We start from the raw sequence: 54,065 nt of genomic DNA, 5'->3' as shown, positions 1-54,065 counted from the left end.
CCAGATCGTCAGTGCGGTACTGCCGAGATGCCAGCGCAGCATGCCGCGCTGGGGTTGCCGCCACAGGTGGCGCCGGGCAATCCAGAAGGCCTCCCGCTCCACTTCAGGCACCTTGTTCTTCATCCCGTCCTTGTCGAAGAACTGGGCGGTGAAGCGCCAGGGGTTCATCGGCTGGTATCCCGCCCGTGGCTCACCGCTGCACGCAGCCACGCCACTGGGCGCGCGGTCGGCCGGCTTCGGCCGACCGTCCACCAATGCCAGCCCGAGCAGATACAGCAGGCCAGGCAGCAGCGCGATGCTGGCGACCAGCACGACGACGGAGATCCATGCGTTGCCGGCGGCACGCATCGCTCAGTGCGCCTTCGGTTTCGGGTACCACAGTGCGTTGACGATGACCCAGCGCTGGTCGAAACGCCCCATGTGGAAGTAGTCGACGAACCACGGGGTTTCCAGCCGCACCGAGGCCGCGTTGCCGGTCACGTCCAGCACCGTGCAGCGGCGATCCCATTGATCCTTCGGGGTCTTCAGCGCGCCCTGTTTCGTCAACGAGACCAGCTCTTCCTTCGACATCCGGCGCAGGCCCAGGCGCTCGTCGGGTGTATCGCCGAGCACAGCGCGCTTGGCCAGGTCCGGATGCAGGGAACGGGCGACGCGCTGCGGGTCGGCCTCCAGCTGGCCATCGACGTAGTCGTGGCAGGTGGCTTCGATGGCCGCGATCGTGGCGGCGTCGGCGGCAGGGCTCGTTGCTGCGGAAAGCGCGAACAGCAGGGCAATCGTGGACATCCGGGTCTCCGGCTCTGGGCGCGGGGCGATCATCGCATGGGCCGAATGGCCCATCCACGCATGACGTGGATCTACTGTAGAGCCGAGCCCATGCTCGGCTCCCGCATCGGGCAGACGGAACAACAGCCGAGCGTGGGCTCGGCTCTACAGAAGCGCAGGATCCGTTGCCTGCAGCCAGGCCAGCTTGCGTTCGCGGGGCTGCTGCTTGAGTTGCCACTCGGCCCGCGAGGCGGCGGCCCGGTCCGGGTATTCGCGCACGGCCAGCACGCGCAGCGGCGGCCGGGCCCGGGTGTAGCGCGCGCCCTTGCCGGCCTGGTGGGCGGCGAAACGCGCCTCCACATCGGTGCTGATGCCGGCGTAATAGCTGCCATCGCGGCATTCGAGCAGGTACAGGAACCACGGGCGGACGGACGGGGCCATGCCTGGATTATGCCGTGCTGCACTGCAGCGGATATACTGGCGCCCGAATGCAGGAGAGAGGCGCCGCGCTGGCGCCCGCCGAAGGCGCAGGCTCCCATGATCGCTCAGGCCGGTGGGCTGGAATCCCACCAACCATGCATTCGACTCGCCGAGCTGGAGAGAGGTCACCGGGCATGCCCGGGACGATCCGCCGAAGGGGCACGCGGCCCATGCCGCTGAACTCTCAGGCAAAAGGACAGCGGGAGCGGCACCGGTCATCGTCATCCCGTCATTGCGCAGGCAGTGGCGGTGGTCGCGCATGGCCGGCCCCACCGCGCCCGGAGCCTGCCCCATGCTGCTGTCCATCATCTACCTGATCGCCATTTCCGCCGAAGCCATGACCGGCGCACTGTCCGCCGGCCGCCGCCGCATGGACCTGTTCGGCGTGGTCATGATCGCCTGCGTCACGGCCCTCGGGGGTGGTTCACTGCGCGACATCCTGCTCGGCCACTACCCGCTGGGCTGGGTGAAGCACCCCGAGTACCTGGGCTTCACCGTGTGCGCGGCGCTGATCGCCACCTGGGTGGCGCGCTGGATGCACCACTTCCGCCGCACCTTCCTGGTGCTCGATGGCCTGGGCCTGATCGCCTTCACCCTGATCGGCTGCTCGATCGCGCGCGAAGCCGGCCATGCAATGCCGATCGTGCTGATCGCCGGCATGCTGACCGGCGCGTTCGGCGGGGTGCTGCGCGACATCCTCTGCAACGAGGTGCCACTCATCTTCCAGAAGGAGCTGTACGCGATCATCGCGCTGCTGACCGGCGCGGCCTATCTGTTGCTGCTGCACTGGGGCGTGGCCGATGCCACCGCAATCCTGTGCTGCCTTGGCGGCGGCTTCGCATTGCGCCTGCTGGCGATCCACTACCGCTGGGAAATGCCGAAGTTCGTCTACCACGACGAAGTGCATTGAGCCTCTTCGTAAAGTCGAGCCATGCTCGACTGCTCTTTGCAGGAAACCAACGCGCTTCGCGCGCAGGTCGGGCATGGCTCGACGCTACAGGAAGCGGTATCACCACCCCGGCGATGTACCTGGCGCTGTCGCTCATGCGCAGCGCCAGGCGCATCGCCGGTGCAGATGGGCCGGCCTCCAACTCCGACCGGCCCTGATCGCGGCCGCACCCCCGCAGGCGCTGGCCGCCATCCACACACGTGCCGCACTCAGGCGGCTTCGATCAGGCTGCTTCGGACACCTTCACGTCGCGACGGGCGCGCACGGCCGCAGCCAGACGCTCCAGCACCGTCACGGTGGTGTCCCAGTCGATGCAGCCATCGGTGATGCTCTGCCCGTAGACCAGCGGCTGGCCTTCCACCAGTTCCTGGCGGCCACCGACCAGATGGCTCTCGATCATCACGCCAACGATGCGCTGTTCGCCGTCTTCCAGCTGAACAGCGATGTCCTCGATCACCTTCGGCTGGTTCTCGGGGTTTTTCAGGCTGTTGGCGTGGCTGGCGTCGATCATCAGGCGCGTCGGCAGCTTGGCCTTGGCCAGCACCTGGCAGGCGTCGGCGACGCTGCCGGCGTCGTAGTTCGGCTGCTTGCCGCCACGCAGGATCACATGGCAATCCGGATTGCCGGTGGTCGACACGATGGCGGTGCCGCCCTGCTTGGTGACCGACAGGAAGTGATGCGGATTGGACGCCGCACCCACCGCGTCAGCGGCGATCTTCACGTTGCCATCGGTGCCGTTCTTGAAGCCGACCGGGCACGACAGCCCCGAGGCCAGCTCACGATGCACCTGGCTTTCGGTCGTACGCGCGCCGATCGCGCCCCACGCCACCAGGTCGGCGATGTACTGCGGCGAGATCACATCGAGGAATTCGACACCGGCCGGCAGGCCGAGCTTGTTGATGTCGCGCAGCAGGCCGCGGGCAATGCGCAGGCCCTTGTCGATCCTGAAGCTGCCGTCCAGGTCCGGGTCGTTGATCAGGCCCTTCCAGCCCACCGTGGTGCGCGGCTTCTCGAAGTACACGCGCATGACGATTTCCAGTTCGCCGGCCAGCGCGTCGCGCAGCGGCTTCAGGCGCTGGGCGTATTCGATGGCGGCCTTCGGGTCGTGGATCGAGCACGGGCCCACCACCACTGCCAGGCGGTCGTCACGGCCGTGCAGGATCTGGTGCAGGGCCGCGCGCGAGGCGCTGACGGTGTCGGAGGCTTCATCGTCACAGGGCAGCATCGCCAGCAGCTGGGCAGGCGGTGTCAGCGGTTCGATGGTGCGGATGCGCAGGTCGTCGGTGTGCGGGGGCATTGCAGGAGATCTCCGGAACGTTGGGGTCCCCAGCGTGGCGGCATGAAAAAAGCCGCCAGGTTCGCTGGCGGCTTTCGGGAATGCGTCTGAAGCTTTCTTCAGGGTGAGCGCAGTCCTTCCTCCGCCAGTGGCTTCGGAAAGTAATACCAGTAAAAGCGGGTGGCGGCTGCGTTCATGGGGTGTATTGATAGCACAGCTTTTGCGCAGTGCAAAATGTTTCATCCGCAACCGCGGGTGCGGTTCAGCGAGGCGCGCGCCGGCGCTGCCCACGCGGCAGCAGCCACGCAAAGCCGCTCATTTGCCATGCACTTCCACGTCCAGCAACAGGCCTTCGTGGATGTCGGCCCAGCGCTCCAGCACGCGGTCCAGCTCCTGCCTGGCCTCGTCCAGCTGCTCGGGATTGAGCAGGGAACGGGTGGTGTAGAGGTCGGAGACCAACCGCCGCAGGGCCGCCTCCGGGATGGCCACCGACGGCCCTTCCCGCCCCGGCAACTGCAATGCCGGGCTGTCGCCAAGCGGGCCGAACAGCGTGACCTGGAGCGTGCTCTGCATGATCAACTTCCCTGCGGATGGACATGGGCAATGTCCTGTTTACCGCGTCCGGGTGACAGGCGCATGTGCCATGCGCGTCCGGAGACGCTGCTACAAGGCGGCCAGGTCGGCAAGGTGCTGCCCCATCCCATCGTCTGCGCCGACGGCGTTGATGGTGGCGAAGTACTGATGCCAACCGGTGGCGGCAATGCCGGCCACCAGCGCGTCGGCGTCCGCGCGGCTTGCACAGCGCCAGACCGCATAGAACTGCTCATCGCTGCCGTGCTGTACGCCCCTGGCAATGCGGCCCATCGCCAGCAGTGTGATGCGGACTGGATCGAACTGCTGCATGCCTGCACCGATACGGGCGAAGAAGGCATTCCGCTGCTCGGGCTGGAGCGTGGTCCAGGCGGGGGTGGCGGTGTAGAGCTCGATGAAGGTGTGCGACATGCTGCTTCTTCCTTGAAGGTTTGGGGGGTTGCCGGCCAGCGGCCGGCACTACCGGAGCGAGCGCATGGCGCGTTTGCGGATGTAGGCATTGGCATCACCAGGGTGCTGCTGTTGCCAGCGCGCGCACAGCGCACGCAGCCACTGCGGCTGTGTCTTGCCGGCATCATTGAGCCAGTTGCCGACCGAGTCCTGCACATAGCGCTCCGGGTCGTCGGCGAGTGCTTCCAGCATCGCCTCTGCAAGTTCCGGCTGCCGCTTGAACAGCGCGACATGTGTGGCCCACACGCCGCGCGGGCGCAGCGCTTCGCAGGCGAAGCGGCGCAGGTACGGCGATCCTTCCTGCGTCCATGGTTGCAGGTACTCCAGCGCCTGCAGTGGTGCGGCAACAATGTCGGCACGCAGCGCCAGCCACGCCCATTCGCGCACGCCGAAGTGCGGGTCGTCAGCCAGTGGCCGCATCGCCTGCAGCTTGGCCGGCAGCGTCGCGTCGGCTTCGCCGCCGATCAGGTAGCAGGCCCAGCCACGCACCGTGTCTGACGCATGCCCCTGCCAGCGCGCAGGCTCCCCCTGTCCGGCTTCGTGCAGCAACCGCGCCGCCAGCGCCATGCGCTGGGTGATGCCCTTGCCTGAGGCGTCGCGCATGCATTGCAGCGATTCCGGCTCAAGGGCAGGCGCCACCACCTGCAGCAGCGCGGTGAAATCCACGGCCAGGCATTCGGCCAGATGGGTGGCAGCAGCGCTGCCACTGTTGAGTGCATGCAGCCTTTGCGCAGGAACGGGCGTGCTCATGCTGCCGATTCCCGCCCGCCGTCCGTATGCTGCCAGACCTTGTGCAGCAGCTGCGACAGCTGCTGCTGTTCACCCGCATCCAGGCCGTCGAACAGGCCGCTGATCCATTGCGTGTGCTGCTCGAACAACGACTCGGCCAAGCGCTTTCCCGGTGCGGTCAATACGATCTGCAGACGGCGGCCATCCCCGTCATCGCTGCGACGCTGCAGCAGGTCTTCACGCTGCAGGCCATCGAGCAGGCCGCTGATGGTGGCACGGGTCACGCCGGCACGCTCGGCCAGCAGGTGCGGCGGCAGCGTGCCACCGGCCCCGTGCAGCAGGAACAGCACGACGAAGCGGCCCTCGCTGAGCCCATGCGGTGCCAGCCGCGCGGCGCAGTCGCGATCGATCGACGAGGACAACGAGAGCAGCTGGAAGCACAGGCGCAGTTGCGCGATGTTGGCGTAGCCGCGTCGCTGCGATTCCTCCAGCAGGGCCTGATGCTTGGCTTCGATCATCTCACGAACACGATATGGTTAGGCGCCTAATCATATCCCCGATAGCCGCCATCTGTAAACCACAGCCGATATCAGGGGAGCTTTCCCAGCAGCAGTCGCGCGATCAGCCCGCCGCCCTCGCGGTGCAGCAGCTGCAGTTCGCCTACGTGACGCCTGGCTACGTTGGCGGCCATGGCCAGTCCCAGCCCGGTCCCACCGGTAGCGCGACTGCGCGAGCTTTCGCTGCGCTGGAACGGTTGCAGCAGGCGGACACGATCAGCTTCGGCGATGCCCGGCCCGCGATCCATCACATCCAGCTGCACCCCATGTCCCCACACGGCGACATGCAGCTCCACGGCGCCCGCGTAACGCTCGGCGTTGTCGATGAGATTGTCGACCGCGCGCCGGAGCAGCAGCGCATCGCCATGCCACGGCAGCGTATCCGGGCACTGAAGCGAAATGTCGACCCCGCGCAGCAGCGCCCCTTGCAGGCATTCCTGCAGCAGGGCAGCCAGATCCAGCGAGCGCATCTGCAAGGGCTGCAGCTCGCCGCGTGCATAGTCCAGCACCTGCTCGATCATCGCGTCCATGCGTTCGATGTCCGCCACCATCCGGGCGGCCTGTGGTGCGGGAGCGAACTCGGCGCGCAGGCGCAGGCCGGTCAGGGGCGTGCGCAGGTCATGCGCCACTGCCGCCAGCATATGGGTCATGTCCTGTGCCTGGACCCGCAGGCGTTCGCGACCGGTGCTGATCGCGGCGGCCAGCATCTGCACTTCGCGTGGGCCATCGTCGGGCAATGGCGATTCGGCCTGCAGGTCGACGCGTGCGCTCGCTTCGGCCAGGCGCCGCAGCGGGCGCCCCAACCGGATCGACGCCCACGCCGCCAACGGCGCCAGCAGGATCGCACCGCCCAACAGGGCGAGCATCACCTGGCGGCGCCAGGCCGCCAGGTCACTATGGTCGCTGCCGACCACCCGCCAGCGGCCGTCGGCCTGGCGCATCCCCAGTTCAAACGGCGGCCACTGCATCGCGGTCAGCAGCGCGGCCTGTGATTTCAGCACGCCAGCACGACCGGAGGCGTCCAGTACCGCGCCACCCTCGATGACCTGCACATCGGGCGCCCTGCCCTGCCCCGTCCATGCCAGGCGTACATCCTCGGCCGGCATGCCCATCTGCGCGGCCGCCAGCTGCGCGAGCCAGTCGCTGGCGCTACCTTGGGGGGGCGCGTCCTGCGTCGCCCTGCGCAATCCCAGTGACGCCGGCGCCTGTTCCCCACGCAGTACCTGCATCGCATGGTCCAGCCGCATCGGTGGCGGCGCGGGCCGGGGCATCCAACCCACCACGGCAACGCTGACCAGGGTTGCCAGCAGCAGGCTGGCCAGCGCCAGCATCGCGATCCAGCGTGTGGTCGACCACCGGCTGCTCACAGCACCTGTACCTCAGCGTCGAAGCGATACCCTTCCCCGCGCAGTGTCTGCACGAGGGCTTCTGCCCCGGACGCGGCTTGCCCGAGCTTGCGGCGCAGGCGGCTGATCGCGAGGTCAATGGCACGGTCCACGCTGTCACTGGCTTCTCCGCGACTCAACTGCAGCAGCTGCTCACGCCCCAGCACCCGCCCGGGACGTTCGGCCAGCGCCAGCAACAGGGAAAACTCGCCACGACTCAGCACCAGCTCGGCACCGTCCGGTGCGAACAGGCGACGCTGGTCGGGCAGCAATCGCCAGCCATCAAACCGCAGCTCGCTGGCCACCTGCGTGCGCAGCTTGTCCTGACGGCGCAGCAGTGCGCGTACCCGCGCCAGCAGTTCACGCGGATCAAAGGGTTTGGCCAGGTAGTCGTCCGCGCCCATCTCCAGGCCGATCACGCGGTCCGGTGCAGCCCCCATCGCCGACAGCATCAGGATCGGGATCGCCCTCGCCTGCAGCCTGCGGCAGACCGACAGCCCATCCTCACCGGGCATCATCCAGTCGAGGATGATCAGGTCCGGTCGTTCGGCCTGCAGCAGCACGTCCAGTGCCGCCGCATCCGCCGCCAGGCGTACCTGGTAGCCGTGCAGCAGCAGGTGGTCGGCGATGGCGTCGCGGATGCTGGCATCGTCGTCGACGACGATGACACGGATGGGAGTACTCATTCGGACAGTATCCAGCACCTGTGTATCAGGACGGTATCAACGCCGATATTCCGGCGATACGCCGCCGTGCGCCAATGGTTACCCACGATCACTGCGGAGTCTTCCCTTGCGCCTCTTCCTGTTGCCCCTGTTCGCCGCTCCCTTGCCTGCGCTCGCCTCCAACGCCGCCGCGCACATCCTGCCGATGTGGATGCAGGGCGGTCATCCGGCGGTGGCCGTCTCGCTGGACGGGCGCGCCGAACCGCTGCGCTTCGTGGTCGACAGTGCCGCCGGGGCAACGCTGGTCGATGCCCGCGTCGTGCGGCGTTATGGCCTGGAGGATGCGGATGCAGAGGTATCACAGGCGCAAGGGGCGAGTGCAGCTTCGGCGCGGTTGCAGCGCATGCGCAGCACGTCCTGGCAGCTGGGCAGCTGGCAGCTGCAGGCCCAAGCCATGAACGTCGATCTGTCATCGTTGCCGAAGGATGATGATCCAGCCATCGACGGCTTGATCGGCAACGATCTGACCGGGCGCTGGGACACCCGTTGGGACTTCGGCCGCAATCAACTGGCGCTGTGGACACCCGGCGGATTGAACCTGGAAGGACCGGGTTGCCAGCCCAATGCGCTGCCCGGCCGCACTGGCGGCCTGCGCCAGTTCGGCTTCATCACGCTTGCACTGGGCGCGCCTGCGGTGGACGCCATCGCCGTGGTCGACACCGGTGCCGCACAGACCGTCCTCAACGCCGAAGCCGCCCGCGCACTGGGGCTGCGCACCGACGGCAGCGACGCGCGGGTGCGGGTGCGTGAAAAGGGCACCGAAGGCCTGGGCGGCGGCAAGCAGGCAACCTGGCTGTACACCCTGCCCGGCATGACCGGCGGCGGCTGGCAGCACCCGTCGATGGAGGTCCGCATCAGCGAACTGCCGGTGTTCAAGGCGATCGGCCTGGAGGGCCGGCCGGCGCTGATCCTCGGTGCCGATGCAATGCGCGGCGGCCAGGTGGACATCGGTGCCGGCGCAGCACGGATCTGCCTGCGCCGGCCGCAGGCCGGCTGACAACTGGCGATGACGCCAGCGGCAGCCCGGCGTAGCATCACCGTGCGCCCCACCAGGAGTTCCACGCATGTGCCGTGCCACCCTGATGTTGCTGACGCTGCTCCCGCTGGCGGTACTGGCCGCGCCGCCACCCGTGCCCTCGCCCACTCGCATCGATGCCGAAGCACAGCGGCTGATGCAGGCGGCCCATGCGCGCGGGATGGCGCTGGCGGTGATCGATGACGGCAAGGTGGTGCATGTGGCCGCCTACGGTGAACGCAACGCCGCAGGCGAGCCGCTGCGCACCGACACCGTGATGTATGCCGCATCGCTCACCAAGATGGCCTTCGGCCACCTGGTCGCACAGCTGGCGCAGGACGGGGTGATCGATCTGGATGCCAGCATCGCCACAGCTCTGGACGCGCCGCTGCCAGACTACCCGCCCGAACCGAAAAAGTACGCCGACTACAGCGTGCTGGCGAGTGATGCACGCTGGCGCCGGCTCACGCCGCGAAAGCTGCTGAATCACGCCAGCGGCTTTGCCAACTTCGGCTTTCTCGAACCGGATGGCCGGTTGAAGTTCCACTTCGAGCCCGGCAGCCGCTACGGCTATTCCGGCGAGGGCCTGATCCTGCTGCAGTTCGTGATCGAACGTGGGCGACTGGGCGAGGATGTGGGTGCGTTGATGCAGCAGCGCGTGTTCGATCGCTTCGGCATGGCGCGCACCAGCATGTCGTGGCGCGCGGATTTCGCCGGCAACCTGGCCGATGGCTGGACCGTCGAAGGCAATACAGAGCCGCACGATCAACGCAGCCGTGTGCGGGCGGCAGGATCGATGGATACCACCATCACCGACATGGCCCACTTCGCCGCCGGTTATGTGCGCGGCGATGGGCTGTCTGCGGCAATGCGCAGGGAACTGGTGCGGCCGCAGCTGCCGATCACCACCGCCAGCCAGTTCCCAACGCTGCAGCCGGAGCTGCCCGTTGCGCAGCAGCACCGGGATCTGGCCGCGGGCCTGGGCGTGGTGACCTTCCGTGGCCCCCAGGGTGCAGGCTTCTACAAGGGCGGCCACGACGATGCGGTCGGCAACACCCTGGTGTGCATCGAGCGGCACAAACGCTGCGTGGTGATCCTGGGCAACGATGTACGGGCCGAGGCCACCTTCCCGGCACTGGTGGCGTTCGTGCTGGGTGATACCGGCGTGCCATGGCAGTGGGAGTACGGCGCGGCGAAGGCCTTCGTCGAATGAAGGCGCGATGATCCCTGGGCGGGGAGTGCGGAGGGATGGGAGCAACCATGCATGGCGTGTGGATCCACCTCACGCGTGGATGCCTGCTCCGCTCAGCGCGCCTGCTCGAAGAACATCAGGTACACCAGCCGGCCATTCTCCGGGCGGTCGCCGAACGCTGGCCCGGCGGTATGCCAGAACCAGGGCCGCAGCAGCACCAGCCGGTTGAAACGCATCGGGATGCGCATGGTCATTTCCCACTGGCTGTCGTCGTTGCTGTCGCGCTCGATGATGTCACGATGCATGTCGCCGCCGTTGGCATAGCCCAATGCGGCCAGCTCCGCTGCATCCAGGGCCATGCGCTCGGTGCCGGTACGGCGGTGGCGGAAGAACTCGGTGCCGCCCTCGCAGTGCTCCGGTGCACTCAGGTAGAGGATGCCCGACCAGTGCGAGTGATCGGCGTGCACCTTGGCGCGGCCGGTGTCACCGGCCAGGGTAAGGCGGAACTTGCCGTGCGACTGCAGTGGGTTGACCGGCCGCAGCGGTTCGTTGACCAGCCGCGAGACCGCGCCGGACAGCCCGTCCAGTTCCAGCCGCTGCTGCGAATTGCGGCCGGGGAATGCGCCCTCCTGCACCGGATAGGTCAGGCCCAGCGCCGCCTGGCGCAGCCCCTGCGCATCGGCAGGAGAAAGGAAGTCGTCGACGACGATGAACGATGTAGGCATGGCCACCGAGCGTAGCGATGCGCTGCTGCGGCGGCAACCGGGCAACGAAAAACCCCGCCTTGCGGCGGGGTTCTTCCTTGCATCGGGAGGGCGTGCCGACCAGGGTCAGCAACGACCGCCGGGGACGTGGACTTAGAAGTCCATGCCGCCCATGCCACCCATGCCGCCCATGCCACCGGCGCCACCCATGGCCGGCTCGTCCTTCTTCGGAGCTTCGGCAACCATGGCTTCGGTGGTGATCATCAGGCCAGCGATCGAGGCGGCGTTCTGCAGCGCCGAACGGGTCACCTTGGTCGGGTCCAGGATGCCGAACTGCAGCATGTCGCCGAACTCGCCGGTAGCGGCGTTGTAGCCGAAGCTGCCGGTGCCTTCCTTGACCTTGTTGATGATGACCGACGGCTCGTCGCCGGCGTTGGCCACGATCTCGCGCAGCGGGGCTTCCATCGCACGCAGGGCGATCTGGATGCCGTGGTTCTGGTCTTCGTTGGCGCCCTTCAGGCCGGCCAGCGCGGTGATCGCGCGGACCAGGGCAACGCCGCCGCCCGGAACCACGCCTTCTTCAACGGCCGCACGGGTCGCGTGCAGGGCGTCGTCGACGCGATCCTTCTTTTCCTTCATTTCGATTTCGGTCGAGGCGCCGACCTTGATCACGGCAACACCGCCGGCCAGCTTGGCCACGCGTTCCTGCAGCTTCTCGCGGTCGTAATCCGAGGAGGTGTCCTGGATCTGGGTCTTGATCTGCGCCACGCGTGCATCAACGTTGGCCTTGTCGCCGACGCCGTCGATGATGGTGGTGTTCTCCTTGGAGACCTGCACCTTCTTGGCGCGGCCCAGGTCCTTGATGGTGGCCTTCTCCAGCGACAGGCCGACTTCTTCGGAGATCACGGTGCCGCCGGTCAGCACGGCCATGTCTTCCAGCATCGCCTTGCGACGGTCGCCGAAGCCCGGGGCCTTGACGGCCACGACCTTGACGATGCCACGGATGGTGTTGACCACCAGGGTGGCCAGCGCTTCGCCTTCAACTTCCTCGGCCACGATCAGCAGCGGCTTGCCGGCCTTGGCGACACCTTCCAGCACCGGCAGCAGGTCACGGACGTTGGAGATCTTCTTGTCGTGCAGCAGGATGAACGGGTCATCCAGGTCAGCGGTCTGCGACTGCTGGTTGTTGATGAAGTACGGCGACAGGTAGCCGCGGTCGAACTGCATGCCCTTGACCACGTCCAGCTCGTTGTCCAGGCCCGAGCCTTCTTCAACGGTGATGACGCCTTCCTTGCCGACTTCCTTCATCGCGTCAGCGATGATCTGGCCGATCGACTCGTCCGAGTTGGCCGAGATGGTACCGACCTGGGCGATCGCCTTGTCGTCGGCGGTCGGCTTGGAGATGTTCTTCAGCTCGGCGACGGCGGCCGAGACGGCCTTGTCGATACCGCGCTTGAGGTCCATCGGGTTCATGCCGGCGGCAACGGCCTTGGCGCCTTCGCGGATCAGGGCCTGGGCCAGCACGGTGGCGGTGGTGGTGCCGTCGCCGGCATCGTCGTTGGTGCGCGAAGCAACTTCCTTCACCATCTGCGCGCCCATGTTCTCGAACTTGTCAGCCAGTTCGATTTCCTTGGCGACGGAGACGCCGTCCTTGGTGATGGTCGGCGCGCCGAAGCTCTTTTCCAGCACGACGTTGCGGCCCTTCGGGCCCAGGGTGGCCTTGACGGCATTGGCGAGAACGTTGACGCCGCGCACCATGCGCGAACGGGCGTCTTCACCGAAACGAATATCCTTGGCAGCCATTGCATTTACCTCATTGGTAGCGCCGGACGATGCCCGGCGGCTGGGAGTTTGGGATCAGGTTGAAACAGGTCGCGCCGGGGCTCAGCCGATGACGGCGAGCACGTCGTCTTCGCGCAGGACCTTGTATTCGACGCCTTCGCTCTTGTACGAGCTGCCGGCGTACTGGCCGTAGATGACCTTGTCGCCGACCTTCAGCGACGGCGCGCGCACGTTGCCGTTGTCCAGCGGCTTGCCCGGGCCGACGGCCACGACCTCACCCTTGGTGGACTTTTCCTTGGCCGAGTCGGGGATGACGATGCCACCGGCGGAGATTTCGTCGGCTTCGATCGGCTTGACCACAACGCGGTCGTGCAGCGGCTTGATGCTCATAGGAGACCTCTTAAGTGATTGATTGGTCTAAAAAAGTCCGGCGATGTTAGCACTCACCCCAGGCGAGTGCCAGAACCGCACGTGAAGAAACCCGACAACGTCGGGAGCAGGGCAGAGATGGAGCCCCGCCGCCCCCTTTCAAGGGCGGAATGAAAAAATTTTTCCGCCCGCGCGCCTCGGCCAAGGCGTCGGTCCTGGACAATTTCGGTGACAAGCGTCGCACTGTCAGATATCTGACGTTCATTTACGACAAAGTGTCACTGGATCGGCCTTAGGCTCGGTCAGGCATTCCCAATCACAAGGAGTAGTCGATGCGATTGCTGTCCCCGCTTGCCGCCGCCTGCCTGCTGGCACTGGCCGCCGCGCCGGCCCAGGCCGAGGTTTTCATCAACGAACTGCACTACGACGACAGCACCGCCGCCGGTGACGTCGGCGAAGCCATCGAAGTGGTCGCTACCGCCGGCGAGGACCTGTCCGGCTACCGCCTCTACCTCTACAACGGCAGCAATCCTTCGGCGGCCGCGGTCTACGCCAACAACCCGGTCCCGGCCGGCACCGCCGCCGGCTGCGGCAGCGCGACCATCGCCGTGGTCAACTACCCGACCAACGGCATCCAGAACGGCCCCAACGACGGCATCGCCCTGGTCGATGCCAGCGGCAAGGTGGTCCAGTTCCTCAGCTACGAGGGCGCCATCACCGCCTCCGGTGGCCCTGCCGCCGGCATGACCAGCCAGAACATCCCGGTGGCCGAGACCAACAGCACGGCCCCGGGCACCTCGCTGCAGCTGACCGGCAGCGGCAGCCAGTACACCCACTTCACCTGGGCCGAGTCGGCCAGGCAGACCTTCGGCAGCTGCAACAACGGCCAGACGTTCAGTGGCGGCGGCACGCCGGGCCCGAACACACCGCCGTCGGTCTCCACCACCACCCCGGCGCAGGGCAGCAGCACCTTCCCGGCCGCCGCCGACCTGGAAGTGGTGTTCAGCGAGACGGTGAACCTGGCCAGTGGCGCCTTCGCCCTGAGCTGCGGCACCTCCGGCAGCGTGCCGTTGACCTTCCCGGCCAGCGGCCGCAGCGTGAAGCTGTCCACCAACACTGCGCTGGTGGCCGGTGAGGCCTGCCGCTTCGACATCCGCGCCGCGCGCATCACCGACCTGCAGGGCGCGCACCCGGCCGCCGACAGCCGCATCGCCTTCACCGTGGCCAGCACCGGCGGCAATCCGGACCCGGGCAACCCGGGCGTGCCGGCCGGCTACTACTCCAAGGTCAACACCAGCAGCCCCAGCCAGCTGCGCTGCTCGCTGCATGCCACCATCAAGGGTCACACCGCCTACCCTTACAGCGGCTCGGGCACCAGTACCTGGACCATTCTGGAAATCGCCGACGAGGATCCGAACAATTCCGGCAGGATCCTCGATGCATATCGCAACCACAGCTACGCCAAGGTGACCGATCGCGCCGGCAGTGGCAGTGGCCTGAAGTACAACCGCGAGCACACCTGGCCGAACTCGCTGGGCTTTGCCACCACCACCGGTGACAAGGGCCTGCCGTACGCGCCGTATACCGACACCCACATGCTGTACCTGACCGACGCGCAGTGGAACGCCGACCGTGGCAACAAGCCGTTCGGCAAGTGCGACGCCAACTGCGGCGAGCGCGCCACCGAGGCCAACAACGGCCAGGGCGGCGGCAGCGGCGGCTATCCGGGCAACTCCAACTGGGTGCGCACGCCGGACGGCAACACCGGCACCTTCGAGGTGTGGGGCAAGCGCAAGGGCGACATGGCGCGTGCGGTGATGTACATGGCGATCCGTTACGAGGGCGGCAAGGATGCGGCCACCGGCCAGTCCGAGCCGGACCTGGAGCTGACCGACGACCGCAGCAAAATCGTCAAGACCAGCAGTTCGCCGGCCTACATGGGCCTGCTGTCCACGCTGATCGACTGGCACCTGTCCGATCCGCCGGATGATGCCGAGCGTGCGCGCAATGACGTGATCTACAGCTTCCAGGGCAACCGCAACCCGTTCATCGACCACCCCGAGTGGGCAACCCCGGCCCTGTTCACCTCGGCCAAGCCGGCCACCTGCCAGCTGGCCAACTGACCGCGCAACGCAGCGGTCCACGGCCGCCGCCGGGCCCTGACCCGGCGGCGGCCCTATACTCGGCGGTCATGTCGACCGTCGATCCCGTCCTGCTGCTGTTGACCACCTGCCCGGACCGGGCCAGTGCCGAGCGCATCGCGCACGCGCTGGTCGGCGAGCGCCTGGCGGCATGCGTGACCCGCCTCGATGGCGCGCAGTCGACCTACCGCTGGCAGGGCGAGGTGACCACCGACGCCGAACTGCAGCTGCTGGTGAAAACCACCGCGAGCCGCGTCGATGACGCAATTGCCCGGATCGTCGCACTGCATCCGTATGAACTCCCGGAGTGCATCGCGGTCGAAACCCGGGCCGGCCTGCCGGCTTATCTGGACTGGATCCGGGCACAGACCCGGGAGGACACTGATTGAAGACTCTGTTTGCGCGCGGCGCCGCCTTGTGCGCCCTGTTGTGGCTCTCGCTGCCGGCCTTCGCGCTGGATGAGAAGGACCTGCTGCCGGTGGACCAGGCGTTCGCGCTGACCGCCATTGCCCCCGAACGGGGCCAGGTGCAACTGCAGTTCAAGATCGCACCGGGCTATTACCTTTATCGCCACCGCACCAGCGTCAAGGCCGACCCGGCCTTCAATGCCGGCGCGCTGCAGATGCCCAAGGGCGACAAGCACCACGACGATTTCTTCGGCGAAGTCGAGACCTATCGCGAGCGCCTGCAGGCCACCCTGCCCGGCACGCCGTCCGAGGCTGCCGGCACCATCAGCCTGGAAGTGCGTTACCAGGGCTGCGCCGATGCCGGTGTCTGCTACCCGCCGCAGAAGCGCGTGGTGCAGGTCACCCTGCCGGGCGCCGGTGCGGCGGCGGCGGTGCCTGCCGCGCGTGCCGGTGCGGCCAGCCCGTTCAACAACCCGCTGGCCGGTGCCGGCAACAGCGGTGGCCTGCGCCTGCCGGGCGCGGCCAACAACAGCCAGGCCCTGCCGCTGCCGTCGGAACAGGCGTTCGGCTTCGATGCCATCGCCAGTGACGGCAACACCCTGCTGCTGCGCTTCAGCCCAGCGCCCGGCTATTACCTGTATCGCGACCGCACCTCGCTGAAGCTGGAAGGCAGCGCCGGCGTGCTGGCCGGCAAGCCGCGCTGGCCAGCCGCGCAATCGCATCGCGACGAGCACTTCGGCGATGTCTCGGTCTACTTCAACCAGGTGGAAGTGCCGCTGCCGCTGCGCCGCACTGTCACTGATGCCGTCGACAGCACCCTGGTGGTGACCTTCCAGGGCTGCCAGACCGATGGCATCTGCTACCCGCCGATGACCCGCCGGGTGAAGCTGTCGATTCCCGCTGGCAAGCTGTCCGCCAGCATTGACCAGGCGCCAGCGCGCAACGAGGTGATCAGCCCGCTGCCCGCCGCCGGCGTGCCACGTGAATCCGCCAACGGCGCACCGTTGCGCCTGCTGCCGACCGTCCCCAACGACGGCATTGCCACTCCCGCCGCCAGCGGCAGTGAGGGCGCGCGCAATGAGTTCGCCGCCGACGCGCGCGATGGCAACGCACTGCGCACGCGCCCACCGGCGACAACCCCGAACCCGGACCGTTCGTTCGTCTGGGTGCTGCTGCTGGCGCTGGCCGGTGGCCTGGTGCTGAACCTGATGCCCTGCGTGCTGCCGATCCTGTCGCTGAAGGTGCTGAGCCTGGCGCAGAGTGGCGAAAGCCCTGAGCGGGCACGCAGCCATGCCCTCTGGTACACGCTGGGCGTGCTGGTCGCGTTCGCGGTGATCGGCGCGCTGATGGTGGGCCTGCGCGCGATCGGCAACGCCGTCGGCATCGGCTTCCAGCTGCAGCACCCGGGCGTGGTGGCGGCGCTGGCCTACATCATGTTCGCGGTGGGCCTGAGCCTGTCCGGCGTGTTCACCCTGGGCGGCGGCATCGGCAACCTCGGCCAGTCGCTGGCCAGCCGCAGCGGCCCGGCCGGCGATTTCTTCACCGGTGCGCTGGCCTGCCTGGTCGGCAGCGCCTGCGTCGGCCCGTTCATGGGCGGGGCGATCGCCTATGCCTTCATTGCCCCGCCGCTGAAGGCGATGACCGTATTCCTGTTCCTCGGCCTGGGCCTGGCGCTGCCGTTCCTGCTGATCGGCTTCGTGCCGGCGCTGGCACGCCGCCTGCCCAAGCCCGGCCCGTGGATGGAAACGCTCAAGCACGTGCTGGCCTTCCCGATGTATGCCACCGCGCTGTGGCTGCTGTGGGTGCTGGGCAAACAGCGCGGCGTGGACGGCATGGCACTGGTGCTGGGTGGCCTGCTGCTGTTCGCCTTCGGCCTGTGGCTGTTCGAGCGCAATCGCTGGACCGGCTCGCGTGCGGTGACCCTGCTCGGCGTGCTGCTGGCGATCGGCGCGCTGGTTCCTGCCTGGGGCGTGACCCAGCTGGCAGCGCCGGCACGCGCCGCACAGGCCGCCAGCGACAACGTGGTGGAGTATTCGCCGCAGTTGCTGGACCGCCTGCGTGCGGACAACCGCGTGGTGTTCGTCAACATGACTGCCGACTGGTGCGTGAGCTGCAAGGCCAATGAACGTGCCGTGCTGTCGCGGCCGGAGTTCAAGGAACTGCTCAAGCGCACCAACGCGGTGTACATGCGCGGTGACTACACCAACGTCGACCCGCAGATCACCACGTTCCTTGAAGAGCACAAGGCCGTGGGCGTGCCGCTGTACGTGGTGTACGGCCCGGGTGCGCCGCCGACCGTGCTGCCGACCCTGTTGACCCAGGCGGTGGTCGAGGAAGCGCTGCTGCGCACCGCACGATGAAGTGGCAACGGCCAGCGCTGCTGTGGACAGCGGTGCTGGCCGCCGGCCTCGGCCTGTGGGCCGGGCATCGATTCTCACCCGGCCCGTCTGCACCGGCCGCGGCAACGACGGCTTCCACAGCGACGGCCGTGAAGCCTACCCTGCAGGTGGGTGATCCCTTGCCGGCGCTGATCCTGCCGGACCTGGCGGAACAGCTGCTGGACCTGCGCGCCCGCTTCGCCGGCCGGCCGCTGCTGATCAATGTCTGGGCCAGCTGGTGTGCGCCCTGCGTGGAAGAGATGCCCGAACTGGCCCGCTTCGCCGAAGCCCAGGGCGACAACGGTGTGCAGGTGCTGGGCATTGCGCTGGATGCCCCGGACGACGTGCGCGCTTTCCTGCTGCGGGTGCCGGTGGACTACCCGATCGTGATCGAGACCCCGGGGCCGCGCGATGCCAGCGTGCAGCTGGGCAATACCCAGGGCCTGCTGCCCTACAGCGTGCTGTTCGATGCGCAGGGGCGGCTGGTGAAGGCAAAGCTGGGGCCGTTCGCCCACGGCGAGATCGACGGCTGGGTGAAGTGAGGGTGTTTTTTGCAGGGCTTGGAGCCCTGCACCCTGCTCAATGCAATGGCAACAGCCAAAGCGGGCTTTCCGTGGGATGGCGGGGCGCTGTGGCTGTGCAGGACACGCCGTAAACCCGTCCGTGGGGGCTCGATGGCGCCATCCATGGCGCCAACGGTCCTGCCCACCCACACCGCCCCACCCCCGACAGATCCCCGCGGCGGCTGTTGGTGGGTGCCGACCGTTGGTCGGCACATCTGTCAGATATCGATATTCAGAACGGAATCAGACCCCGTGCCGACCAACGGTCGGCACCCACCAAAGCAGAACGTCGTTCCGACAGATCGCAGGAAACTGTCGAAGGCGGGGTGGGTCCGGTTGAGGGGGCGTGAGCCGCATGGATGCGGCGACCGAGCTTACATGGACGTACTTGCAGCGTCCCCCTCAACCGGACCCGCCCCGCCAACCCACGGAAAACCAGCTTTTGACGTTGACGTTGCTCCGGCTTGTAGCGGGTGCAGGGCTGCAAAGCCCTGCAACAAAACCCTCCTTGACCGTAGGCCGTCCGCCACGGAGAATTCCGCGACTAATTCTCATTTGCTGTTGCGCAGGATGCGGGCGGCAGCCTCCCGGGCCCCTCTCCTTCGATGTTCAAGAACGTCCTGTTCCAACTGCATTGGCTGCTGGGCATTACCGCCGGTGCCGTCCTGGCCCTGATGGGCCTCAGCGGCGCCATGCTGTCTTTCGAGGACGAGCTGCTGCGCGCGGCCAATCCTGGCTTCGCTGAAATCGCCGAGCACCATGCGGACGGCCAGCATCCCCTTGCACTCAGCGAACTGGTGCCGTTGCTGCAGGCTGGCAGCGAGCGCCCCCTGCAACGCCTGCGCGTGGATGCCACCGGACAGCGGCCGTCGGTCGCGCGATTTGCCGGCGGCAAGGAACACTGGGTGTACTTCGATCCGTACAGCGGCGAGCGCTTCAGCGCCCTGCGCGGGCAGGCATTCTTCGACGTCGTCGAGGACCTGCATCGCCACCTCGCTGCCGGTGAGCGCGGCAAGTGGATCACCGGCAGCTGTGCAATCGCGCTGCTGTTCTTCACCCTGTCCGGTCTCTACCTGCGCTGGCCACGACGCTGGTGGCACTGGCGCAGCTGGCTGGCGGTGGAGTGGACGCGCAGCGGCCGAGGCTTCCTGTGGAGCCTGCACTCGGTGGTCGGCACCTGGGTGCTGCTGATCTACCTGATGAGTGCGCTGACCGGCCTGTGGTGGTCGTTCGACTGGTACCGCAACGCGGCCAACACGCTGCTCGGTGTGGCGCCGGCGGCAAAGCACACGGTTGCCGCCGACGCGGCACTGGACGTCCATCGCATCGAGGCCACGCTGTACGCGCTACCCGGCGTGCGCACCGGCTTCATCGACCTGCGCCTGCCGGAGAAGCCGGGGCAGGCGCTGAACGTGCGGGTGATGGCCGGTGATCCGTCGCAGCGCGGCGGCCACCACGACCGTGCGCATGACCTGCTGCAGCTCGATCCGGCCAGCGGCGCGGTTCTCGATGCCCGCCCGTACGCACGCCAGGGCGCGGGCGGACAGCTGGCCACCAGCGTGTTCGCGCTGCATTCGGGCAGCTACTTCGGTGTGCCCGGGCGCGTGGTGGTGATGCTCAGCAGCCTGGGCATGAGCCTGTTCTTCATCACCGGCTGGATGCTGTACCTGGACCGCCGCCGCAGCCAGCGTGCGGCGCGAGGGCTGCGCCGCGCGCTGCCGGCCACGACCACCGATGGCCGTGGTCCGCCGTGGCTGGTGGTGCATGCCAGCCAGAGCGGACTGGGCGAACAACTGGCGTGGCGTGCGGCCGCGCAGCTGCAGGCGTCCGGTCATGCGGTGCAGGTGCAGTCGCTGGCCCGCGTCGATGCCGCGACGCTGCAGGCCACCTCCCAGGGGCTGCTCGTGCTGAGCACGTTCGGCGACGGCGAGCCACCGGATGCCACGCGCCGCGCGGCGCGGCTGCTGCTCGCACAACGCCTGGACCTGTCGCGCCTGCAGTTCGGCCTGCTCGCGCTGGGCGACCGCCAGTACCCGCATTACTGCGGCTTCGGCCGCCAGTTCGATGGCTGGCTGATCGGCAACGGCGCGCGCCCGCTGTTCGAGCGCATCGATGTCGATGCCGCTTCGGTGCCGGCATTGCGCCAATGGCAGCAGCAGCTGGGTACGCTCACCGGCATCGTCACCGATGACAGCGTGCTGCCTGCGGCTACGCAGATGCATGAGTGGCGCCTGCTCGGCCGCGACCACCTCAACCCGGGCAGCGTCGGCGGAGCCATCTGGCGTATCCGTCTTGCCGCACCGGCCGACGTGCAGTGGCAGGCGGGTGACATCCTGCACATCGCACCCCGCCACAACGCGCGGCATGCCGGTGCCGTGCTGAAGGGACACGGTCTGGATCCGCTGCAGCCCCTGCTGGTCGATGGCCATCCGCGCACGCTGCTGGCGCTGGCCAGTGAACGCGAGCTGCCCGAGGCCGATGCCGCGCTGGCGGTGCAGGATGCCTGCCTGTGGCTGGCCGGGCTGCCGCTGCTGCCCAGCCGCGAGTATTCGATCGCCTCCTGCACGGATGACGGCGTGGTGGAGCTGGTGGTGCGGCTGGTGCATGACGCCTCCGGTCGCGCCGGGTTGGGCTCGGGCTGGCTGTCGTTGCATGCACCGATCGGTGCCGGCATCGTCGCCCGCGTGCATCGCAACCCCGGTTTCCATCGCGTCAGCGGCGCGCCGATGGTGCTGATCGGCAACGGCACCGGCATCGCCGGGCTGCGCAGCCTGTTGCGCGAAGCTGCCCACGCAGGCGAGCGCGGGCACTGGCTGCTGTTCGGTGAACGCCAGCGCGCACACGACTTCCTGTTCGCCGACGAGATCGAAGCCTGGCAGGCCAATGGCCATCTCACGCGGGTGGACCTGGCGTTCTCGCGCGATGGCGAGGGTGGTTACGTGCAGGATCGCCTGCGTGCGGCCGTCGATGCGCTGCGCGACTGGATGCAGCGCGGTGCGGTGATCCATGTCTGTGGGTCGTTGCAGGGCATGGCCGAAGGCGTGGACCAGGTGCTGCGAACCGCGCTGGGTGATGAAGCGGTGGAAACGCTGCTGGAAAACGGGCGCTACCGCCGCGACGTGTATTGATTCCTGCCGCCGAACGCTGGTGTGAGCCGAGCATGGGCTCGGCTCTACAGTGTTCGTGCAGCCGATGTAGCGCCGAGCCCACGCTCGGCTGACTAGGCCGCCGCGCGCGCCTGCGGCATCGACTGCAAGCGGAACGCGCCCACGGCTTCTGCCAACGCACGCACCTGCGCCTGCATCTGCGCAGTCGAGGCCCCCGCCTCTTCCACCAGACTGGCGTTGCGCTGGGTGCTGGCTTCCATCTGCACGATGGTCTGGTTCACCTGAGCGATGCCCGCATGCTGGTCCTGCGACGCACTGCGGATACCTGCCAGCAGCTCGGCCAGCTGCTGCACGCTGCCGACGATCTCGCCCATCGTGGTGCCGGCCTGCGCGGCCTGCTGGTTGCCCTGGCCGACACGCGCCACCGAATCCTCGATCAGCCCCTTGATCTGCTTGGCCGCCTCGGCACTGCGCTGCGCCAGCAGGCGCACTTCGGCGGCCACCACGGCGAAGCTGCGGCCCTGCTCGCCGGCACGCGCCGCTTCCACCGCCGCATTGAGGGCAAGGATGTTGGTCTGGAAGGCGATGCCGTCGATCAACTGGGTGATGTCGCCGATCCGTCGCGAGGCTTCGCTGATGCCATGCATGGTCGCGACCACCTGGCCGACCGCCTCGCCACCCCGCTGGGCCACCGCCGCCGCGCCCTGCACCAGTGCATCGGCGCGGCCTGCGGCATCGGCGTTGCGGCCGACGGTATCGGTCAGCTCCTGCATCGACGCCGCGGTCTCTTCCAGGTTGGCGGCCTGCTGCTCGGTGCGCCGCGACAGATCGTGATGGCCGGCGACGATCTCGCCAACGCCGGTATCCAGGCTGGAGGTGGCCTGCTGGATGCGGGTGACGATGCGGCCCAGCTGCGCGACGGTGGCATTGGCATCGTCGCGCATGCGCGCGAACACGCCCTGCAGGTCCCCCTCCATGCGCACGCTGAGGTCGCCGCAGGCCAGCGCAGCCAGCAGTGCCTGCAGGTCACCAAGGTTGGTTTCAAAGGTGGCCAGCAGGCGATTGATGCTGGTCGACAAGGTGCGCACGAAGCCCTGCTTGCCCTCCAGCACGATACGGCCATGCAGGTCGCCGCGTGCTGCAGCATCGACCAGGGCAGCGACCTCGGTTTCCAGCAGCGTCTCCAGCGCACGACTGCGCCACTCCACCGCTACGCCGAGGAACTGCCCTTCGTCGATGATGGGGTTGGCAATCAGCTGGTAACGCACGCCGGCATGGCCGATCTCGCGCTCCTCGCGCTGGCGCGCGCCGGCCAGGCTGGCCAGCGCCGGATGCAGGCGCACGGCATCGCTGCCCACCAGATCTTCGGCCTCGCGCTCGAGTTGCTGCAGCAGTGCCGGATTGACGTAGGCCACCTGGCCCTCGGCATCGATCACCATCAGCCCGGTCTGCGCACTGTCCAATGCCTGCCGCACACGGGTGTTGCCGCGCGCCACGGCACGCTCGGTCTCGATGCGCGCGCGCAGGCGCTGCTGCATGTCGACCAGGCGCTGCGCCAGCTGGCCGATTTCATCGTTGGCGTTGTAGACGCGCAGGGTGGTGTCGAGTCGGTCGTCGGCGATGTCGCTGGCGAAACGCAGGGTGTCCTGGATCGGCTGGCGCACCGCACGCAGCACCAGCACCAGGCTGGTGATCAACACACCGGCGACCAGCAGCAGGGTCACCGCGAACAGCACGCTCATGGTGCGTGCGCCGGCCTGCTGGCGCGCCTGTGCCTTGGCCAGCGCCGCCACCTGGGCCTGCTGGAAGGCGGCCAGCGCCGGCGCCACGCCGGCGGCGGTATCCAGCAGCGATTGCGCCTCTACATCCAGGCCCACGCGGGCGGCGGTATAGCCCAGCAATGCGGCCTGATAGGCCTCCATGCCGTTACGAAGGGCATCCTGCGCATCGGTCGGCAGGCCCACCAGTGCGAGATCGAACGGCAGCTTTTCTTCGCTCGCACGGTCGGCATGGGTGGAGTCGCCATCGAGCAGCAGCAGTGCCTCCTGTCGGCGCATCTTCTGCAGGGACAACGCCAACGAAGGCCGCTGCAACGCATCCACCTGCGCCTGCAGGGCGTCGGCGGCCTGCTGCAATTGCGCGGCGAGGCCGGCATCGCCACGACCCATCTCATCGACGCGTTCGAACAGGGCGGCCACACCCTGCGAGAACGCGCCGGCGGCTTCGGTCAGTGCCTGCAGCGCCTCGCGCCGGCCGGGATCCATCGGCATCGCGCGCAGCGCCTGAAGATCGGCCTGGAGCGCCTTCTGCGTCGCCAGCAGCTGCGCGCGGTCGGCATCGTCGAAACTACGTGCATACTGGGTCTGCAGACGACGCGCCTCGGCCACCTGCGTGGCCACGCTCGCGGCCAGATCGCTGCCGTGCTGGTAGCTGGCCTGGCTGCGCGCCGCCTGCGTGCTGGCATGGCCGGTCCAGGCGTAGACGGCGGCGATCGCGATCAGGCCCAGCCCACAGACCCACAGGGTCGCCTTGAGCTTGCTGGCCACACTGAGCCGATGCGGCTGCAGCCACAGCAGCAGGCCGGGGGACGCCGAGCGCAGTGCGGCAAGCCGCATGCGCAGGGACCGGAGGTGGGGGACGACGGCCGACATGACAGGCTCCAGGCGGAAGGACGCACCTGTATCGGCGGGAAATGGCGCAACTTTAGGGCGCTCCTGGTTCACTCCCACCGATTGCTGGCGGACGCGGCCTTTGTACCCGGCACAGGCGACGGGGGGATGACACCCGCGCAATGCTTGACCTCAACCCCGGTTGGGAGAGCACAGTAGATCTCCCTCCCCCGCCCGGCGCGCGCATGACGACGCTCGATGTCCCCCGCTACCTGCAACGCCTGAAGCTGGATGCACCGCCACCGCTGACGCTGGCGGGCCTGACCCTGCTGCAGCAGCGCCACAACGCACTGCTTCCGTTCGAAACCCTCAGCTGCCTGCTGCGCGATGCAGTACCGATCGACCTGGACAGCGTGCAGCGCAAGCTGCTCGACGACCGTCGTGGCGGCTACTGCTTCGAACTCAACGGCGGCCTGCTGGCACTGCTGCAGGCGCTGGGCTTCGATGCACAGCCGTTGAGCGCGCGCGTGCTGCTGGCCGCCCAGGACGGCGAACTGACCGCACGCACCCACCTGCTGCTGCGCGTGCAGGTGGACGGCGATGACTGGCTGGTGGATGCCGGTTTCGGCAGCCTGACCCCGACCGTGCCGCTGCGGCTGCATGATCCGCAGCCGCAGGCCACGCCCCACGAGCGCTTCCTGTTGCAGCGCCTGCCCGGCGAGGGGGATTTCGTGCTGTCCGCCGAGTCCGGCGATGGCTGGCGGGCAATGTATCGCTTCGACCTGCACGCGCCGGCACCGATCGACAACGTCGTGGGCAACTGGTACGTGTGCACCCATCCCGATTCCAGTTTCCCCGGCCAGCTGCGCGCATCCCTGACCGGGCCGGACTGGCGACGCACCATCGGCAGTGGCAACTACACCGAGTACCGTCCCGGCCAGGCACCGGACAAGCGTCCGCTGCGCGATGTGGGCGACGTGCGCGGGGTGTTGCAGCAGCGCTTCGGCATGCAGCTGCCGGACGACCCACGGCTGGACCCGGCGATCAACGACTGGCTGCAGCGCTCGCGCGCGGCCACGGTGTAGAGCCGGGCCGATGCTCGGATGAGCGTTGGCGGCTGGGTCAACAGCAGCCGAGCATGGGCTCGGCCCTACAGAATCACGCGCGCCTGCAGCGCAATGCGATTGCCTTCGCTGTCGGCGATCTCGGCCACGCGCCAGTCACCGGCATCGGCCGGGCCGAAGCGCAGCTCGGCCCCGGCCTGCAGCGCACGCTCGAGGCTGGCATCCAGGTCATCAACCCCGATGTAGATGCGCGCACCGTGGACGGAGGGCAGATAGTCGGCCCCCCGCACCAGCGCCATGCTGGCACCGGTGGCCTCATCGGCAAACGGCAGGTAAGCCATCCTGCAGTCGTGCAGCAGGATCGGTTCGTCCACCGCCACCTGCAGCCAGTGCTGATAGAACGTGATGGCCCGGCCCAGGTCAGTGACCGGTATCTCGACGTGCAGGATGGGGTTCATGTCCGCAGGATAACCGGATACTGACACTGCCTTGCAGGTCCGTACTGGCATGCTGGACCGCCCTTTCCCCGCGGAGTCCTGCATGTCCCTGGCCGATCATCGTGGTGCGCTGGCACCGCTGGGCTTCCTGCGCGTGGCCATCAACCTGGGCAATCCAGTACTGGCGCAGGGGGACGCGCGCTCACCGCGCGGGCCGTCACTGGAACTGGCCACGGCATTGGCGCAGCGCATGGGCGTGCAGGCACGCTTCACCTGCCACGACGCCGCGGCCGCGGTGGTCGCTGCAGCCAGCAAGGATGCCTGGGACCTGGCCTTCCTGGCCATCGATCCGGCGCGCGCCGACCGCATCGCCTTCAGCGCCCCCTATGTGGAGATCGAAGGCACCTACCTGGTGCGCGAGGACAGCCCTGCGCAGCAGGTGGCCGACCTGGACCGCGATGGCCTGCGCATCGCGGTCGGTCGTGGCGCCGCCTACGACCTGTTCCTCAGCCGCGAACTGCGCCACGCCATGATCGAGCGGGCCGAGACGTCGGCCGCTGCCATCACCCTGTTCGATCTGCAGCGCCTGGATGCCGCCGCCGGCGTGCGCCAGCCGCTGGCCGCCTGGGCGCAGGCGCATCCCGGCCACCGCGTGCTGGCCGACCGTTTCACCGTGATCCAGCAGGCGGTCGCGGCGCCGGCCTCGCGCCCGGCCGATGCATTGCAGGCGCTGTTCGAGGAAGTGGAGGCGATCAAGGCAGGCTCGTTGCTGGGCGAAGCCTTCGCCCGTGCCGGGCAGGCGGTTACGTTGGTACGGTGACCGCGGGACACACGCAGTCGAGCATGGCTCGACGCTATAAATGCGCGTCTGCCATGTGCCGGACGTGCTCGGCCGCCTGAGCGTGCAGCCAGTCGCGGAAGGCCAGGAAGCCGCGATGGCGGGCCGAGCGCTGCGGGTAGACCAGCCAATGCGGCCAGGCGGTTTTCAGTCGCAGGCTGGACAGCGCCACCAGTTGGCCCGAATCCAGCAGCAGGCGCGCCCGCGTCACCCGTCCCAGCGCTACGCCCACCCCGTCCAGCGCCGCACGGTGATGCGCCTCCGAATCATCCAGCACCGCCACGAAGCGCGGCGGCGGGTTCTGCCCACTCAGCGCGAACCAGGCGCCCCACGCGCCATCGGGATCCCCCAGCAGCGGCCACTGGTTCAGCGGCACGCGGTCGATCCCTCCCATGCGTTCGATCAGCGCCGGGCTGGCCATCGGCAGCAGCCACTCGTCGAACAGCGGCTCCACCACCAGGCCCGGCCACTGCCCGCTGCCCAGCCGCAGCGCGGCGTCGAACTGGCGCTGTCGCTCGAAGTCAATCAGGCGTTCACTCGACTGCAGGTTGATCTCGATCTGTGGATGCTCGGCAACGAAGTGCCCCAAGCGCGGCACCAGCCACGCCGACGCCATCGACGGTACCGCGCTGATCGTCAGCACGTGCTCGGCGCGTGCGGCATAGGGCTGGAAGGCCTCGTTGATCGCATCCAGATGCGGGCCGACCTGGTCGAGCAGGCGCTGCCCTTCCAGGGTGAGGGTGACGCCGCGTGGCTGGCGGACCAGCAGTGGCTGCCCCAGCCGCTCTTCCAGCTGGCGCATCTGATGGCTGAGCGCACTGACGGTCAGGCTCATCGACGCCGCTGCGCGTGACAGGTTGCCCAGCCGCGCGGCGGCCACGAAGCCCTGCAGGGCGTGAAGGGGCGGACGGGACATCAGGCTTGAATTCCTCTCAAGGCATGCTTGCGGAAATGTCGCTTTTTCCCGGTCAATGCTGCCCGTATCGTGCAATCCACTCAAGTGGAGGGACGCTCATGAACATCTACGGCAGCCTGTTGTTCCTGCAGGGCCACGTGGCCAACGCCGAACTGGCCCGGCAGCTGGCCTGCCCGTCCACCGGCTCCCCCACGGGTGCGCCGCAACCGGCCGCGCCGGTTCAGCAACCGCGTGGCCGTTGAACACGGCTCAACCTGCATACCAACGCTGGACGTGTTCAGGCAGCCATGGCATTGGGTCGATATCCAGCGCCCGGCAACCGTCGAGGGTGTCACGCAGCACGCGCTCGCCGGGGCCACCGGGCATGCGCAGGCCATCCTCTTCCGGAAGCTGCACCGCCGCCCAGTCGTGCAGCCGGTCCATGCGCAGGCGCTGGGCGGCCTGCAGCCAAGCCTTGAGCTGGAAACAGCGATAGCCCTGTGCGCCCAACGCATCAACCGCGAGCGACAACGCCTGGTTGGCACCACGCACCCATTCGGTGCGACCTCCGGCCTTGTCCTGGACCGTCATCGGCGCCGGCGCGCGGTGCGCCTTGAACGGCGAACGCAGCTGCAGCTCCAGATCACGCGCATCGCGCTCGCTCTCCGCTTCCACCAGCGTACCGGCATCAAGGTCGAAGAACTCGAACCAGCGCCGGTGCAATGCGCTGATGCGCCCGAGCGGATCGCGTGAAAAGCCGATCTTCGCGTAGTCCTCCCACGCACAGGGGAAGACGTAGGCGAAGACACGACCGTCGATGCGGATATGCGACTGCATGTGCGCAGGCTGCCTCCACTGCAGCCCGGGCGCAACCGGGCGTTGCGGTGGGCGCCGCAGGGCTTTGGCAGTACGGCTTCATGCAGCCGCTTCGGACTATCCTTGCTGGCTGCCGCTGTCATCACCGCCACCATGCCTGCTCCTGCGCCTGCCCACCTGCCGGTCTCGTCTATCACCCTGGAAGCGGCAACCTTCGCGGTGGTCCACCAGCACAACGCGGACATCGCGCGGCAACCGGCCTCGCTGACCAAGCTGATGACCGCCTACGCCGCTTACGGATGCGTCGAAGAGAACGGTGGCACGTGGGACCAGGCGGTCACCATCGCCGCCGAGGATGTGCATGCCGTAGCCGATGATGAAACACGCATGGGCCTGGTGCCCGGCGAAACGGTCACGCTGGCGCGCCTGCTGGAAGGGTTGATGATCGTCTCCGGCAATGATGCGGCGCTGGCCATCGCACGCCATCTGGACGGATCACAGCCTGCGTTCCTGGGCCGCATGAACTGGCACGCGCGCCAGCTTGGCCTGCGCAGCACGCGGTTCGCCAGCGTGTCCGGCATCACCACCCCGCACCATGCCTCCAGCGCGCGCGACATGGCGGTACTCGCCGCCTGCCTGCTGAATGACCATCCGCAGATCCTGGCAATCACCGCGCAGCGCACGTTCGCGCATGGCCGCTTCAGCCGCAGCAACCAGAACGCACTGCTTGGCGAAGACGGCGTGGATGGATTGAAGACCGGTTACACCCAGGCCGCAGGCTTCTGCCTGGCCGCCACTGCCTGCCGGGCTGTGCCCGGGCGGAACCTGCCGGTACGCCTGATCACCGTGGTGCTGGGCGCTGAAAGCCGCGACGCACGCGATGCCCTTGTGCGCGAGCGGCTGGCCGCCGGGTTTGCGGCGCTGGCCGACACCACCGCCGACGCCTGAGCGGATTAGCGTCGCTTGACCGTCGCCACGATCAAGCGCTGCAGCTCGGCCTCGGCGCCGGCCTTGTCCAGCGCGCCTGCCGCCACGGCTTCGGACAGGGCTTCGGCCGCACCGAGAATCGCCCAGCGTCCGGCCAGGGGGACCGTGCCATCGGCCGCAAACGGGCCCAGCCAGGTGTCGCAGTTGTCGATGAAGTCCTGCTGGTAGCGCCGACGCACTTCATGGAGTTCCGGCGCGCCCACCAGCGCAGCGAGGATGCCCTGCACTTCACTGCCCTGGCTGAGGACGCAGTCGATGTAGCCGGAGGCGATGGCCGCCGCACGATCGGCCAGCTGCGCCCCGGCACGGCCGATACGCTCGTGGAAGACCACCGTCTGCCGCCCGTCATAGTCATCGTAGAGCGCGGCCAGCAGCCCGTTGCGGGTCACGAAGTGATCATAGGCCACCGGTTTGGTCACACCGGCCGCCTCGGCCAGCCGCCCCAGCGTCAATGCGTCGGTGCCTTCGTCGCCGACCAGCGCCCAGGCCACGTCCAGCAACTGGCGGGCGCGTTGCTCGCGGGTCAATCGGCGGCGCGTGGGAGCGGCGTTGGCAGGCATCGGTGGAGCACGGCGGTCAGCGCATCGGAGCACCGATTTTACGGCCGATCGCCAGCGCGGTCTGCAGATGCGCTTCGGCTGCACCGGAATCGGCGTCCAGCAGCAGGTCGGACGACAGCACGCGCGCGCCGCAGTAGTCGAAGATGCCCATGTCGATCTGGGTCTTCATCGCCGCACCGTAGCCGCGCCGTTCGATCATGTCCGCGCCAGCCCCGCCGATGCCGACCAGATGCACGCCCAACCGCTGCAGCTTTTTCTGCACCTTGCCATCGGCGCCGTCCTGGTAGGCCCAGCCCTGAGTGAACACACGATCGATCCAGCCCTTCAGCAGCGCGGGGAAGGACCACCAGTACAGGGGATAGACCAGTACCAGCGTGTCGGCAGCCTGCAGCCGCGCCTGCTCGGCGGCGACGTCAGCCGGAGTTGCGCCGGTGCCACGGAACAGCGCCTGGTCCTGCATGTTGAAGCGCGGATCGAAGCCTTCAGCCATCAGATCGGCGTGGGTCACGCTGTTGGCGGCATCCGACGCGGTGATGGCTTCGCCGATGCGCCTGGCGATGGCATGGGTCAACGCGCCGGGTTCAGGGTGGGCGGTAACGATGAGGGTGTGCATGGGGCATGTCCGGAGTTCACTAACTACCAATAGTAAGTAGTGTCGCCCGGGATACCAGCGCCATGCGTGGGACGCTGTTTCCGCATCCACCGTATAGTGCGGCGGTTCCCACTGAGCTGCCCGACGATGCACCGGTATCTGCTTGCCCTTCTGCTGGCCCTGCCGATGGCAATGGACGTTGCGCCCGCGCTGGCCGGTGAACTCAGTCCGGAAGACTCGGCCGCATTGCGCAAGGAGGTGCAGGCGATGATGGGCGCCTTCGCCCGTGGCGATACCGAGCTGATCATCGCGCGTACCCATCCCAGCCTGAAGCAGCTGGCCGGTGGCGACGAGGCCTATGCGCGGGCGACCCGCGACACCGTGAAGGCGCTGCGCAGGGCCGGCGTCACCATCATCAGCGACGAGGCAGGCGTGCCGGGCCGCACCTATGCGGCCGGTGACGAGGAAGTCTGCTTCGTACCGCGCCAGTCACTGCTGCGCGTGCGCGAAGCGCCGATGCGCAGCACGTCATTCATGGTTGCTGTGCGACGCGTCGGTACAACGCAATGGCGCTATCTGGACGGCGCGGCGATGCTGGACAACCCGGCACTGCTGCGGCAACTGCTGCCGGCGCTGGAGCCGGGCGTGACGCTGCCCAGGGGTGGGATGGAAGCGCTGTAGTCGCAGGTGCGCGTCCATCCACGCCCGGGCTGGATCCATTGCAGGCCTGGGCGTGTGTCAGCGGAACAGCGCGTTCAACGCCGCGCCCGAAGCCGCCTGCTGCAGGCCATCGAAGTGGCCGTCCTGCAAGATCGGCTCGATGGCCTGCAGCAGCCCACCCCACGCAGCTCGCGCCAGCGCACCGCCCAGGCTGACCCGTCGCACGCCGAGTGCCGCGATGTCCTGCAGGCTCAGCGGTGTCGGTCCACCCACCAGCAGGTTCACCGGCTTCGCCCCTGCAGCGGCAACCACCGCGCTGATCTGTTCGGGCGTGCTGATGCCCGGTGCATACAGCACATCGGCGCCGGCCTCGGCATAGGCGCGCAGGCGCTGCAGGGTGTCCTGCAGATCCGGCACGCCAACGAAGAAATTCTCGGCCCGCGCGACCAGCAGCACATCGCCCCCCGCGCGGTCGATGGCCGCACGTGCCGCACACAGTCGCTCGACCGCCTGCCCGATCGGCCGCAGCGGCGCATCGGCCACGCCGCTGGCGTCCTCGATCGACAGCGCCGCGATACCGGTGTCGATGGCCGCCGCCACCGCCTCGCCCACTGCCTGTGGCGTGGCGCCGAAGCCATCACCGAAATCGGCGTTCAACGGCAGCGGTGTCGCGGCCGCCATCAGCCGCAGATGTTCCAGTGTGGCCTGCAGCGAAACCGCCCCATCCGGCCGCCCTTCACTCCAGGCGCAGCCGGCACTGGTCGTGGCCAGTGCCTGGAAGCCCTGCCGCTGCAGGTAGCGGGCGCTGCCCACGTCCCACGGATTGGGCAGCACGAAACAACCTCGCGCATGCAGCTGGCGGAAACGCGCGCGCTTGCGCTGGGTGTCGGCATCAAGCGGGGTCATGGCGGGTTCCCGGGCGGCGGACCTGCACCCTAGCCCACGCTGCGGCGGCACTCAATCACGGCGTGGGCCAGCGTGCATGAGGTGATGCCGGCTGCTTATTGGACACCACCGTGCACGCTGCCCGAGCGTGCTTGCCTGCCACACAGTGCCCCACGGAGCCCCAGATGCACCCGGACCCGCAGACCCTGATCGATGCCGGCGACGATGACGCCCATTGGGCCGACCTGCTTTCACCCGCGCGCCGTCGCCTGATCGCGTCGGCCGGGCTGGCCGCTGGCGGCTTGGCCAGCGCGTCGGCTGCCACCGCAGCCGCGCGCAGCGACAACGCCGTGAACACCACCGAACCCGGGCGACCCGGCTTCCGCGCCATCGTTCCGCCGGCGCCCGAGGGCCGCAGCCCTTGGGGCCAGGCCACGGCCAGCGAGCCTACCCCGCGGCCGGCCAGCGTGCGCCCCGGCGAGGCCACGCTGCCCACCCGGCCACGTGCCTACACCGCCATCAAGAGCTACCACGCCCACATCTACTTCGACGAGGACAGCTTCGAGAAGGCCGCGCTGCTGCGGCGCTGGGCCGCCGAGCGCTTCCCTGTGGAGCTGGGCAACTGGAACCTTGAGCCACGCGGGCCGCACGTCACCCCGTCGTTCTATTTCGGCTTCACCAACGACCTGCTGCCGGTGCTGGTGCCCTGGCTGCAGCTCAACAGCCTGGGCCTGACCATCCTGATCCACCCCAATACCGGCGATGGCCGCGCTGACCATCTGCATTACGCGTTGTGGGTGAACCGCGCGCAGCCGGTCAATGCCTACAACTGGCCGGCGCCGAAGCCCGGGCAGCCGGAACCGCTGGAAGAGGTGTTCCCGAACGTGGTGCCGACGGTGCCGCTGGAGATCTGAGCGGCCGGGTGCCGGACAGCTCCATGTGGAGGCGCAGTGTGCTGCCCACCGAACCCCGTCTCCCCGCGTGGCGTGGATGCCGGCATCGTCGGCCTACGTGCACGCATCCCCGTCCAGCACCACGTTCAGCGCGCCTTGATCCAGCGCCCGCCATACGGGCGCAAGCGCTCCGGCAGATTTCAAACATACGATTGAAACGCTGCAAACTTCGCCGAACTGGACAGCATCCGCCGGTTCCGCCAGACTGCCGCCCTTTCCCGTCTTCCGGATCCCATGGCGAAGCTGCTGGTCCTGCACGGCCCCAACCTCAACCTGCTCGGCACCCGCGAGCCGGAGGTCTACGGCCACACCACGCTGGCCGACATCGACCAGGCCCTGGCTGCCCAGGCATCGGCCGCCGGACACACCGTGGAACGCCTGCAGTCCAACGCCGAGCATGTGCTGGTAGACCGCGTGCAGGCTGCGCGCAGCGACGGAACCGCTTTCATCCTGATCAACCCCGCCGCCTTCACCCACACCTCGGTCGCCCTGCGCGATGCGCTGGCGGCGGTGGCGGTGCCGTTCATCGAGATCCACCTGTCCAACCCGCATACCCGTGAGCCGTTCCGCCAGCACAGCTACTTCAGTGACAAGGCAGTGGGCGTGGTATGCGGTTTCGGTGCCGACAGCTACCGCTACGCGATGGACGCGGCGCTGCTGCGCGTGCAGGCGGCCAACGCGTGAAGATGCCGCCGCGTGTGCTTGCCGGCATCCTGCTGTGGGCCGGTCTGTGCGGCGCCAGTGTCGCTGCCGAGCGCGCGGCCGCGGGCATCGACTGCGCACAGGCAAGCGGCGGCTACGAGCGCGACATGTGCGATTCCGATCGCCTGGATGATGCCGACAGCGCATTGAACGCCGTCTACGCGCAGGCGCGTGGCGAACTGAAGGCGCAGGCAACCGATGGCAGCTGCAGCCGCTGCGCGGCGGCCGAACAGCAGCTGGTGAAGGCCCAGCGCATCTGGATCACCTTGCGCGATGCAGATTGCGAGGCGGTGTATGCCTTCAATGCAGACGGCACCTCGCGCAACCCCGCGAAGATGCAATGCCTGATCACCCAGACGCGCGACCGTACGCGGCAGCTGCGCGAGTTCTACGAACTGCTTTGAACCGAGTGCAACCGCACTCTCCACCACACTGACATCACGAGCAAAGAGGCCACCATGGATCTCCGCAAAATCAAGAAGCTGATCGACCTGCTGGAAGAGTCGAACCTGGCTGAAATCGAAATCAAGGAAGGCGAAGAGTCGGTGCGCCTGTCGCGCGCCCCGGTAGCCGGCTATGCCGCCCCGGTCGCCGCGCCGGTGTATGCCGCTCCGGCCGCCCCGGCGCCGCAGGCGATGCCGATGCAGTCGCCGACCGAAGCCTCCACCGGCGGCAGCGCCAAGCCGGGCCCGGCACTGCCGGAAGGCCACGTGCTGCGCTCGCCGATGGTCGGCACCTTCTACGCATCGTCCGCCCCGGACAAGCCGGCCTTCGTCACCGTGGGCCAGCAGGTCAAGGAAGGCGAAACCCTGGCCATCATCGAAGCGATGAAGATGTTCAACCCGATCGAAGCCGACACCTCCGGCACCATCGTTGCCATCCTCGGCGAGAACGGCCAGCCGGTGGAATTCGACCAGCCGCTGTTCGTGATCGGCTGAGGGGCGCGCCATGCTCGACAAAGTCGTCATCGCCAACCGAGGGGAGATCGCGCTGCGCATCCTGCGCGCGTGCCATACCCTCGGCATCCGCACGGTGGCCGTGCACTCCACGGTCGACCGCAACCTCAAGCACGTGGCCATGGCCGACGAGTCGGTCTGCATCGGTCCGGCGCCGTCGCCGCAGAGCTACCTCAACATCCCGGCCCTGATCGCGGCGGCGGAAGTCACCGATGCCCAGGCCATCCACCCGGGCTACGGCTTCCTGTCGGAGAACGCCGACTTCGCCGAACGCGTGGAAGAATCCGGCTTCATCTTCATCGGCCCCAAGGCCGACACCATCCGCATGATGGGTGACAAGGTCGAAGCCATCCGCGCGATGAAGGCCGCGGGCGTACCGTGCGTGCCCGGCTCGGGCGGCCCGCTCGGCGAGGACATCGTCGCCAACACCAAGATCGCCCGCGAGATCGGTTACCCGGTCATCATCAAGGCGGCCGGCGGTGGCGGTGGTCGCGGCATGCGCGTGGTGCACGCCGAAGCGTCGCTGAAGACCTCGATCGAAACCACCAAGAGCGAGGCCAAGGCCGCGTTCGGCAATGGCGAGGTCTACATGGAGAAGTTCCTGGAGAATCCGCGCCACGTGGAAATCCAGGTGCTGGCCGACGGACAGGGCAACGCCATCCACCTCGGTGAGCGCGACTGCTCGATGCAGCGCCGCCACCAGAAGGTGGTGGAAGAGGCACCGGCGCCGGGCATCACCGCCGAGCAGCGCGAGCAGATCGGCAAGGTCTGCGTGGAAGCCTGCATCCGCATCGGCTACCGCGGCGCGGGCACGTTCGAGTTCCTGTACGAGGACGGCCGCTTCTACTTCATCGAAATGAACACCCGCATCCAGGTGGAGCATCCGGTCACCGAAATGGTCACCGGCATCGACCTGGTGGCCGAGCAGCTGAAGATCGCCGCCGGCCAGAAGCTGTCGATCAAGCAGAGCGACGTGGTGCTGACCGGCCATGCCATCGAGTGCCGCATCAACGCTGAAGATGCCGAAACCTTCGTGCCGAGCCCGGGCACCATCACCGGCTTCCATCCGCCGGGTGGCCCCGGCGTGCGCGTGGACACCCACATCTACAGTGGCTACCGCGTGCCGTCGAACTACGACTCGATGATCGGCAAGCTGATCGTGCACGGCCCGGACCGCGAAACCGCCATTGCCCGCATGCGGGTGGCACTGAGCGAAATGGTGGTCGATGGCATCAAGACCAACATCGCCCTGCAGCAGCGGATCATGCGTGACAAGGGCTTCCAGGCCGGTGGCCAGAACATCCACTACCTGGAAAAGCGCCTGGCCGAGCGCAAGAACAAGCCGATCGCATTGACCTGATCGGCGCCAGGTGCTGGACATGAAAAGGGCGGGGATCTCCCCGCCCTTTTCTGTTCATGTAGAGCCGGGCCCATGCTCGGCTTGCCGCCAAGCACAGCCGAGCATGGGCTCGGCTCCACAGCGAGCACGTCAGCGCTTGTCGGCCACGTCGGCCGGAATCTGCGAATGGGCCAGCGGCCGCACGCCATTGGGCGAGGTCGGATCGACGATCACCATGGTTTCGGTCGAACCATCGGGCCACACCACCTGGAAGGTGCTGCCGGCCGGCAGTGAAGCGAATGGCATGCCACTCTGCGCGCGGTAGACCGCAGCGACCTGGCTGGCACCGGCGCGGCGCACGTCTTCCTGCGCCTTCACCGTGGTCAGCTCCACCTTCGACAGATGCCGGTAGCGGTCCTCGTAGGTATCGATCATCAGCAGGCCAACCGCCCCAGCCGAGTAGGCCACGAACAGCGCCACCCAGAACCAGAACTTGGCCCCATGCAGGAATCGACGGTAATTCATCGCCCGTCCCTCTTTCCAACCAATCGCTTGATCCATTCCTTCATTTTCCCAGCACCTTGCCGCGATACCGCAGCGTCATACACGAAATCCCGGAAATCCTGCGCTCCATCCTGCGAACAGATCCCTCCGTTCGCACAAAAATTGTTGACCAGCACGCTGTCCGCTCCACAGGCCAGGCCGAGTTCACAGGCCGCAAGCCGCCATGCAAGTTCACTGAGCTGCTCGCCCGCCACCAGCCCGTCAAGCGCGCGGTCACCGGCCGCACGCACGCCCATGCCTGGCGCGATGGCCATGTAGGCCTCGGGGTCGCGCGAGGTGCGCACGCGCTCGACCAGGTCGCGGCGGTACTCGGCACTGTCATGCAAGGGCTCGCCCTCGGCGAACAGCGACGCTTCCGCGGCCAGGTTGCCCTGCGCGGCCGCCTTGCGGCGTTCGGCCAGCACCAGCGCCGCGCCCAGCTTGTCGCCCGGCACGAAACCGCCACACCGCTGTGCCACGCGCTCGCGTGCCTCGATCATCGCCGGCGCCGCAGTCAGGCCCAACCCGCTCAGTACGTTGTTGTCCAGGCGGTAGCCACCCGGATCGAGTGCGTACTGCGCGCAATAGTCATAGACGCGGCTGAGCATCCAGCGCGCCTCGTGATTGCCGTTGTCGGCCTGTGCGCGCAGGCGCTGGGCGTAGGCATACAGGTCGCTGGCGTCTTCGATGTCGGCGCGCAGGTCCAGCGGCAGGCCCGACGGCAGCGTGTTGCCGCGCTCGAAAGCCGCCAGCCGCCGCGCCAGGGCTTCCGGCACCACCGGCAGCGGCGCTCCGCCGTCACGGCTGGCCATGGCCAGCGGCAGGTCCGGCGACGCCGACGTCGACGCCACGCCCGCGGCATGGCCGCTGGCCCGATACCCGGCCACGCCCAGCACGGCCACCGCCGGCAGCACGAGCAACCAGGTTTTCAGGGTCGGAGCGAAGGCCATCGGCGGTGGTGAGCGTTCACGGCACACAGGAAAGCGCCGAGTTTAGCAAGGCCCGGCAGGCCTGTCTGAACTGCCCCCATTCATCTCAGAGCGGCATCTCAGGCAATACGGAGACGCCCCGATGGTCTAGCATTGCCCCCTTTCCCGCGACTGTCCCCACCGCCATGCCGTTCCTGGAACTGACCCTGCGCTGCACCGAAGCCACCCAGCCCCGCTATGAAAATGCGCTGGAGGACGTCGGCGCACTGGCCGTGACCCTGCTTGATGCCGAAGCCGACACCAGCAACGAACAGGCCATCCTCGAACCCGGCGTGGGGGAAACGCCGCTGTGGGACACCCTGGTGCTGAGCGCGCTGTTCCCCGCCGACAGCAATGCGCTGCTGCTGCTGGCCGCCCTGGAATCCTTCGACCCGGAACTGGACTGGAGCAATGGCAGCTTCCGCGCGGTCGAAGACGAAGACTGGGAGCGCGCATGGCTGGACCAGTTCCAGCCGATGGATTTCGGCAGCCGCACCTGGATCGTGCCGTGGAACCATGAACTGCCGGAGGCTGCACAGGCCGCCGATGCCGCCGTGGTGCGGCTGGACCCGGGCCTGGCCTTCGGCTCGGGCACCCACCCGACCACTGCCCTGTGCCTGCGCTGGCTGGACCAGCTGGCCGTGGACGGCCAGCTGCAGGGCCAGCGCGTGCTCGACTTCGGCTGCGGCTCGGGCATCCTCGCGCTGGCCGCGCTGAAGCTGGGCGCCGCCGAAGCGATCGGCGTGGACAACGACCCGCAGGCGCTGGTCGCCACCGCCGACAATGCCGAGCGCAATGGCGAGCAGGCCCGCATGCAGGTGTACCTGCCGCAGGACGAACCGGTCACCACCTACCCGATCGTGGTCGCCAACATCCTTGCCTCGGCACTGGATGCGCTGGCCGAGCTGCTGGCCGCACGCGTCGCCGCCGGCGGTCGCATCGCCCTGTCGGGCATCCTGCAGGGCCAGGAAGGCGAACTGCTGCAGCGTTATGCCGCGTGGTTCGACGATCTGCAGGCCATCCAGGATGGCGACTGGATGCGCATCACCGGCACGCGCCGCGCCTGATCGTGATTGAATGACCGCTGGATCCGAGCCCGCGCCCTGAGCATGTCCGAGCCGAACCCGCCGCGCCGCCCTTTGGCCACCTTCCTGCGCCCCGCGTCGGAAGGCGAGGCCGCACCTGCGACCGACGCGCGCACGCCCGACCCGTCGGCGCATGACATCCCTGCCGCGAAGTCCGGCGACCCGCTCGACGCGGCGCTGCCGCCGATGGCGGAGACGCGACAGCTCGATGACACCGTCATCCTCGACGAAGCGACCGTGATCGAACCCGTCCTTGCCGTCCCGGCCGCGCAGGCGGTGGCCGGCGATGCGCCGAGCTTCCTGGGCACTTCGCGGCCGCGCGCGCTGCCGACGCCGCGCTGGCACTGGGTGCTGGTCGCCGGGCTGGCACTGCTGCTGGTACTGCAGAGCGTGCTGGCCGATCGTGCGCGCCTGGCCGCCGACGCCGGCAACCGCACCTGGCTGGGCGCACTGTGCGGCGTGCTGCGCTGCAACCTGCCGGCCTGGCACGAGCCGACCGCGTTCACCATGACCAGCCGCGAGATCCGCCCCCTGCCCGGCCAGGCCGGTGTGCTGCAGGTGCAGGCCAGCATCCGCAACGATGCGCGCTGGGCACAGGCCTGGCCGGACCTGCGCCTGTCACTATCCGATGCCGATGGCCGGGTGATCGGCAGCGGCGTGTTCACGCCCGCGCAATACCTCGGCGAAAGCCCGGCCACGACCGTGCTGGAACCGGGCCAGAGTGCGCGCATCGCGTTCCGCGTGCAGGAGCCCGCCGCGTCCACCGACGCATTCACCTTCGACTTCCTCTGACCAGGGTAGAGGCGACCAGCCGTGGCAGGTCGGGCACGCTCGCGCTAGACTGGCCGCCACCACCTCGTCCGGCCGCGCGCTCCGCGCGCACGGGCCAACCGAATCGGGAACCCCCTTGAACGCTGTCCTCTCTCGTCCTGACAACAGTCGTGGCGCTCCCCGGCCACCGCTGCGTGAACACGTCGCCCAGTCCGTGCGCCGCTACCTGCGTGATCTTGATGGCTGCGACGCGGACGATGTCTACGAGATCGTGCTGCGCGAGATGGAAATCCCGCTGTTCGTGGAAGTGCTCAACCACTGCGAAGGCAACCAGAGCCGCGCCGCCGCGATGCTGGGCATCCACCGCGCCACCCTGCGCAAGAAACTGAAGGAATACGGCATCAGCGCCTGAGCGCGCGCGGGTAGTGCCGGCCGCTCGCCGGCAACCCCATGAACGATGGCAGGATGTCGCAGTTGCCGGCCAGCGGCCGGCACTACCGGTAGATCCACGCCATGCGTGGATGCAGCCCCGGCGGGATCACCCGCCGCCGCCCGCCTTCCAGTAGTACCGCACCACATGGAAGAACACCGGCGCGGCGAAGCACACCGAATCGAGCCGGTCGAGCATGCCGCCATGGCCCTCGATCATGTGGCCCCAGTCCTTGATCCCACGGTCGCGCTTGATCGCCGACATCACCAGGCCGCCCCAGAATCCCATCAGGTTGATCAGCAGCGACAGGCCGAACGCCTGCAGCGGCGTGAACGGGGTGATCCACCACAGCGCCGCCCCAAGCGCGCTGGCGCTCAGCACGCCACCCACGAAGCCCTCCACCGTCTTCGACGGCGACAGCTTCGGCGCGATCAGGTGCCGGCCCAGCAGCTTGCCCCAGATGTACTGCAACACGTCCGAGGACTGCACCACGATCACCAGGAAGGCGAACAGCAGCACGTTGCGCGAGGGGTCATGACCGGGCACGTGCAGGTTCAGCAGCAGCGGCACGTGCGAGATGCAGAACACGCAGATCATCAACCCCCACTGCACCTTCGCGGTGCGCTCCAGGTAGTGCGTGGTATCGCCACCGATGGTCGACAGGATCGGCAGGAACAGGAACGCATAGACCGGGATCAGCAGCGTGTACATGCCGTACCAGTCGATCCACACCAGGTAGTACTGCCACGGCAGCACGATGTAGAACGCAGCCAGCAGCGCGTAGTAGTCGCCTGAACGGGTCGGCGCCAGGGTGATGAACTCGCGCAGCGCGAACAACGAAATGATCGCGAACAGCACGATCACCCCGGCACGGCCGAAGAACAGCGCCAGCCCGACCACGATCGCCATCACCCACCATGCACGGATACGCGACACCAGGTTGGCGATCACCGCGCTGGGCTGACCGCGCTGGCGCCAGCGCAGGGTCTCGGCCACCAGCGTGGCCAGCACCAGCACCGCGCCGACGCCGGCAAACAGCAGGCCGGTCTGCTGGCCGACACTCTGCGTTGCCAGATCGCCAGATACATCCAGCACGAAACTCATGCACGACCCCCATTCGGCGCCAGGTCCAGCAGCGCCTGCCGGCTGCGGGCCAGGAATGCGGCCTTGTCCTCGTCGGCCTGCAGCCGCAGCGGCGTGCCGAAGGTGGCCGTGCACAGCAGCGGCAACGGCAGGAACCGCCCCTTCGGCATCACCCGCTTCAGGTTGTCGATCCATACCGGCACGAACTCCAGCTCCGGCCGTTGCCGCGCCAGGTGGTAGATGCCGCTCTTGAACGGCAACAGCGGTTCATCGCCGATATTGCGCGTGCCTTCCGGGAACAGGATCAGCGAGCAGTCTTCGTCCACCGCATCGCGCAGTACCTGCAACGGGTCCTGCTGGCGATGGCCGGCCTCGCGCTCGACCAGAACACCGTTGAACACCGCATCGATCAGGTAGCGACGCAGGCCATCACGCTGCCAGTACTCGGCCGCGGCCACCGGGCGCACCTGGCGCCGCAGTGCCGGTGGCATCGATGACCAGATCAGCACGAAGTCACCATGGCTGGCGTGGTTGCCGTAGTACACGCGGCGCTCGCTGGACGGCGCGCAACCGATCCACAGCGCGCGTGCGCCGGTCACCACATGGATCGCGCCACTGCAGGCGCGGGCAATCAGTTCGGCAAACATCGGTCACTCCCATTCACGTCTGCGGCCACACCACGGCCAGCACCAGCAGTGCGAACTGCACTGCGGTCAGCAGGTACTGGCGCAGCAGCAGGCGGCGCATGCCGGACCAGCGCGCATCCCAGCCACGCAGTGGCGCATCGGGCGACGCGCGGCGCAGGCCACTGTCGTGCAGCAGCTGATCGATGCGGCGTGCGGCGGCTTCGCCCTCCAGTCCTTCATCGCGCAGCAGCTGCAGCAGGCTGGCATCCAGCCCCACCCGCCACGCGTGGTAGGCCTGTGCGATGCCCGCGGCAACACTGAGCAGCAACAGGCCGGCAGCGATCATCGCCAGCCCCGGCTCGGTGCCGAGCAGCAGCAGTGCCACCAGCAACAGGCCCAGCGACAGCAGCGCCGGCCAACGCCCCTGGCGCAGCAGCAGCTGCATGGTCACCAGATCGGGAACCGTGCTCATGCGCGCGCTCCTGCCGCAGCAATGATGGCATGCAGATGCGCCGCGTGCAGCACGATGCCGGGGCGTGCAGCCCGCACGATCGCCACTGCCGCGTTCGCATCGGCGGCACGACCACTGCGCAGCAGCCAGGTGGCGACGCTGGCGGCGCTGCGCGAATAGCCCAGCGCGCAGCACACCAGCAGCGGCCCCTGCACGCGCAGACGCTCGATGGCATCGGCCGCCTCGCGCAGCTGTTCCGGCGTGGGCACCACCAGGTCCAGCATCGGCACGCTGGCATACGCCGCGCCCGGCGCGCGGCAGGACAGTTCAGCACAGGTATCGACCACGCCGACCAGCGGTGTTGGCAACGCAGCACAGGGAATGCGTCCCAGCCACACGTCATCCATCACCGGCACCGGATGCGGCGCACGCCGCGTCCACAGCCGCGAATTGACCCAGGCTGCGCCCAGGTACGGCGCCAGCAGCCAGCGTGCCGCCATGGTCAGGCGGCCATCGGCGCGCTTCTGGAACACCGCGGTACCCAGCCCGGCATAGGCCAGCGCCACCAGCAGCAGCGACACCACCGGCCACAGCAGCCACAACGCGGCGCCACGCAGAAGCACCACCGGCACCAGCAGTACAGCGGCCCCCAGCAGGTACACCCCTGCCAGGCGCCAGCGCTTGGCATCACGTGCCGTGCGCCATGCACGCAGCGGTGGCGTGCCCTGCTCCGGCCACAGCCACACGCACAACCAGCCGGCCAGCAGGCCGGTCGGGATATCGATGAAGTGATGCTGGAACGTGGTGAGCACCGAGATGCCGATCAACAGCGCCCACGCGTGCAGCGCCCAGCGCCACACCCCGTGCAGGTACTGTGCGAACTTCACCCACAGCACGATCAGCAACACGATGTGCAGCGACGGTGCCTGGTTGAACGGCTTGTCGAAGCCCAGCAGCACATCGAACAGCCAGCCGAACACACCGCCGATCTGCGGACGCTCGAAGCTGAAGCGCAGCGGCCACAGCAGGAAGCAGCTCACGGCGATCAGCTGTGCGCTCAACAGCCGCAATGCGTGCCGGTCCAGCTCCAGCCGTTGCCGGCACAGGAAGAACGAGACCGCGTAGAACAGGTCGATCGACCAGTACGGCACGATGGTCCATGGCACGAACGGGATGCGGGTCTCCCAGCCGAACGCCATCACCGGCAGGGTGGCGTGGCGGCCGGCCATCCAGTTGGCGAAGCCATAACTGGCGAAGAAGAACGGACCCAGCAGGGCCAGCCACAACAGGGCGCGCCGCCAGGGGCGCCCCTCTGCGGCCAGTGGGGATGCGGCGAGCGTCGCCATCACGCGGTCCGGCGCGCCAGCGATACGGTGAAGATGCCGAAGTCGTCGATGCGCTGCGCCACCTTCTCGAACCCGGCCAGGCGCACCAGCTCGTCCATCTCCTGCTGGGTACGGCGGCGCATCACCCACGCCGCGCCACCGCGGTGGCTGGTCAAGGCACGGGCAATGAATTCCAGCTGCGGGTGCCAGGGCTGGCCGGTGTAAGCCAGGTAGCCTCCCGCCGGCACCGTTGCGGCAATGCCCTGCAGCGAGCGCAGCACGGCGTCGTTGTCGGGGAACAGTTCGTACAGGCCCGAGACCACCGCCAGTGTCGGTGCTGGATCGACCTTGGCCAGTTGCGCCGGATCGAACGCATCGCCCTGCTCGAAGCGGGCGATGTCGGCCGCACCGAGGCGCTCGATCAACGCTTGGCCCTGGGTCACGTTCAGATCGCTGAAATCACGCAGCACGATACGGTCGGCGCGCTGTTCGCCCTGGCCCAGCGCTTCCAGCACATACCGGCCATGGCCGGCGGCCACGTCCAGCACACGCACCGGCGTGCCCTGCCCGCGCAGGCGCTGGGCAGCGTCGCGCAGCAGTTCCTGCAGGTGCTGGCCGCGCACGCGGATGCCACGCCAGCCGATCGCATCCAGGTAGTTGCGGTCGACCATCCGCCCCAATGGGCCCTTGCCGCGCGCCTCATTCCGGTAGATGTAGTCCAGCGTGCTACCGGAATCGAAACCGGTCCGCAGGCCCAGCGCGATGCCTTCGGACAGCGTGCCGCCGAAGCGCAGGCCGCCACGCACCACGCGCCAGCGCAGGTCGGCCATGCTGTTGCGCTCCGGTGGCCAGGCCAGGATCTCGGATTCTTCGAAGGTTGGCCCGTGACGGTGCGCGTCGCGCCGTGACAGCTCGCGCAGCGGCTCGGCAAAACGCGCCTGGATGAAGCTGCGGATGCGCGCCAGTGCCGGTGCCCGATCGCGCTCGCCCAGCGTGTCGTGGAAGAAGCCCGGCAGATGCACACGCTCCTTGATCGGGCTGGACAGGCGCTCGTAGAAGCGGTCCTGCGGGCCACGGTGCACGACGAAATCCGAGCCGGACACCAGCAGCTGCACCGGTACGCTGATTGCCTGCGCATCGGCCACGATGCGGTCGGCCGCCTCGTACAGGCCCAGCAGCACGCGCACCGAAATCGGCCGGGTGATCAGCGGGTCGGTGCGATAGCTTTCCACCCGCGCCGGATCGTGGGTCAGCCACTGCGGCTTGACGTAGCTGTTGACGAAGAAGTTGCCACGCAGCTTCTGCATCAAGGCCAGGCCCGGCCGCGCGAACGGCACGTACAGCTTCACCTTGAACGCCGGCGAGGCCATGACCAGCGCGCGCAGGCGTGGCGCGTAATCGTGCACCCAGGTCGCGGCGACCACCGCCCCTACGCTCTGCGCGATCACCACGATGTCTTCCACCGCAATGCCGTGCTCGGCGCCGATGTGGGCGATGAAACTGTCCAGATCACGCACCAGCGCCGGGAAGCCCGGTGCATCGCCCCGTGCGCCCGGCGAACGGCCATTGCCGCGCGCGTCCCAGGCGAAGAAGGCGGTGTCGGGCAGGTCCAGCTCATCGACCAGGTGGGTGACCCGGCCGGAGTGCTCATGGCCGCGGTGCAGCAGCACGATGGCCTTGGTGGCCGGCGTTGCGGTGGTGCCCGCCCAGTACCGGTAGAACAGCGGTACCTGGTCGAAGCTGTGGAATTCCCGTTCCTGCGCCTGACGCATGCAATCTCCTGATTGTCTTCTTGTATCTGCTTGATTAATTCGGCGAAACCGCTGCTTCCCGCAGTCCCCGACGGACGCGGTTGACCATCGTCAGCACGCACAGCACCGCCATGACCGCGGCCACGCCAGTGACCGTCATCGCGCCAACCCACTCGAACGCCAGCAGCAGGCCCAGCGCACCGATCACGAACGCGCGATCGCTCTTGCCCATCGGGCCGTCATAGCGGCGGCTGGCACCGACCATCAGCCCCAGCACCCCGGCGTACTCGCTCAGGGCCGCGGTCCAGGCCAGCAGCCACAGCATCTCGGGGCGCACGCCCGGCACGCTGAGCAGGCTCAGGTACAGCGCCGCATCGGCGATCACATCGCACAGCTCATTCAGATAGGCGCCCAGCCGCGACTGCTGGCCGAACTCGCGGGCCAGCATGCCGTCCACGGCGTTGAGCGCCATGCGCAGCAGCATCCACAGTGGCAGCAGCAGGTACAGCAGGGGCTGGGCCGGCGCGCAGCACCAGACGGCGGCAGCCACCAGCGGCGAGACCGCGGCCGCGGTCACGGTCACCGCATTGGCGGTGATCCCCATGCGGTACAGACCGCGTACGGCCGGACGCAACAGGTCCTGAAAACGTCCTTTCAATGCATAGATCGACACGATCCGAACCCGCTGATCCTTGGCAGTTCCGGCACAGCCTACCCGATTGGAGCAGCGCGCCCCATCGAATTGCTTGCGGACCGCCCCCGGCCAGGCTGTGCTGAAGGCGGCCACAGGCCATGGGTGCGGGTCGATTTTCCCCGCCGGCGCCCGCCACCGGCCCCCACCGCCTACAATATCGGCCCCGCTCCGCTGCCGATTCTGTCCCATGACTGCTGATCTGTTGCCCGTCCGCCGGGCCCTCCTCTCCGTTTCCGACAAGACCGGTCTGGTCGAGCTGGCCACTGCGCTGGCGGCACGCGGCGTGGAGCTGCTGTCCACCGGCGGCACCGCCAAGGCGATCCGCGATGCGGGCCTGGCCGTGAAGGACGTGGCCGACGTCACCGGTTTCCCGGAAATGATGGACGGCCGGGTCAAGACCCTGCACCCGATGGTGCACGGCGGCCTGCTGGGCCGTTCCGGCCTGGATGATGCGGTGATGGCTGAGCACGGCATCGGTGCCATCGACCTGCTGGTGCTGAACCTGTACCCGTTCGAATCGGTCACCGCCAAGGCCGACTGCACCCTGGCCGACGCGGTGGAGAACATCGACATCGGCGGCCCGGCCATGCTGCGTTCGGCGGCCAAGAACTTCGCCCGCGTGGCGGTGGCCACCGACCCGTCGCAGTACGCCGAACTGCTGGCCTCGCTGGCGGCCAACGACGGCCAGCTGTCGGCCGCCACCCGCTTCGCGTTCTCGGTGGCCGCGTTCAACCGCGTCGCCCAGTACGACGCGGCGATCAGCAACTACCTGTCGGCGGTCACCGCCACCGACGCCGCCGTACCGGCACGTGCCGAGTACCCGGCGCAGATGAACTCCACCTTCGTGAAGGTGATGGACCTGCGCTACGGCGAGAACCCGCACCAGAGCGGCGCGTTCTACCGCGACCTGTACCCGGTGCCGGGCACGCTGGCGACCTTCCAGCAGCTGCAGGGCAAGGAGCTGAGCTACAACAACCTGGCCGACGCCGATGCGGCGTGGGAATGCGTGCGCCAGTTCGATGCGCCGGCCTGCGTCATCGTCAAGCACGCCAATCCGTGCGGCGTGGCGGTTGGCGCCGGCAACGGCGATGCCTACGAGCTGGCCTACGCCACCGACCCGACCAGCGCCTTCGGCGGCATCATTGCCTTCAACAAGCCGCTGGATGCGGCCACTGCAAAGGTCATCCTCGACCGCCAGTTCGTTGAGGTGCTGATTGCCCCGGATTACGAGCCGGCCGCGCTGGAATACGCACAGAAGAAGGCCAACGTGCGCGTGCTGCGCATCCCGCACGGTGATGGCCTGAACAACTTCGACAGCAAGCGCGTCGGCTCGGGCCTGCTGCTGCAGTCCTCGGACAACCGCGGCATGACCCGCGACGAACTGAAGGTGGTCAGCAAGCTGGCGCCGACCGACAAGCAGTTCACCGACCTGCTGTTCGCCTGGAAGGTGGCCAAGTTCGTGAAGTCCAACGCGATTGTGTACGCCAAGGACAACCGCACGATTGGCGTGGGCGCCGGCCAGATGAGCCGCGTGTACTCGGCCCGCATCGCCGGCATCAAGGCCGCCGATGCGAACCTGGTGGTCGAGGGTTCGGTGATGGCTTCCGATGCGTTCTTCCCGTTCCGCGATGGCATCGATGCCGCTGCAGCCGCCGGCATCAAGGCGGTCATCCAGCCGGGCGGTTCGATGCGCGATGCCGAAGTGATCGCCGCCGCCGACGAACATGGCCTGGCCATGGTGTTCACCGGCGTGCGCCACTTCCGCCACTGATCCGCATCACGAAGCCGGGCGCTGCCCGGCTTTTCTCTTCCGTACCCGAGAACCCTGTCCCATGAAGATCCTCGTCATCGGCTCTGGCGGCCGCGAACACGCCCTGGCATGGAAGCTGGCCCAGTCCTCCCGTGTCACCGAAGTGATCGTGGCGCCCGGCAACGCCGGTACCGCCAGCGAAGACACGTGCCGCAACGTGGCAGTCAAGGTGACCGATATCGACGGCCTGCTGGCGTTGGCCCAGGCCGAAGGCGTAGCGCTGACCGTGGTCGGCCCGGAAGTACCGCTGGTGGCCGGCGTGGTCGACCGCTTCCGCGCCGCCGGCCTGCGCATCTTCGGGCCAACCGCCGCCGCCGCGCAGCTGGAAGGCAGCAAGGCCTACGCCAAGGACTTCCTGGCGCGCCACAACATCCCCACCGCGTACTACGCCGTGCACAGCGACGTGGACGCCGCGCTGGCGTATGTGCGCGAGAAGGGCGCACCGATCGTGGTCAAGGCCGATGGCCTGGCCGCCGGCAAGGGCGTGATCGTGGCGATGAGCCTGACCGAGGCCGAGGACGCGGTGCGTGACATGCTGTCCGGCAACGCGTTTGGCGATGCCGGTGCGCGCGTGGTCATCGAGGAATTCCTCGACGGTGAGGAAGCCAGCTTCATTTCGATGGTGGACGGCGTGCATGCGCTGCCGATGGCCACCTCGCAGGACCACAAGCGCGTCGGCGACGGCGACACCGGCCCGAACACCGGCGGCATGGGCGCCTATTCGCCGGCCCCGGTGGTGACGCCGGAGGTGCATGCACGGGTGATGCGCGAGGTGGTGAACCCCACCGTGCAGGGCATGATCGCCGACGGCATCCCGTTCACCGGTTTCCTCTACGCCGGCCTGATGATCGATGCCAGCGGCGCACCGAAGGTGATCGAATTCAACGTGCGCTTTGGCGACCCGGAAACCCAGCCAGTGATGCTGCGCCTGCAGTCGGACCTGGTCGAGCTGGTGGAAGCGGCCATCGATGGCCGCCTGGATGAGGTCGAAGCGCAGTGGGACGCGCGCCCGTCGCTGGGCGTGGTGCTGGCGGCCAGGCCGTACCCGGAAGCGCCGATCACCGGTGACGTGATTTCCGGCCTGGACGACGTGCCGGCCAGTGCCAAGGTGTTCCATGCCGGTACGGCATTGGATGCGCAGGGCCACGTGGTCAGTGCGGGCGGTCGCGTGCTGTGCGTGGCCGCACTGGGCGACAGCGTGCGCGACGCGCAGGCCAATGCCTATGCCGGCGTGGCCAAGGTGAGCTGGGCCAACGCGTTCCACCGCAACGACATTGGTTGGCGCGCGATCGCACGCGAGGGGTGAGGCACACCCCCGCTTCCATGCATGGCGCGGATTGAATACCACGGTAAAGCAAAGGCCCGGCATTGCCGGGCCTTTGCTTTACAGGACTGCTTCGAGACCCTTCCGATCAATCAGGTTCAAAAGCTTCAGCGACGGCCCGCTCGGCTTCTTCCCGCCCTGTTCCCAGCTACGGACCGTCGAAACGCTGGTGTTGAGCACACCTGCGAACACCGGCTGGCTAAGTTCCAACGACGTGCGAAGTGCACGGATCTGGGCGCTGCTGTATTCGGGCACAGGCCCCAGACAAAGCGCCTCGTACATGCTCATGCGCCGCTTGTCGATGAAGCCGCTGGCGTAAAGGCCCGCCGCGCCTTCATGCACCGCATCGAGGATCGCACTCTTTGCACGTCCATGTTCAACCGTCTTTGTCATGGCAAATCTCCTGCAGTTCTCCGCAGATAACTGCCCTGTCCAACTGTTCAGGGCTCATTCTCAAGAACTCAGACACATACAGCTGAAGGGCGTCCCGTTCCGCACTACTGATGGTCGCGCGCGCGTTCTTCTCGTAGCAGAAGAGAAAGAACCAGTAGCGCCCCACCTTAGTTGCGACAATAACGCGGGCGCTACCGCGCTTTCCGCGGCCCGGCAGCGCAACCCGCTTTTTGAGAAGGCCGCCCCCTATATCTGCATCAATCCGTCCTTGACGCATTTCCACCGCCGCGCGGCACAAGGCTCTATCGGTCAGTGAAGAACGTCGTGTACTGCGGTTGAAGCTTCGAGTGCGGAAGACACGTGACATGATCATACCGTGCCACCGAGTGGTACGGCGTGAAAATCAGCGTCCAGCGCATGCTCCGGTCGGCGCAGCTGCCGCCCTGGCGCCAGGATTGATCCACGCCATGCGTGGATGCGCTCCAGAAACAAAAAGGCCCGGCATCTCCGCCGGGCCTTTCTTCATTCCAACGCCTTCCCGCTTACGCGGTGAACAGCGCCTTCATCTTCTTCAGCGCGTTCGCTTCAACCTGGCGGATGCGCTCGGCCGACACGCCGTACTCGTCGGCCAGTTCCTGCAGCGTCACCTTGCTGTCCGCGTCCAGCCAGCGGCGGCGGATGATGTCGCGCGAGCGAGCATCCAGTTCCGCCAGGCCTTCGCGCAGCAGCTGCATCTGGTTGTCTTCGCTGTCCTCGCGCTCGTAGGCCATCGACGGGTCTTCGTCATCGGCAACCAGGAACGCAGCCGGCGACGGCGGCGCGTGCTCGTTGTCCTCGTCGGTCGGCGCATCGAACCCGATATCGCGACCCGACAGGCGCGACTCCATTTCCATGACCTCGCGCTCGGAAACGTTCAGGTCCTTGGCCACCGCGCTCACCTCAGCCGCGTTCATCCAGCCCAGGCGCGTCTTCGACTTGCGCAGGTTGAAGAACAGCTTGCGCTGCGCCTTGGTGGTAGCGACCTTCACGATGCGCCAGTTCTTCAGGATGAACTCGTGCATCTCGGCACGGATCCAGTGCACCGCGAAGGAGACCAGGCGCACGCCCATGTCCGGGTCGAAGCGCTTGACCGCCTTCATCAGGCCGATGTTGCCTTCCTGGATCAGGTCGCCCAGGGCAAGGCCGTAGCCGTTGTAGCCGCGGGCCACGTGCACCACGAAGCGCAGGTGCGAATGCACCAGCTCGCGGGCAGCGTCCAGATCGTTGCCGTCGCGGAAGCGACGGGCCAGGTCCTGTTCGTCATCGACCGACAGCACCGGGATCTGGTGCACGGCACCGATGTAGGCGTCCAGCGAACCGAGCGCACTGGGAATCGGGAGATTGTTTGCCACAAGGGCAGTAGAGGTGTTCTGGCTCATAGGCACCCATCTTAGCAGTCCGGGATTTGGACTGCTAAAGGAGGAAAAAGTTCCAGCATCCCATTGATGCAACACTGGTCCCAAACAGAGCCCTACCGTAGCGCGATTTGATGACAGTGGCGAGCATGCTTTTCGGGATTCACAATCCCTTGGAATTCAAGCAATTAGCTGGCGTAAAGCGGCCGATTCCGGTCAAGCGGAGCTGAACGGGCCGTTCTGAAGGCCCATTCAGGCCCGGGAACGTTGCCCGGTGTTCAGGCCCAGCGGCCCGCCAGCCCTCAGAGTGCCGAGCGCGGCGGCAGCGACCAGTCGATCGGGGCCTGGCCGCAGCGCTGCAGGTACTCGTTGGCCATCGAGAAATGACGACAGCCGAGGAAGCCCCGATGGGCCGAAAGCGGCGACGGATGCGGCGACTTCAGCACGCGATGGCGGCGGGTGTCGATCACCTTGCCCTTCTGCTGCGCATAGGCGCCCCAGAGCATGAACACCAGCCCTTCGCGCTCGCGGTTGAGCACATCCACCACGTGGTCGGTGAAGCCTTCCCAGCCACGACCCTGGTGCGCACCGGCCTTGCCCTCTTCCACCGTCAGCACCGCATTGAGCAGCAGCACGCCACGCTGCGCCCACGGAATCAGGCAGCCGTGGTCCGGACGCGGGATACCGAGATCGCTCTCGATCTCCTTGTAGATGTTCAGCAGCGACGGCGGCACCGGCACGCCCGGCGGCACCGAGAAACTCAGGCCATGTGCCTGGCCGCGACCGTGGTACGGGTCCTGCCCGAGGATCACCACCTTCACCTGCTCGAACGGCGTGGCGTCGAACGCGGCGAAGATCTGCGGGCCGGGCGGGAACACCGCCGCGCCACTGGCCTTGCGCTGGCGCAGGAAGCTGGACAGCTCGCGCATCTGCGGCTGCAACAGGTAATCGCCGACATGCTGCTTCCAGCTCGGTTCCAGCTGGATCGTCGGGGTGTCGGCTACTTCATCCATCATCGCAACAGAGGTCCATCGTTCAATCGGGCCAGCCTCAGCTGGAACAGCACCTTGGTGACCAGCAGCCGTTCTTCGATCGGCTTGAGCACCAGGTCGTTGGCACCGGACTGCAGCAGCCCGGTCTGGTTGTGTGGGTTGCCATCGCCGGTCATCACCAGCACCGGCAGGCGGCGCTTGCCGTAGCCGAAATCCACGCGCACGCGCTGCACCACGTCGCGACCGCTCAGTTCGCCCTTCAGGGTGACGTCGGTCAGCACCAGGTCGATGCGGTGGCGACTGCGGCCCAGCGACTCGGCGGTGAGCAGGGTGAACGCTTCTTCGGCGCTGACCACGTGCAGCACGTTCAACTGCTGGCGTTCCAGCATGCGCTTGGTAGCCTCGGCCACCACGCGGCTGTCCTCGATATAGAGGATGGTGGCACCGGGGATGGTCTGCGGCTGCACGTAGCCGCGGATGAAGGTCGCCAGTGCTTCATGGCCGAGCGATTTGTCGAAATAGTCGGTGACGTACTCGGTGAAGCGGCGCTGCTCCAGGTGCTGCTGGGCATCGCCGGAGACCACGATCACCGGCACATAGGCCTGGCCGGCCGCTTCGCGCACCATCCGCGCCAGCGCCAGGCCGTCGCCATCGCGCAGGGTCAGCGAGGTCGTCACCAGGTCCACCGGCCCCTGTGCCAGCGCCTGCTGTGCGTCCTCGATGCTGTCGCAGCCGATCACCTCCACGCCCGGCAGGTCACGCTGCAGGACGTCGGCGATCAGCTTGCGCACCAGCTTCGAGCCATCGACCACCATCACCCGCGTCGCGGGCCCTTCAAGGTGTTTCAGCGCTTGCGGTTGCATGCCGGTCTCAGGTGTCGGTCGGGCGGGTCTGGCGGAGGAAGTGGCCGGTGACCAGCCAGGCGCCCAGCCAACCCAGCAGCAGCGTGCCGAGCAGGACCAGGCCGCCGTGCAGCAGGTCCAGGCCGTGCAGTACGAACGGGCTGCCGTAGCTGCGCGAGAGTTCGGCCAGCGGCATGCGCAGGGCGGCACCCGCAGCGCCGATCAGGGCCAGCGCCACCGCGCCGGCGCCCAGGCCGTACCACGCGCCCAGATACAGGAACGGGCGGCGGATGAAGCCATCGCTGGCGCCGAGCAGCTGCAGCACGCCGATCTCTTCGCGGCGGGCCTGGATGTCCAGGCGCACCGTGTTGCCGACCACCAGCGCGGCACCCGCGCCGAGCAGGACCGACAGCACCTGCACCAGCCGCGCACCGAAGGCAAGCCAGGCATCCAGGCGCTGGCGCCACAGCGCATCGTGCTGCACCAGATCGGCCTCCGGCAGGCTTTCCAGCGCGCGCGCCAGGCGTGCGTCGTCCTTGCCCTGGCCGGGAGTGATCACCAGCAGCGAAGGCAGCGGATTGTCGTTGAGTGCGTCGATCGCCTCACCCAGGCCGGCATCGCGCAGTTCCTGCAGGCCCTGCTCGGGCGTGCGCACGTTCACTTCGGCCACGTCGTCGCGGTCGCGCAGCTGGCCGGCCAGGCGCAGCGCGCCGGGTGCATCGACGTTGCCCTTCAGGAACACATTGATGTCGCGCGACTGCTGCACGCTGCCGGCGAACTGCTTGAGGTTGTCCAGCGCGATCGACAGGCCCAGCGGCAGCGCCAGCGCCAGCGCCATGACCATCACCGTCAGCAGGGTCGCCCATGGCTTGCGGCAGGCGCGGCCCAGGCTGAACACCACGCTGTGCACGTGGTGCTGGAACCAGACGCCCACGCGTGAGGGGGCGGCGGCTTCGCTGTTTTCGTTCTTCGCCATCGGTTACTCCGCCAGGTCCTGCGGCGAGATGTCATCCACCAGCCGGCCATGGTCGAGGATCAGCACGCGCTTGCGCATGCGGCGCAGCAGCGGCAGGTCGTGGCTGACCACCAGTACGCTGGTGCCGCGCGAGGGCAGCTCGGCGAACAGGGCCATGATCTCCGCCGCCAGGGTCGGGTCGAGGTTGCCGGTCGGCTCATCGGCCACCAGCAGCTTGGGCTCGCCGACGATGGCGCGGGCGATGCCCACGCGCTGCTGCTCGCCGGCCGACAGCTGCGAGGGCAGCGCCTTCTCGCGATGGCCCAGGCCCATCCGCTCCAGCACCGAGCGCACGCGCTTGCTGATGTCGCCACGGCGGGTGCCGCGCAGGATCAGCGGCAGCGCCACGTTCTCGGCGATCGAGCGGTCCATCAGCAGCCGGTGGTCCTGGTAGACCGCGCCCACCGCGCGTCGGTGGCGGGGCACGTCGCCGCCGCGCACCTTCAGCAGGTTGCGCTCGTCGAACACCACCGCGCCGCGGCTGGGCCGCTCGTCGAGGTGGATCAACTTGAGCAGGGTGCTCTTGCCCGCACCGGAATGGCCGGTGACGAACAGCATCTCGCCCGGCGCGACCTCGAAGCTGACATCGATCAGCGCCTCGTGGCCACCGGCGTACTGTTTGCTGACATTGTCGAAGCGCAGGACACTCATGCCCCGATTATGCAGGAGCGGCGCGACCTCGTGGAGACGGTCGCGCCGATCGGTAGTGCCGG

58 protein-coding genes and 2 riboswitches (1 of these 60 running past the window's edge) are annotated in these 54,065 nt (G+C 67.8%); of the genes, 23 read left to right on the top strand and 35 right to left on the bottom strand.

All coding sequences use genetic code 11. The features are described 5' to 3' along the window. The 3 genes from AC5QAB_RS20330 to AC5QAB_RS20320 all read right to left on the bottom strand — a co-directional run. Positions 1-348: the 5' portion of a hypothetical protein gene (locus tag AC5QAB_RS20330; protein WP_241884799.1), read on the bottom strand. Its footprint begins 69 nt before the window's first position; 348 of the gene's 417 nt are visible here — the first part of the coding sequence; the start codon lies at positions 346-348; the stop codon falls past the left edge of the window. Between the two features lie 3 nt (positions 349-351). Then, complete coding sequence (locus AC5QAB_RS20325) at positions 352-783, bottom strand: nuclear transport factor 2 family protein (protein WP_049439281.1); 432 nt, start codon at positions 781-783, stop codon at positions 352-354. A 144-nt stretch (positions 784-927) separates the two neighbouring features. After that, the gene (locus AC5QAB_RS20320; protein WP_032958252.1) at positions 928-1,203 is read right to left on the bottom strand and encodes a GIY-YIG nuclease family protein; all 276 of its coding nucleotides are present in this window, start codon (positions 1,201-1,203) and stop codon (positions 928-930) included. A gap of 40 nt (positions 1,204-1,243) precedes the next feature. Further along, a riboswitch (glycine riboswitch) is annotated at positions 1,244-1,333 on the top strand. Between the two features lie 13 nt (positions 1,334-1,346). After that, positions 1,347-1,452, top strand: a riboswitch (glycine riboswitch). An 82-nt stretch (positions 1,453-1,534) separates the two neighbouring features. On the opposite strand from AC5QAB_RS20320, the gene AC5QAB_RS20315 reads away from it, so the two are divergent. Beyond that, complete coding sequence (locus tag AC5QAB_RS20315) at positions 1,535-2,152, top strand: trimeric intracellular cation channel family protein (protein WP_005411215.1); 618 nt, start codon at positions 1,535-1,537, stop codon at positions 2,150-2,152. Positions 2,153-2,414: 262 nt separating this feature from the next. Here AC5QAB_RS20315 and AC5QAB_RS20310 read toward each other — a convergent pair whose 3' ends face one another. From AC5QAB_RS20310 to AC5QAB_RS20280, 7 genes are all read right to left on the bottom strand, one after another. Beyond that, positions 2,415-3,488 carry a 3-deoxy-7-phosphoheptulonate synthase gene (locus AC5QAB_RS20310; RefSeq protein ID WP_014038657.1) on the bottom strand — a complete coding sequence of 358 codons (1,074 nt, stop codon included), beginning with the start codon at positions 3,486-3,488 and terminating at the stop codon, positions 2,415-2,417. Between the two features lie 294 nt (positions 3,489-3,782). Continuing rightward, a complete protein-coding gene (locus tag AC5QAB_RS20305) occupies positions 3,783-4,040 on the bottom strand; it encodes a hypothetical protein (RefSeq protein ID WP_014648585.1) in 258 nt (85 codons plus the stop codon). 90 nt (positions 4,041-4,130) lie between these two features. Next, entirely contained in the window at positions 4,131-4,469 is a 339-nt protein-coding gene (locus AC5QAB_RS20300; protein WP_046432768.1) for a DUF6616 family protein, read from the bottom strand. A 48-nt stretch (positions 4,470-4,517) separates the two neighbouring features. Beyond that, on the bottom strand, positions 4,518-5,258 hold the full coding sequence (locus AC5QAB_RS20295) for a DNA alkylation repair protein (protein ID WP_197561917.1): 741 nt from the start codon (positions 5,256-5,258) through the stop codon (positions 4,518-4,520). Next, positions 5,255-5,755 carry a MarR family transcriptional regulator gene (locus tag AC5QAB_RS20290; RefSeq protein ID WP_197561918.1) on the bottom strand — a complete coding sequence of 167 codons (501 nt, stop codon included), beginning with the start codon at positions 5,753-5,755 and terminating at the stop codon, positions 5,255-5,257. The genes AC5QAB_RS20295 and AC5QAB_RS20290 overlap by 4 nt, the downstream gene beginning before the upstream one ends. Positions 5,756-5,826: 71 nt before the next feature. Further along, positions 5,827-7,125: an ATP-binding protein gene (locus AC5QAB_RS20285; RefSeq protein WP_197561921.1), complete on the bottom strand. Its 1,299-nt coding sequence runs from the start codon at positions 7,123-7,125 to the stop codon at positions 5,827-5,829. Between the two features lie 32 nt (positions 7,126-7,157). Then, positions 7,158-7,865, bottom strand: coding sequence for a response regulator transcription factor (locus tag AC5QAB_RS20280; protein ID WP_014648590.1), 708 nt, complete (start codon positions 7,863-7,865; stop codon positions 7,158-7,160). Positions 7,866-7,971: 106 nt separating this feature from the next. Here AC5QAB_RS20280 and AC5QAB_RS20275 point away from each other — a divergent pair, with 106 nt between their 5' ends. Continuing rightward, positions 7,972-8,901: a retropepsin-like aspartic protease gene (locus AC5QAB_RS20275; protein WP_046432775.1), complete on the top strand. Its 930-nt coding sequence runs from the start codon at positions 7,972-7,974 to the stop codon at positions 8,899-8,901. 67 nt (positions 8,902-8,968) lie between these two features. Further along, positions 8,969-10,132, top strand: coding sequence for a serine hydrolase (locus AC5QAB_RS20270; RefSeq protein WP_197561919.1), 1,164 nt, complete (start codon positions 8,969-8,971; stop codon positions 10,130-10,132). Positions 10,133-10,224: 92 nt separating this feature from the next. Here the strand turns inward: AC5QAB_RS20270 and AC5QAB_RS20265 are convergent, their stop codons facing one another. The 3 genes from AC5QAB_RS20265 to AC5QAB_RS20255 form a co-directional block, all read right to left on the bottom strand. After that, positions 10,225-10,836, bottom strand: a complete 612-nt coding sequence (locus tag AC5QAB_RS20265) for a DUF6445 family protein (protein WP_032958237.1) — start codon at positions 10,834-10,836, stop codon at positions 10,225-10,227. 132 nt (positions 10,837-10,968) lie between these two features. Continuing rightward, entirely contained in the window at positions 10,969-12,618 is a 1,650-nt protein-coding gene (gene groL / locus AC5QAB_RS20260; protein WP_005411226.1) for a chaperonin GroEL, read from the bottom strand. An 81-nt stretch (positions 12,619-12,699) separates the two neighbouring features. Next, on the bottom strand, positions 12,700-12,987 hold the full coding sequence (locus AC5QAB_RS20255; protein ID WP_005411227.1) for a co-chaperone GroES: 288 nt from the start codon (positions 12,985-12,987) through the stop codon (positions 12,700-12,702). 311 nt (positions 12,988-13,298) lie between these two features. On the opposite strand from AC5QAB_RS20255, the gene AC5QAB_RS20250 reads away from it, so the two are divergent. From AC5QAB_RS20250 to AC5QAB_RS20230, 5 genes are all read left to right on the top strand, one after another. Next, positions 13,299-15,089, top strand: a complete 1,791-nt coding sequence (locus tag AC5QAB_RS20250) for an endonuclease (RefSeq protein ID WP_197561920.1) — start codon at positions 13,299-13,301, stop codon at positions 15,087-15,089. 68 nt (positions 15,090-15,157) lie between these two features. Beyond that, entirely contained in the window at positions 15,158-15,496 is a 339-nt protein-coding gene (gene cutA, locus AC5QAB_RS20245; protein ID WP_014648595.1) for a divalent-cation tolerance protein CutA, read from the top strand. Then, on the top strand, positions 15,493-17,874 hold the full coding sequence (locus AC5QAB_RS20240; RefSeq protein ID WP_197562066.1) for a protein-disulfide reductase DsbD domain-containing protein: 2,382 nt from the start codon (positions 15,493-15,495) through the stop codon (positions 17,872-17,874). The genes cutA and AC5QAB_RS20240 overlap by 4 nt, the downstream gene beginning before the upstream one ends. Then, positions 17,871-18,434 (top strand): TlpA family protein disulfide reductase, encoded by a 564-nt coding sequence (locus tag AC5QAB_RS20235; protein WP_053494578.1) that lies wholly within the window; start codon positions 17,871-17,873, stop codon positions 18,432-18,434. The genes AC5QAB_RS20240 and AC5QAB_RS20235 overlap by 4 nt, the downstream gene beginning before the upstream one ends. Before the next feature lie 626 nt (positions 18,435-19,060). Continuing rightward, complete coding sequence (locus tag AC5QAB_RS20230; protein WP_197561452.1) at positions 19,061-21,583, top strand: PepSY domain-containing protein; 2,523 nt, start codon at positions 19,061-19,063, stop codon at positions 21,581-21,583. Positions 21,584-21,675: 92 nt separating this feature from the next. Here the strand turns inward: AC5QAB_RS20230 and AC5QAB_RS20225 are convergent, their stop codons facing one another. Continuing rightward, positions 21,676-24,213 carry a methyl-accepting chemotaxis protein gene (locus AC5QAB_RS20225; protein ID WP_495233588.1) on the bottom strand — a complete coding sequence of 846 codons (2,538 nt, stop codon included), beginning with the start codon at positions 24,211-24,213 and terminating at the stop codon, positions 21,676-21,678. Between the two features lie 203 nt (positions 24,214-24,416). On the opposite strand from AC5QAB_RS20225, the gene AC5QAB_RS20220 reads away from it, so the two are divergent. After that, complete coding sequence (locus AC5QAB_RS20220; protein WP_197561450.1) at positions 24,417-25,256, top strand: arylamine N-acetyltransferase; 840 nt, start codon at positions 24,417-24,419, stop codon at positions 25,254-25,256. Positions 25,257-25,321: 65 nt separating this feature from the next. Here the strand turns inward: AC5QAB_RS20220 and AC5QAB_RS20215 are convergent, their stop codons facing one another. After that, positions 25,322-25,693, bottom strand: a complete 372-nt coding sequence (locus AC5QAB_RS20215) for a VOC family protein (RefSeq protein ID WP_032959087.1) — start codon at positions 25,691-25,693, stop codon at positions 25,322-25,324. Between the two features lie 82 nt (positions 25,694-25,775). On the opposite strand from AC5QAB_RS20215, the gene AC5QAB_RS20210 reads away from it, so the two are divergent. Next, complete coding sequence (locus tag AC5QAB_RS20210) at positions 25,776-26,492, top strand: transporter substrate-binding domain-containing protein (RefSeq protein WP_014648602.1); 717 nt, start codon at positions 25,776-25,778, stop codon at positions 26,490-26,492. Positions 26,493-26,526: 34 nt separating this feature from the next. Here AC5QAB_RS20210 and AC5QAB_RS20205 read toward each other — a convergent pair whose 3' ends face one another. Beyond that, positions 26,527-27,426 (bottom strand): LysR substrate-binding domain-containing protein, encoded by a 900-nt coding sequence (locus AC5QAB_RS20205; protein ID WP_032959086.1) that lies wholly within the window; start codon positions 27,424-27,426, stop codon positions 26,527-26,529. A 98-nt stretch (positions 27,427-27,524) separates the two neighbouring features. Between AC5QAB_RS20205 and AC5QAB_RS20200 the strand changes: the two genes are divergently transcribed. Next, on the top strand, positions 27,525-27,668 hold the full coding sequence (locus AC5QAB_RS20200; RefSeq protein ID WP_169411611.1) for a hypothetical protein: 144 nt from the start codon (positions 27,525-27,527) through the stop codon (positions 27,666-27,668). 7 nt (positions 27,669-27,675) lie between these two features. On the opposite strand, the gene AC5QAB_RS20195 is transcribed toward AC5QAB_RS20200, so the two are convergent. After that, complete coding sequence (locus AC5QAB_RS20195; protein ID WP_049439308.1) at positions 27,676-28,242, bottom strand: GIY-YIG nuclease family protein; 567 nt, start codon at positions 28,240-28,242, stop codon at positions 27,676-27,678. A 132-nt stretch (positions 28,243-28,374) separates the two neighbouring features. Between AC5QAB_RS20195 and AC5QAB_RS20190 the strand changes: the two genes are divergently transcribed. After that, the gene (locus AC5QAB_RS20190; protein WP_046432803.1) at positions 28,375-29,169 is read left to right on the top strand and encodes a D-alanyl-D-alanine carboxypeptidase family protein; all 795 of its coding nucleotides are present in this window, start codon (positions 28,375-28,377) and stop codon (positions 29,167-29,169) included. Between the two features lie 5 nt (positions 29,170-29,174). Here AC5QAB_RS20190 and AC5QAB_RS20185 read toward each other — a convergent pair whose 3' ends face one another. Then, entirely contained in the window at positions 29,175-29,768 is a 594-nt protein-coding gene (locus tag AC5QAB_RS20185; RefSeq protein ID WP_197557225.1) for a TetR/AcrR family transcriptional regulator, read from the bottom strand. Between the two features lie 16 nt (positions 29,769-29,784). Then, positions 29,785-30,381, bottom strand: a complete 597-nt coding sequence (locus AC5QAB_RS20180; RefSeq protein WP_049407909.1) for an NAD(P)H-dependent oxidoreductase — start codon at positions 30,379-30,381, stop codon at positions 29,785-29,787. Positions 30,382-30,507: 126 nt separating this feature from the next. Here AC5QAB_RS20180 and AC5QAB_RS20175 point away from each other — a divergent pair, with 126 nt between their 5' ends. After that, complete coding sequence (locus tag AC5QAB_RS20175; protein WP_197561449.1) at positions 30,508-31,041, top strand: hypothetical protein; 534 nt, start codon at positions 30,508-30,510, stop codon at positions 31,039-31,041. Positions 31,042-31,098: 57 nt separating this feature from the next. On the opposite strand, the gene AC5QAB_RS20170 is transcribed toward AC5QAB_RS20175, so the two are convergent. Continuing rightward, on the bottom strand, positions 31,099-31,926 hold the full coding sequence (locus AC5QAB_RS20170) for an isocitrate lyase/phosphoenolpyruvate mutase family protein (RefSeq protein ID WP_197561448.1): 828 nt from the start codon (positions 31,924-31,926) through the stop codon (positions 31,099-31,101). 164 nt (positions 31,927-32,090) lie between these two features. Between AC5QAB_RS20170 and AC5QAB_RS20165 the strand changes: the two genes are divergently transcribed. From AC5QAB_RS20165 to accC, 5 genes are all read left to right on the top strand, one after another. Next, on the top strand, positions 32,091-32,819 hold the full coding sequence (locus AC5QAB_RS20165) for a DOPA 4,5-dioxygenase family protein (protein ID WP_014648610.1): 729 nt from the start codon (positions 32,091-32,093) through the stop codon (positions 32,817-32,819). 273 nt (positions 32,820-33,092) lie between these two features. Then, a complete protein-coding gene (gene aroQ / locus AC5QAB_RS20160; protein WP_197561447.1) occupies positions 33,093-33,542 on the top strand; it encodes a type II 3-dehydroquinate dehydratase in 450 nt (149 codons plus the stop codon). Further along, complete coding sequence (locus AC5QAB_RS20155) at positions 33,539-33,964, top strand: lysozyme inhibitor LprI family protein (RefSeq protein ID WP_032959079.1); 426 nt, start codon at positions 33,539-33,541, stop codon at positions 33,962-33,964. The genes aroQ and AC5QAB_RS20155 overlap by 4 nt, the downstream gene beginning before the upstream one ends. A gap of 54 nt (positions 33,965-34,018) precedes the next feature. Further along, positions 34,019-34,498, top strand: coding sequence for an acetyl-CoA carboxylase biotin carboxyl carrier protein (gene accB, locus AC5QAB_RS20150; protein WP_005419696.1), 480 nt, complete (start codon positions 34,019-34,021; stop codon positions 34,496-34,498). 10 nt (positions 34,499-34,508) lie between these two features. Then, positions 34,509-35,876 (top strand): acetyl-CoA carboxylase biotin carboxylase subunit, encoded by a 1,368-nt coding sequence (gene accC / locus AC5QAB_RS20145; protein ID WP_014648613.1) that lies wholly within the window; start codon positions 34,509-34,511, stop codon positions 35,874-35,876. A gap of 129 nt (positions 35,877-36,005) precedes the next feature. Here the strand turns inward: accC and AC5QAB_RS20140 are convergent, their stop codons facing one another. Both AC5QAB_RS20140 and AC5QAB_RS20135 read right to left on the bottom strand, forming a co-directional pair. Next, positions 36,006-36,380, bottom strand: a complete 375-nt coding sequence (locus AC5QAB_RS20140) for a hypothetical protein (RefSeq protein ID WP_032959077.1) — start codon at positions 36,378-36,380, stop codon at positions 36,006-36,008. Further along, positions 36,377-37,348 (bottom strand): hypothetical protein, encoded by a 972-nt coding sequence (locus AC5QAB_RS20135; protein WP_014648615.1) that lies wholly within the window; start codon positions 37,346-37,348, stop codon positions 36,377-36,379. Before AC5QAB_RS20135 ends, AC5QAB_RS20140 begins: the two co-directional genes overlap by 4 nt. Positions 37,349-37,512: 164 nt before the next feature. On the opposite strand from AC5QAB_RS20135, the gene prmA reads away from it, so the two are divergent. The 3 genes from prmA to fis all read left to right on the top strand — a co-directional run bounded on the left by prmA (position 37,513) and on the right by fis (position 39,634). Continuing rightward, positions 37,513-38,433, top strand: coding sequence for a 50S ribosomal protein L11 methyltransferase (gene prmA, locus AC5QAB_RS20130; RefSeq protein WP_197561446.1), 921 nt, complete (start codon positions 37,513-37,515; stop codon positions 38,431-38,433). Between the two features lie 42 nt (positions 38,434-38,475). Further along, the gene (locus AC5QAB_RS20125) at positions 38,476-39,243 is read left to right on the top strand and encodes a DUF3426 domain-containing protein (protein WP_495233587.1); all 768 of its coding nucleotides are present in this window, start codon (positions 38,476-38,478) and stop codon (positions 39,241-39,243) included. A gap of 115 nt (positions 39,244-39,358) precedes the next feature. Continuing rightward, positions 39,359-39,634 (top strand): DNA-binding transcriptional regulator Fis, encoded by a 276-nt coding sequence (gene fis / locus AC5QAB_RS20120; RefSeq protein ID WP_005419706.1) that lies wholly within the window; start codon positions 39,359-39,361, stop codon positions 39,632-39,634. Between the two features lie 126 nt (positions 39,635-39,760). On the opposite strand, the gene AC5QAB_RS20115 is transcribed toward fis, so the two are convergent. The 6 genes from AC5QAB_RS20115 to AC5QAB_RS20090 are packed head-to-tail and all read right to left on the bottom strand — an operon-like array spanning position 39,761 to position 45,561. After that, a complete protein-coding gene (locus AC5QAB_RS20115) occupies positions 39,761-40,756 on the bottom strand; it encodes a phosphatidate cytidylyltransferase (protein WP_014648618.1) in 996 nt (331 codons plus the stop codon). Beyond that, complete coding sequence (locus AC5QAB_RS20110) at positions 40,753-41,382, bottom strand: lysophospholipid acyltransferase family protein (RefSeq protein ID WP_014648619.1); 630 nt, start codon at positions 41,380-41,382, stop codon at positions 40,753-40,755. The genes AC5QAB_RS20115 and AC5QAB_RS20110 overlap by 4 nt, the downstream gene beginning before the upstream one ends. A 13-nt stretch (positions 41,383-41,395) precedes the next feature. Continuing rightward, complete coding sequence (locus tag AC5QAB_RS20105) at positions 41,396-41,833, bottom strand: hypothetical protein (protein ID WP_111205600.1); 438 nt, start codon at positions 41,831-41,833, stop codon at positions 41,396-41,398. Then, positions 41,830-43,158 carry a phosphatase PAP2/dual specificity phosphatase family protein gene (locus AC5QAB_RS20100; protein WP_495233586.1) on the bottom strand — a complete coding sequence of 443 codons (1,329 nt, stop codon included), beginning with the start codon at positions 43,156-43,158 and terminating at the stop codon, positions 41,830-41,832. The genes AC5QAB_RS20105 and AC5QAB_RS20100 overlap by 4 nt, the downstream gene beginning before the upstream one ends. Further along, the gene (locus AC5QAB_RS20095) at positions 43,158-44,909 is read right to left on the bottom strand and encodes a bifunctional alpha/beta hydrolase/class I SAM-dependent methyltransferase (protein ID WP_005411263.1); all 1,752 of its coding nucleotides are present in this window, start codon (positions 44,907-44,909) and stop codon (positions 43,158-43,160) included. The genes AC5QAB_RS20100 and AC5QAB_RS20095 overlap by 1 nt, the downstream gene beginning before the upstream one ends. 34 nt (positions 44,910-44,943) lie before the next feature. Beyond that, positions 44,944-45,561, bottom strand: a complete 618-nt coding sequence (locus AC5QAB_RS20090; protein ID WP_197561444.1) for a CDP-alcohol phosphatidyltransferase family protein — start codon at positions 45,559-45,561, stop codon at positions 44,944-44,946. A 208-nt stretch (positions 45,562-45,769) separates the two neighbouring features. Here AC5QAB_RS20090 and purH point away from each other — a divergent pair, with 208 nt between their 5' ends. Together purH and purD are read left to right on the top strand one after the other, a co-directional pair. Next, on the top strand, positions 45,770-47,353 hold the full coding sequence (gene purH, locus AC5QAB_RS20085; RefSeq protein ID WP_005411265.1) for a bifunctional phosphoribosylaminoimidazolecarboxamide formyltransferase/IMP cyclohydrolase: 1,584 nt from the start codon (positions 45,770-45,772) through the stop codon (positions 47,351-47,353). Between the two features lie 61 nt (positions 47,354-47,414). Next, a complete protein-coding gene (gene purD / locus AC5QAB_RS20080; protein ID WP_014648625.1) occupies positions 47,415-48,698 on the top strand; it encodes a phosphoribosylamine--glycine ligase in 1,284 nt (427 codons plus the stop codon). 78 nt (positions 48,699-48,776) lie between these two features. Here the strand turns inward: purD and AC5QAB_RS20075 are convergent, their stop codons facing one another. The 7 genes from AC5QAB_RS20075 to ftsE form a co-directional block, all read right to left on the bottom strand. After that, positions 48,777-49,109, bottom strand: coding sequence for a helix-turn-helix domain-containing protein (locus AC5QAB_RS20075; protein ID WP_169411602.1), 333 nt, complete (start codon positions 49,107-49,109; stop codon positions 48,777-48,779). Then, positions 49,093-49,476: a type II toxin-antitoxin system RelE/ParE family toxin gene (locus AC5QAB_RS20070; protein WP_241884811.1), complete on the bottom strand. Its 384-nt coding sequence runs from the start codon at positions 49,474-49,476 to the stop codon at positions 49,093-49,095. The genes AC5QAB_RS20075 and AC5QAB_RS20070 overlap by 17 nt, the downstream gene beginning before the upstream one ends. 175 nt (positions 49,477-49,651) lie before the next feature. Continuing rightward, positions 49,652-50,527, bottom strand: a complete 876-nt coding sequence (rpoH, locus tag AC5QAB_RS20065; protein WP_005411269.1) for an RNA polymerase sigma factor RpoH — start codon at positions 50,525-50,527, stop codon at positions 49,652-49,654. Positions 50,528-50,805: 278 nt separating this feature from the next. After that, positions 50,806-51,519, bottom strand: coding sequence for a uracil-DNA glycosylase (gene ung, locus AC5QAB_RS20060; RefSeq protein ID WP_197561442.1), 714 nt, complete (start codon positions 51,517-51,519; stop codon positions 50,806-50,808). After that, complete coding sequence (locus tag AC5QAB_RS20055) at positions 51,516-52,358, bottom strand: response regulator (protein ID WP_019660837.1); 843 nt, start codon at positions 52,356-52,358, stop codon at positions 51,516-51,518. Before AC5QAB_RS20055 ends, ung begins: the two co-directional genes overlap by 4 nt. Positions 52,359-52,365: 7 nt before the next feature. After that, entirely contained in the window at positions 52,366-53,313 is a 948-nt protein-coding gene (ftsX, locus tag AC5QAB_RS20050) for a permease-like cell division protein FtsX (protein ID WP_032961674.1), read from the bottom strand. Positions 53,314-53,316: 3 nt separating this feature from the next. Continuing rightward, complete coding sequence (gene ftsE, locus AC5QAB_RS20045) at positions 53,317-54,003, bottom strand: cell division ATP-binding protein FtsE (protein ID WP_014648630.1); 687 nt, start codon at positions 54,001-54,003, stop codon at positions 53,317-53,319. Positions 54,004-54,065 lie beyond the last annotated feature (62 nt).

The sequence above is a fragment of the Stenotrophomonas sp. YJH_SMC_127 genome, assembly GCF_059372445.1.
Note: the sequence above shows the minus strand (reverse complement) of the source record. Positions and strands in the feature narration are given on the sequence as shown.

Coding starts and splice junctions, on each gene's coding strand:
- AC5QAB_RS20325 (WP_049439281.1), bottom strand. CDS start 783: ATGTCCACGATTGCCCTGCTGTTCGCGCTTTCCGCAGCAACGAGCCCT.
- AC5QAB_RS20320 (WP_032958252.1), bottom strand. CDS start 1,203: ATGGCCCCGTCCGTCCGCCCGTGGTTCCTGTACCTGCTCGAATGCCGC.
- AC5QAB_RS20315 (WP_005411215.1), top strand. CDS start 1,535: ATGCTGCTGTCCATCATCTACCTGATCGCCATTTCCGCCGAAGCCATG.
- AC5QAB_RS20310 (WP_014038657.1), bottom strand. CDS start 3,488: ATGCCCCCGCACACCGACGACCTGCGCATCCGCACCATCGAACCGCTG.
- AC5QAB_RS20305 (WP_014648585.1), bottom strand. CDS start 4,040: ATGCAGAGCACGCTCCAGGTCACGCTGTTCGGCCCGCTTGGCGACAGC.
- AC5QAB_RS20300 (WP_046432768.1), bottom strand. CDS start 4,469: ATGTCGCACACCTTCATCGAGCTCTACACCGCCACCCCCGCCTGGACC.
- AC5QAB_RS20295 (WP_197561917.1), bottom strand. CDS start 5,258: ATGAGCACGCCCGTTCCTGCGCAAAGGCTGCATGCACTCAACAGTGGC.
- AC5QAB_RS20290 (WP_197561918.1), bottom strand. CDS start 5,755: ATGATCGAAGCCAAGCATCAGGCCCTGCTGGAGGAATCGCAGCGACGC.
- AC5QAB_RS20285 (WP_197561921.1), bottom strand. CDS start 7,125: ATGCTGGCGCTGGCCAGCCTGCTGCTGGCAACCCTGGTCAGCGTTGCC.
- AC5QAB_RS20280 (WP_014648590.1), bottom strand. CDS start 7,865: ATGAGTACTCCCATCCGTGTCATCGTCGTCGACGACGATGCCAGCATC.
- AC5QAB_RS20270 (WP_197561919.1), top strand. CDS start 8,969: ATGTGCCGTGCCACCCTGATGTTGCTGACGCTGCTCCCGCTGGCGGTA.
- AC5QAB_RS20265 (WP_032958237.1), bottom strand. CDS start 10,836: ATGCCTACATCGTTCATCGTCGTCGACGACTTCCTTTCTCCTGCCGAT.
- groL (WP_005411226.1), bottom strand. CDS start 12,618: ATGGCTGCCAAGGATATTCGTTTCGGTGAAGACGCCCGTTCGCGCATG.
- AC5QAB_RS20255 (WP_005411227.1), bottom strand. CDS start 12,987: ATGAGCATCAAGCCGCTGCACGACCGCGTTGTGGTCAAGCCGATCGAA.
- AC5QAB_RS20250 (WP_197561920.1), top strand. CDS start 13,299: ATGCGATTGCTGTCCCCGCTTGCCGCCGCCTGCCTGCTGGCACTGGCC.
- cutA (WP_014648595.1), top strand. CDS start 15,158: ATGTCGACCGTCGATCCCGTCCTGCTGCTGTTGACCACCTGCCCGGAC.
- AC5QAB_RS20235 (WP_053494578.1), top strand. CDS start 17,871: ATGAAGTGGCAACGGCCAGCGCTGCTGTGGACAGCGGTGCTGGCCGCC.
- AC5QAB_RS20230 (WP_197561452.1), top strand. CDS start 19,061: ATGTTCAAGAACGTCCTGTTCCAACTGCATTGGCTGCTGGGCATTACC.
- AC5QAB_RS20225 (WP_495233588.1), bottom strand. CDS start 24,213: ATGTCGGCCGTCGTCCCCCACCTCCGGTCCCTGCGCATGCGGCTTGCC.
- AC5QAB_RS20220 (WP_197561450.1), top strand. CDS start 24,417: ATGACGACGCTCGATGTCCCCCGCTACCTGCAACGCCTGAAGCTGGAT.
- AC5QAB_RS20215 (WP_032959087.1), bottom strand. CDS start 25,693: ATGAACCCCATCCTGCACGTCGAGATACCGGTCACTGACCTGGGCCGG.
- AC5QAB_RS20210 (WP_014648602.1), top strand. CDS start 25,776: ATGTCCCTGGCCGATCATCGTGGTGCGCTGGCACCGCTGGGCTTCCTG.
- AC5QAB_RS20205 (WP_032959086.1), bottom strand. CDS start 27,426: ATGTCCCGTCCGCCCCTTCACGCCCTGCAGGGCTTCGTGGCCGCCGCG.
- AC5QAB_RS20200 (WP_169411611.1), top strand. CDS start 27,525: ATGAACATCTACGGCAGCCTGTTGTTCCTGCAGGGCCACGTGGCCAAC.
- AC5QAB_RS20195 (WP_049439308.1), bottom strand. CDS start 28,242: ATGCAGTCGCATATCCGCATCGACGGTCGTGTCTTCGCCTACGTCTTC.
- AC5QAB_RS20190 (WP_046432803.1), top strand. CDS start 28,375: ATGCCTGCTCCTGCGCCTGCCCACCTGCCGGTCTCGTCTATCACCCTG.
- AC5QAB_RS20185 (WP_197557225.1), bottom strand. CDS start 29,768: ATGCCTGCCAACGCCGCTCCCACGCGCCGCCGATTGACCCGCGAGCAA.
- AC5QAB_RS20180 (WP_049407909.1), bottom strand. CDS start 30,381: ATGCACACCCTCATCGTTACCGCCCACCCTGAACCCGGCGCGTTGACC.
- AC5QAB_RS20175 (WP_197561449.1), top strand. CDS start 30,508: ATGCACCGGTATCTGCTTGCCCTTCTGCTGGCCCTGCCGATGGCAATG.
- AC5QAB_RS20170 (WP_197561448.1), bottom strand. CDS start 31,926: ATGACCCCGCTTGATGCCGACACCCAGCGCAAGCGCGCGCGTTTCCGC.
- AC5QAB_RS20165 (WP_014648610.1), top strand. CDS start 32,091: ATGCACCCGGACCCGCAGACCCTGATCGATGCCGGCGACGATGACGCC.
- aroQ (WP_197561447.1), top strand. CDS start 33,093: ATGGCGAAGCTGCTGGTCCTGCACGGCCCCAACCTCAACCTGCTCGGC.
- accB (WP_005419696.1), top strand. CDS start 34,019: ATGGATCTCCGCAAAATCAAGAAGCTGATCGACCTGCTGGAAGAGTCG.
- accC (WP_014648613.1), top strand. CDS start 34,509: ATGCTCGACAAAGTCGTCATCGCCAACCGAGGGGAGATCGCGCTGCGC.
- AC5QAB_RS20140 (WP_032959077.1), bottom strand. CDS start 36,380: ATGAATTACCGTCGATTCCTGCATGGGGCCAAGTTCTGGTTCTGGGTG.
- AC5QAB_RS20135 (WP_014648615.1), bottom strand. CDS start 37,348: ATGGCCTTCGCTCCGACCCTGAAAACCTGGTTGCTCGTGCTGCCGGCG.
- prmA (WP_197561446.1), top strand. CDS start 37,513: ATGCCGTTCCTGGAACTGACCCTGCGCTGCACCGAAGCCACCCAGCCC.
- AC5QAB_RS20125 (WP_495233587.1), top strand. CDS start 38,476: ATGTCCGAGCCGAACCCGCCGCGCCGCCCTTTGGCCACCTTCCTGCGC.
- AC5QAB_RS20115 (WP_014648618.1), bottom strand. CDS start 40,756: ATGAGTTTCGTGCTGGATGTATCTGGCGATCTGGCAACGCAGAGTGTC.
- AC5QAB_RS20110 (WP_014648619.1), bottom strand. CDS start 41,382: ATGTTTGCCGAACTGATTGCCCGCGCCTGCAGTGGCGCGATCCATGTG.
- AC5QAB_RS20105 (WP_111205600.1), bottom strand. CDS start 41,833: ATGAGCACGGTTCCCGATCTGGTGACCATGCAGCTGCTGCTGCGCCAG.
- AC5QAB_RS20100 (WP_495233586.1), bottom strand. CDS start 43,158: ATGGCGACGCTCGCCGCATCCCCACTGGCCGCAGAGGGGCGCCCCTGG.
- AC5QAB_RS20095 (WP_005411263.1), bottom strand. CDS start 44,909: ATGCGTCAGGCGCAGGAACGGGAATTCCACAGCTTCGACCAGGTACCG.
- purH (WP_005411265.1), top strand. CDS start 45,770: ATGACTGCTGATCTGTTGCCCGTCCGCCGGGCCCTCCTCTCCGTTTCC.
- purD (WP_014648625.1), top strand. CDS start 47,415: ATGAAGATCCTCGTCATCGGCTCTGGCGGCCGCGAACACGCCCTGGCA.
- AC5QAB_RS20075 (WP_169411602.1), bottom strand. CDS start 49,109: ATGACAAAGACGGTTGAACATGGACGTGCAAAGAGTGCGATCCTCGAT.
- AC5QAB_RS20070 (WP_241884811.1), bottom strand. CDS start 49,476: ATGTCACGTGTCTTCCGCACTCGAAGCTTCAACCGCAGTACACGACGT.
- rpoH (WP_005411269.1), bottom strand. CDS start 50,527: ATGAGCCAGAACACCTCTACTGCCCTTGTGGCAAACAATCTCCCGATT.
- ung (WP_197561442.1), bottom strand. CDS start 51,519: ATGATGGATGAAGTAGCCGACACCCCGACGATCCAGCTGGAACCGAGC.
- AC5QAB_RS20055 (WP_019660837.1), bottom strand. CDS start 52,358: ATGCAACCGCAAGCGCTGAAACACCTTGAAGGGCCCGCGACGCGGGTG.
- ftsX (WP_032961674.1), bottom strand. CDS start 53,313: ATGGCGAAGAACGAAAACAGCGAAGCCGCCGCCCCCTCACGCGTGGGC.
- ftsE (WP_014648630.1), bottom strand. CDS start 54,003: ATGAGTGTCCTGCGCTTCGACAATGTCAGCAAACAGTACGCCGGTGGC.